Annotated in this window: 62 protein-coding genes and 2 pseudogenes; 31 read left to right on the forward strand and 33 right to left on the reverse strand. The window is 70.1% G+C overall.

Features of this window, described 5'->3' with window-relative positions:
- Positions 1-26 precede the first annotated feature (26 nt).
- Together fxlM and P1P75_RS07515 are read left to right on the forward strand one after the other, a co-directional pair.
- Positions 27-1,358: a methyltransferase, FxLD system gene (fxlM, locus tag P1P75_RS07510; protein ID WP_319252874.1), complete on the forward strand. Its 1,332-nt coding sequence runs from the start codon at positions 27-29 to the stop codon at positions 1,356-1,358.
- Between the two features lie 219 nt (positions 1,359-1,577).
- Complete coding sequence (locus tag P1P75_RS07515) at positions 1,578-2,414, forward strand: GNAT family N-acetyltransferase (protein ID WP_319252772.1); 837 nt, start codon at positions 1,578-1,580, stop codon at positions 2,412-2,414.
- Between the two features lie 141 nt (positions 2,415-2,555).
- Here P1P75_RS07515 and P1P75_RS07520 read toward each other — a convergent pair whose 3' ends face one another.
- Both P1P75_RS07520 and P1P75_RS07525 read right to left on the reverse strand, forming a co-directional pair.
- Complete coding sequence (locus P1P75_RS07520; RefSeq protein WP_319252774.1) at positions 2,556-2,963, reverse strand: thioesterase family protein; 408 nt, start codon at positions 2,961-2,963, stop codon at positions 2,556-2,558.
- An 80-nt stretch (positions 2,964-3,043) separates the two neighbouring features.
- Positions 3,044-4,435 (reverse strand): helix-turn-helix transcriptional regulator, encoded by a 1,392-nt coding sequence (locus P1P75_RS07525; RefSeq protein ID WP_319252776.1) that lies wholly within the window; start codon positions 4,433-4,435, stop codon positions 3,044-3,046.
- A gap of 1,325 nt (positions 4,436-5,760) precedes the next feature.
- Here P1P75_RS07525 and P1P75_RS07530 point away from each other — a divergent pair.
- The 10 genes from P1P75_RS07530 to P1P75_RS07575 all read left to right on the forward strand — a co-directional run bounded on the left by P1P75_RS07530 (position 5,761) and on the right by P1P75_RS07575 (position 13,959).
- Complete coding sequence (locus P1P75_RS07530; protein ID WP_319252778.1) at positions 5,761-6,672, forward strand: helix-turn-helix domain-containing protein; 912 nt, start codon at positions 5,761-5,763, stop codon at positions 6,670-6,672.
- A gap of 4 nt (positions 6,673-6,676) precedes the next feature.
- Positions 6,677-7,360 (forward strand): hypothetical protein, encoded by a 684-nt coding sequence (locus P1P75_RS07535; RefSeq protein WP_319252780.1) that lies wholly within the window; start codon positions 6,677-6,679, stop codon positions 7,358-7,360.
- Between the two features lie 159 nt (positions 7,361-7,519).
- Entirely contained in the window at positions 7,520-8,164 is a 645-nt protein-coding gene (locus tag P1P75_RS07540) for a WhiB family transcriptional regulator (RefSeq protein WP_319252876.1), read from the forward strand.
- Positions 8,161-9,771: a hypothetical protein gene (locus P1P75_RS07545; protein ID WP_319252782.1), complete on the forward strand. Its 1,611-nt coding sequence runs from the start codon at positions 8,161-8,163 to the stop codon at positions 9,769-9,771. The genes P1P75_RS07540 and P1P75_RS07545 overlap by 4 nt, the downstream gene beginning before the upstream one ends.
- Entirely contained in the window at positions 9,768-9,959 is a 192-nt protein-coding gene (locus P1P75_RS07550) for a hypothetical protein (protein WP_319252784.1), read from the forward strand. The genes P1P75_RS07545 and P1P75_RS07550 overlap by 4 nt, the downstream gene beginning before the upstream one ends.
- A 119-nt stretch (positions 9,960-10,078) precedes the next feature.
- The gene (locus tag P1P75_RS07555; RefSeq protein ID WP_319252786.1) at positions 10,079-10,282 is read left to right on the forward strand and encodes a hypothetical protein; all 204 of its coding nucleotides are present in this window, start codon (positions 10,079-10,081) and stop codon (positions 10,280-10,282) included.
- Between the two features lie 302 nt (positions 10,283-10,584).
- Complete coding sequence (gene mobC / locus P1P75_RS07560; protein ID WP_319252788.1) at positions 10,585-10,941, forward strand: plasmid mobilization relaxosome protein MobC; 357 nt, start codon at positions 10,585-10,587, stop codon at positions 10,939-10,941.
- Positions 10,938-12,653, forward strand: coding sequence for a relaxase/mobilization nuclease domain-containing protein (locus P1P75_RS07565; RefSeq protein WP_319252790.1), 1,716 nt, complete (start codon positions 10,938-10,940; stop codon positions 12,651-12,653). Before mobC ends, P1P75_RS07565 begins: the two co-directional genes overlap by 4 nt.
- A 195-nt stretch (positions 12,654-12,848) precedes the next feature.
- On the forward strand, positions 12,849-13,187 hold the full coding sequence (locus P1P75_RS07570; RefSeq protein ID WP_319252878.1) for a hypothetical protein: 339 nt from the start codon (positions 12,849-12,851) through the stop codon (positions 13,185-13,187).
- A 76-nt stretch (positions 13,188-13,263) separates the two neighbouring features.
- Positions 13,264-13,959, forward strand: coding sequence for a hypothetical protein (locus P1P75_RS07575; protein WP_319252792.1), 696 nt, complete (start codon positions 13,264-13,266; stop codon positions 13,957-13,959).
- A gap of 61 nt (positions 13,960-14,020) precedes the next feature.
- Here P1P75_RS07575 and P1P75_RS07580 read toward each other — a convergent pair whose 3' ends face one another.
- From P1P75_RS07580 to P1P75_RS07600, 5 genes are all read right to left on the reverse strand, one after another.
- Positions 14,021-14,629, reverse strand: a complete 609-nt coding sequence (locus tag P1P75_RS07580) for a hypothetical protein (protein ID WP_319252794.1) — start codon at positions 14,627-14,629, stop codon at positions 14,021-14,023.
- A gap of 273 nt (positions 14,630-14,902) precedes the next feature.
- Entirely contained in the window at positions 14,903-15,559 is a 657-nt protein-coding gene (locus tag P1P75_RS07585; RefSeq protein ID WP_319252796.1) for a DUF317 domain-containing protein, read from the reverse strand.
- A 174-nt stretch (positions 15,560-15,733) separates the two neighbouring features.
- Entirely contained in the window at positions 15,734-16,024 is a 291-nt protein-coding gene (locus tag P1P75_RS07590; RefSeq protein ID WP_319252798.1) for a hypothetical protein, read from the reverse strand.
- Between the two features lie 635 nt (positions 16,025-16,659).
- Positions 16,660-17,634 (reverse strand): thioredoxin-disulfide reductase, encoded by a 975-nt coding sequence (gene trxB, locus P1P75_RS07595; protein WP_319252800.1) that lies wholly within the window; start codon positions 17,632-17,634, stop codon positions 16,660-16,662.
- The gene (locus tag P1P75_RS07600) at positions 17,631-18,053 is read right to left on the reverse strand and encodes an arsenate reductase ArsC (RefSeq protein WP_319252880.1); all 423 of its coding nucleotides are present in this window, start codon (positions 18,051-18,053) and stop codon (positions 17,631-17,633) included. The genes trxB and P1P75_RS07600 overlap by 4 nt, the downstream gene beginning before the upstream one ends.
- 95 nt (positions 18,054-18,148) lie before the next feature.
- Here P1P75_RS07600 and P1P75_RS07605 point away from each other — a divergent pair, with 95 nt between their 5' ends.
- The 3 genes and pseudogenes from P1P75_RS07605 (at position 18,149) to P1P75_RS07615 (ending at position 20,626) form a co-directional block, all read left to right on the forward strand.
- Entirely contained in the window at positions 18,149-18,457 is a 309-nt protein-coding gene (locus P1P75_RS07605; RefSeq protein WP_319252802.1) for a metalloregulator ArsR/SmtB family transcription factor, read from the forward strand.
- Positions 18,454-19,572, forward strand: coding sequence for an ACR3 family arsenite efflux transporter (arsB, locus tag P1P75_RS07610; RefSeq protein ID WP_319252804.1), 1,119 nt, complete (start codon positions 18,454-18,456; stop codon positions 19,570-19,572). Before P1P75_RS07605 ends, arsB begins: the two co-directional genes overlap by 4 nt.
- A pseudogene (locus P1P75_RS07615) lies at positions 19,569-20,626 on the forward strand (ArsO family NAD(P)H-dependent flavin-containing monooxygenase). The gene arsB and the pseudogene P1P75_RS07615 overlap by 4 nt, the downstream one beginning before the upstream one ends.
- A 72-nt stretch (positions 20,627-20,698) precedes the next feature.
- Here P1P75_RS07615 and P1P75_RS07620 read toward each other — a convergent pair.
- A complete protein-coding gene (locus P1P75_RS07620) occupies positions 20,699-20,845 on the reverse strand; it encodes a hypothetical protein (protein ID WP_319252806.1) in 147 nt (48 codons plus the stop codon).
- A gap of 97 nt (positions 20,846-20,942) precedes the next feature.
- Here P1P75_RS07620 and P1P75_RS07625 point away from each other — a divergent pair, with 97 nt between their 5' ends.
- The gene (locus tag P1P75_RS07625) at positions 20,943-21,347 is read left to right on the forward strand and encodes a heavy metal-responsive transcriptional regulator (protein WP_319252808.1); all 405 of its coding nucleotides are present in this window, start codon (positions 20,943-20,945) and stop codon (positions 21,345-21,347) included.
- Between the two features lie 143 nt (positions 21,348-21,490).
- Here the strand turns inward: P1P75_RS07625 and P1P75_RS07630 are convergent, their stop codons facing one another.
- The 4 genes from P1P75_RS07630 to P1P75_RS07645 form a co-directional block, all read right to left on the reverse strand.
- Positions 21,491-22,306 (reverse strand): sulfite exporter TauE/SafE family protein, encoded by an 816-nt coding sequence (locus P1P75_RS07630; protein WP_319252810.1) that lies wholly within the window; start codon positions 22,304-22,306, stop codon positions 21,491-21,493.
- A 148-nt stretch (positions 22,307-22,454) separates the two neighbouring features.
- Positions 22,455-22,961: a GNAT family N-acetyltransferase gene (locus P1P75_RS07635; RefSeq protein ID WP_319252812.1), complete on the reverse strand. Its 507-nt coding sequence runs from the start codon at positions 22,959-22,961 to the stop codon at positions 22,455-22,457.
- Positions 22,962-22,989: 28 nt separating this feature from the next.
- Positions 22,990-23,361, reverse strand: coding sequence for a metalloregulator ArsR/SmtB family transcription factor (locus P1P75_RS07640; RefSeq protein ID WP_319252814.1), 372 nt, complete (start codon positions 23,359-23,361; stop codon positions 22,990-22,992).
- A 42-nt stretch (positions 23,362-23,403) separates the two neighbouring features.
- Positions 23,404-24,465: an FAD-dependent oxidoreductase gene (locus tag P1P75_RS07645; RefSeq protein ID WP_319252816.1), complete on the reverse strand. Its 1,062-nt coding sequence runs from the start codon at positions 24,463-24,465 to the stop codon at positions 23,404-23,406.
- Positions 24,466-24,575: 110 nt separating this feature from the next.
- On the opposite strand from P1P75_RS07645, the gene P1P75_RS07650 reads away from it, so the two are divergent.
- The 3 genes from P1P75_RS07650 to P1P75_RS07660 all read left to right on the forward strand — a co-directional run bounded on the left by P1P75_RS07650 (position 24,576) and on the right by P1P75_RS07660 (position 27,889).
- On the forward strand, positions 24,576-25,979 hold the full coding sequence (locus P1P75_RS07650) for an NAD(P)-binding domain-containing protein (protein WP_319252818.1): 1,404 nt from the start codon (positions 24,576-24,578) through the stop codon (positions 25,977-25,979).
- The gene (locus tag P1P75_RS07655; RefSeq protein WP_319252820.1) at positions 25,976-27,256 is read left to right on the forward strand and encodes an MFS transporter; all 1,281 of its coding nucleotides are present in this window, start codon (positions 25,976-25,978) and stop codon (positions 27,254-27,256) included. Before P1P75_RS07650 ends, P1P75_RS07655 begins: the two co-directional genes overlap by 4 nt.
- A 264-nt stretch (positions 27,257-27,520) precedes the next feature.
- Complete coding sequence (locus tag P1P75_RS07660) at positions 27,521-27,889, forward strand: DUF6233 domain-containing protein (protein WP_319252822.1); 369 nt, start codon at positions 27,521-27,523, stop codon at positions 27,887-27,889.
- 259 nt (positions 27,890-28,148) lie between these two features.
- On the opposite strand, the gene P1P75_RS07665 is transcribed toward P1P75_RS07660, so the two are convergent.
- The 21 genes and pseudogenes from P1P75_RS07665 to P1P75_RS07765 form a co-directional block, all read right to left on the reverse strand.
- Positions 28,149-29,165, reverse strand: coding sequence for an ATP-dependent DNA ligase (locus tag P1P75_RS07665; protein ID WP_319252824.1), 1,017 nt, complete (start codon positions 29,163-29,165; stop codon positions 28,149-28,151).
- Between the two features lie 753 nt (positions 29,166-29,918).
- Positions 29,919-30,932 (reverse strand): SpaA isopeptide-forming pilin-related protein, encoded by a 1,014-nt coding sequence (locus P1P75_RS07670; protein WP_319252826.1) that lies wholly within the window; start codon positions 30,930-30,932, stop codon positions 29,919-29,921.
- Positions 30,933-31,093: 161 nt separating this feature from the next.
- On the reverse strand, positions 31,094-31,717 hold the full coding sequence (locus P1P75_RS07675) for a DUF317 domain-containing protein (protein WP_319252882.1): 624 nt from the start codon (positions 31,715-31,717) through the stop codon (positions 31,094-31,096).
- A 72-nt stretch (positions 31,718-31,789) separates the two neighbouring features.
- Positions 31,790-32,281, reverse strand: a complete 492-nt coding sequence (locus P1P75_RS07680) for a hypothetical protein (protein WP_319252828.1) — start codon at positions 32,279-32,281, stop codon at positions 31,790-31,792.
- An 18-nt stretch (positions 32,282-32,299) separates the two neighbouring features.
- A complete protein-coding gene (locus P1P75_RS07685) occupies positions 32,300-33,160 on the reverse strand; it encodes a DUF317 domain-containing protein (RefSeq protein WP_319252830.1) in 861 nt (286 codons plus the stop codon).
- Positions 33,161-33,190: 30 nt separating this feature from the next.
- A complete protein-coding gene (locus P1P75_RS07690) occupies positions 33,191-33,811 on the reverse strand; it encodes an HAD family phosphatase (RefSeq protein WP_319252831.1) in 621 nt (206 codons plus the stop codon).
- Positions 33,808-34,974: pseudogene (locus P1P75_RS07695) on the reverse strand (MFS transporter); the annotation flags it as partial. The gene P1P75_RS07690 and the pseudogene P1P75_RS07695, both read right to left, overlap by 4 nt.
- Positions 34,962-36,188 (reverse strand): ATP-grasp domain-containing protein, encoded by a 1,227-nt coding sequence (locus tag P1P75_RS07700; RefSeq protein WP_319252886.1) that lies wholly within the window; start codon positions 36,186-36,188, stop codon positions 34,962-34,964. The gene P1P75_RS07700 and the pseudogene P1P75_RS07695, both read right to left, overlap by 13 nt.
- Before the next feature lie 91 nt (positions 36,189-36,279).
- Positions 36,280-36,600, reverse strand: a complete 321-nt coding sequence (locus P1P75_RS07705) for a hypothetical protein (RefSeq protein ID WP_319252833.1) — start codon at positions 36,598-36,600, stop codon at positions 36,280-36,282.
- 29 nt (positions 36,601-36,629) lie between these two features.
- Positions 36,630-37,757, reverse strand: a complete 1,128-nt coding sequence (locus P1P75_RS07710) for an MFS transporter (protein WP_369076328.1) — start codon at positions 37,755-37,757, stop codon at positions 36,630-36,632.
- Positions 37,758-37,843: 86 nt separating this feature from the next.
- A complete protein-coding gene (locus tag P1P75_RS07715) occupies positions 37,844-38,347 on the reverse strand; it encodes a hypothetical protein (RefSeq protein WP_319252836.1) in 504 nt (167 codons plus the stop codon).
- Positions 38,344-39,195, reverse strand: a complete 852-nt coding sequence (locus P1P75_RS07720) for a winged helix-turn-helix transcriptional regulator (protein ID WP_319252838.1) — start codon at positions 39,193-39,195, stop codon at positions 38,344-38,346. Before P1P75_RS07720 ends, P1P75_RS07715 begins: the two co-directional genes overlap by 4 nt.
- A 27-nt stretch (positions 39,196-39,222) precedes the next feature.
- Positions 39,223-39,636, reverse strand: coding sequence for a hypothetical protein (locus P1P75_RS07725; protein WP_319252840.1), 414 nt, complete (start codon positions 39,634-39,636; stop codon positions 39,223-39,225).
- A gap of 10 nt (positions 39,637-39,646) precedes the next feature.
- Positions 39,647-40,090, reverse strand: coding sequence for a hypothetical protein (locus P1P75_RS07730; RefSeq protein ID WP_319252842.1), 444 nt, complete (start codon positions 40,088-40,090; stop codon positions 39,647-39,649).
- Positions 40,087-40,479, reverse strand: coding sequence for a hypothetical protein (locus P1P75_RS07735; protein ID WP_319252888.1), 393 nt, complete (start codon positions 40,477-40,479; stop codon positions 40,087-40,089). Before P1P75_RS07735 ends, P1P75_RS07730 begins: the two co-directional genes overlap by 4 nt.
- A 181-nt stretch (positions 40,480-40,660) precedes the next feature.
- Positions 40,661-40,996 carry an SH3 domain-containing protein gene (locus P1P75_RS07740; RefSeq protein WP_319252844.1) on the reverse strand — a complete coding sequence of 112 codons (336 nt, stop codon included), beginning with the start codon at positions 40,994-40,996 and terminating at the stop codon, positions 40,661-40,663.
- Between the two features lie 151 nt (positions 40,997-41,147).
- Positions 41,148-41,837: a hypothetical protein gene (locus tag P1P75_RS07745; RefSeq protein ID WP_319252846.1), complete on the reverse strand. Its 690-nt coding sequence runs from the start codon at positions 41,835-41,837 to the stop codon at positions 41,148-41,150.
- A gap of 76 nt (positions 41,838-41,913) precedes the next feature.
- Entirely contained in the window at positions 41,914-42,606 is a 693-nt protein-coding gene (locus P1P75_RS07750; RefSeq protein ID WP_319252848.1) for a hypothetical protein, read from the reverse strand.
- A 16-nt stretch (positions 42,607-42,622) separates the two neighbouring features.
- Entirely contained in the window at positions 42,623-43,105 is a 483-nt protein-coding gene (locus P1P75_RS07755; protein WP_319252850.1) for a hypothetical protein, read from the reverse strand.
- A complete protein-coding gene (locus P1P75_RS07760) occupies positions 43,102-43,650 on the reverse strand; it encodes a DUF4913 domain-containing protein (RefSeq protein WP_319252890.1) in 549 nt (182 codons plus the stop codon). Before P1P75_RS07760 ends, P1P75_RS07755 begins: the two co-directional genes overlap by 4 nt.
- 205 nt (positions 43,651-43,855) lie before the next feature.
- A complete protein-coding gene (locus tag P1P75_RS07765; RefSeq protein WP_319252851.1) occupies positions 43,856-44,611 on the reverse strand; it encodes a site-specific DNA-methyltransferase in 756 nt (251 codons plus the stop codon).
- A gap of 495 nt (positions 44,612-45,106) precedes the next feature.
- On the opposite strand from P1P75_RS07765, the gene P1P75_RS07770 reads away from it, so the two are divergent.
- The 12 genes from P1P75_RS07770 to P1P75_RS07825 all read left to right on the forward strand — a co-directional run bounded on the left by P1P75_RS07770 (position 45,107) and on the right by P1P75_RS07825 (position 56,454).
- Complete coding sequence (locus P1P75_RS07770) at positions 45,107-46,228, forward strand: C40 family peptidase (protein ID WP_319252853.1); 1,122 nt, start codon at positions 45,107-45,109, stop codon at positions 46,226-46,228.
- 86 nt (positions 46,229-46,314) lie between these two features.
- Entirely contained in the window at positions 46,315-46,632 is a 318-nt protein-coding gene (locus tag P1P75_RS07775) for a DUF6112 family protein (RefSeq protein WP_319252892.1), read from the forward strand.
- Positions 46,632-47,300 carry a hypothetical protein gene (locus P1P75_RS07780; RefSeq protein ID WP_319252855.1) on the forward strand — a complete coding sequence of 223 codons (669 nt, stop codon included), beginning with the start codon at positions 46,632-46,634 and terminating at the stop codon, positions 47,298-47,300. The genes P1P75_RS07775 and P1P75_RS07780 overlap by 1 nt, the downstream gene beginning before the upstream one ends.
- A 15-nt stretch (positions 47,301-47,315) precedes the next feature.
- On the forward strand, positions 47,316-48,713 hold the full coding sequence (locus tag P1P75_RS07785; protein WP_319252857.1) for an ATP-binding protein: 1,398 nt from the start codon (positions 47,316-47,318) through the stop codon (positions 48,711-48,713).
- Positions 48,714-48,797: 84 nt separating this feature from the next.
- On the forward strand, positions 48,798-50,270 hold the full coding sequence (locus P1P75_RS07790) for an SCO6880 family protein (RefSeq protein WP_319252859.1): 1,473 nt from the start codon (positions 48,798-48,800) through the stop codon (positions 50,268-50,270).
- A gap of 39 nt (positions 50,271-50,309) precedes the next feature.
- The gene (locus P1P75_RS07795) at positions 50,310-50,765 is read left to right on the forward strand and encodes a DUF6238 family protein (protein ID WP_319252861.1); all 456 of its coding nucleotides are present in this window, start codon (positions 50,310-50,312) and stop codon (positions 50,763-50,765) included.
- Positions 50,766-50,793: 28 nt separating this feature from the next.
- Entirely contained in the window at positions 50,794-52,311 is a 1,518-nt protein-coding gene (locus P1P75_RS07800) for an ATP-binding protein (RefSeq protein WP_319252863.1), read from the forward strand.
- Positions 52,312-53,095: 784 nt separating this feature from the next.
- Positions 53,096-53,659: a hypothetical protein gene (locus tag P1P75_RS07805; RefSeq protein WP_285511815.1), complete on the forward strand. Its 564-nt coding sequence runs from the start codon at positions 53,096-53,098 to the stop codon at positions 53,657-53,659.
- A 29-nt stretch (positions 53,660-53,688) separates the two neighbouring features.
- Complete coding sequence (locus P1P75_RS07810; RefSeq protein ID WP_319252866.1) at positions 53,689-54,207, forward strand: hypothetical protein; 519 nt, start codon at positions 53,689-53,691, stop codon at positions 54,205-54,207.
- A gap of 90 nt (positions 54,208-54,297) precedes the next feature.
- Positions 54,298-55,287 (forward strand): hypothetical protein, encoded by a 990-nt coding sequence (locus P1P75_RS07815; RefSeq protein WP_319252868.1) that lies wholly within the window; start codon positions 54,298-54,300, stop codon positions 55,285-55,287.
- A gap of 284 nt (positions 55,288-55,571) precedes the next feature.
- The gene (locus P1P75_RS07820; RefSeq protein ID WP_319252870.1) at positions 55,572-55,835 is read left to right on the forward strand and encodes a hypothetical protein; all 264 of its coding nucleotides are present in this window, start codon (positions 55,572-55,574) and stop codon (positions 55,833-55,835) included.
- Entirely contained in the window at positions 55,816-56,454 is a 639-nt protein-coding gene (locus P1P75_RS07825) for a hypothetical protein (protein WP_319252872.1), read from the forward strand. Before P1P75_RS07820 ends, P1P75_RS07825 begins: the two co-directional genes overlap by 20 nt.
- Positions 56,455-56,461 lie beyond the last annotated feature (7 nt).

A 56,461-nucleotide genomic window follows, 5' to 3' on the forward strand; every position in this document is an offset into this window, starting at 1 on the left:
GGCTCCCCCACCATCGCAGATCCCGCATGACCCGCTCGAAAGGCCCCAGGGTGACGACTCCCCCCACTACCGGGCAGGAACACGATCCCAGTGCACTGCGGCACCGGCTGGTCGATCAGCTCCTCGCGGCCGGCCACGCCCGCACCGCCGTTGTCGAAACCGCCCTGCGCAGGGTTCCCCGCCATGCTTTCGCACCGGAAGTGCCCGTGCAGACCGCGTACGCCGATGACATCATCGCCACACGCCACACGCCCGACGGCCGCATCAGCAGCTCCGTCAGCGCACCGTGGCTCCAGGCCGTCATGCTGGAATCGGCCCGCCTCCGGTCTGGCCACCATGTCCTGGAGGTCGGCTCAGGCGGTTACAACGCCGCCTTGATCGCCGAACTGGTCGGCGGGACCGGCCAGGTCACCACCGTTGACATCGACCCTGACGTCACCGACCGCGCCACCCGCTTCCTCCGCGCCACCGGATACGACCGTGTCCGTGTCCTGACCGCGGACGCCGAGCATCTACCCCCCGAGGCCATCCCCGAGGGCGGCTTCGATGCGGTGATCGTCACGGTCGACACCTGGGATCTTCCTTGGATCACCATGGTTGCGGAGGGCGGACGCCTCGTCGCCCCGCTGCGCCTCCACCAGTACGTGTGGTCCATCGGTTTCACCAAACGCGATGGTGTGCTCGTCAGTGAGGAGCCGCTCACCGTGTGCGGCTTCGTCCCCATGCAGGGCGCCGGCGCATGGGAACCGAATCTACGCACCATCCCAGGCTGCGGCATCCACCTTGCCTTTGAGGACGGAACGCCAACGCCCGTCGACCAGCTGACCCCGGCCTTCGACATGGCGCCCTCCACGGTCCGCACGCACGTCACCGTCGGGGGTGAGGAACCCTTCGACTCCCTCAGCCTGTATCTGGCAGGCGCTCTCCCCGGCTTCTGCCGACTGTCCGTCGACCCGAACCACCACACCGGCCTCATCAGCCCCCCACCCCCGCACTGGCCCGGCGCGGCCATGGTGCGTGGGTCGTCACTCGCCCGTCTGGCACACGAGCGCATCGGTGACGGCGAATACGGCGAAGGTCTATACGAGCTCGTCATTCACGGCTACGGACCGGCCGGTCACCTGGCGGCCACAGAAATGGCCGAGCACGTCCAGCACTGGCAGCGCAACCACCGCGCCGCGCCCTGCCCGCGCATCAGCGTCCAACCCAAGGACGCCACTGGACCGACATGCGCCTATACCGACGGCCTGCACGTGTTCCCTAAGAAACACACGCGGATCAAGATCGACTGGCCCGTCGTTCCCGGTAAAGCGGCGCCTGCAGCCCTTGCCAATGCCCAGGACCAAGATCCCTGCTGATCGCCGAGGAGACCAGTCTGTGTGCCGACCCAGCCGACATCCGTCATCTGGGCTTGCTCCTGGACCAGGTTGGCGACGTCGTCCGCATCACGCCCGCTTCTCGCCCATCACCGACCCGTACACGACCGCCTCCGCGTGATCCCAGCCCTGACTGGGGCGGGTCCCACCCGGTGAACCCCTTACCACCTCACCCATCGCTGAATCAACAGGACCAATCCCGTGACCACTCCACGCCGTGCCACGCCCGCCGATGCGGAAGGCATCACTCGCCTGCGATCCGAGCTGATCCTCTCCCAACCGCTCGCCCCGGACTGGCTAGCCCTTTGCCGAGACCACCTGGCCGAACGCCTCCTGACTCATGGCGATGCCCGGGCCTACGTCGTCGACGCACCCGAGGGAGGACTCGCCACCTGCGCGCTGGCTCTCGTCAGCCCCGTACTGCCCGCACCCCGGTACCCGCAGGGACTGGCCGCTCGCATCCAAGCCGTGGCCACCCAGCCCGGGTACCGACGCCGTGGCTACGCCAAGGCCGCCCTCACCGCGCTCCTCAACGACCTGGAGCAGGAAGACATCACCCTTTTCGAACTGCACGCCAGTGACGAATCCAGGTCTCTCTACGAGGGGCTCGGATTCGTCAGCGATCCAGCACTCATGCGCAGAACCGCACTACCTCCGCAATCCCGCGGTCAACACGGGAGAGGCGCTCTGACCGACGACTGGAACACGATCCAGCGTCTGGCCGACACGTTCAGCCGTCTCGATGCCGAGAACGGACTCGCGCCAGAGGAGCAATGGACGCTGCAAGTGCTCAAGCTCGCCGAAGAGGTGGGCGAGGCTGCCCAGGCCGTCATCGGAGCCCGGGGCACCAATCCGCGAAAAGGGCACAGCCACACGTGGACAGACGTCCAGGACGAGGTGGCCGACGCTGTCATCACTGGCATGGTCGCCCTCGCACGACTGCGTCCCGACGCACGTGAATACTTCACTGCCCTCCTAGCCCGAAAGGCCGTGAAGTTCCTTCCATCACAGGATTCCGGCGACGAGCTGCCTCGCTGACGCAGCCCTGCCACCGTGCTGCCCGCTTCTCAACGTGCTCAACCGCCTCTCCCAGCAGTGACACATGCGGCCAGAGACCCATGGGCCCCGGCTGGGCGTCGTCAGCCGGGGCCGGCGTGCATGCAGAGACAGCGCAGCGGTTCAGGACTCGGTGTAGCGAGCGAGGAAGTTCAGCTCGGCTTGAGAGATCCGCCGCGGCCTGCCGGTCTCCAGGTTGTACGCGGCCATCAGGGTCGTGGCTTCGGCATACAGATGGTCCGCGTCACGGACTTCGTAGGCAAGTTCCAGCCTCGCCCCCCGGCAGGCGACGACCCTGACGTGCACGTCAACGGGCTCCTCGCGGTAGGACAAGGGAGCGCGGTAGTCCACGATGGAGCGGCTGACCACGAATGCGTGCTGGCGGCGGCCGGCTTCGTCGGTGGGCAGCATCTCCTGGAACATCCGGGTCCTCGCCTCCTCCATGTACCGGGGGAAGAGAGCGTTATTGACGTGCCCGTACGCGTCCGCGTCGGCCCAGCGCAGCGGGAGGGCATAGGTGTACTTCTTCACGAGTGAGGTCTTCCTGTGTGTGGGGGGGCCACTGATGCAGTCGGCGGGCGGCTCTGAGCGAGGCCGTCCATCGCGGTCCCTCAGCCTGCCATGCAGCTCTTCGGCGACTCGGCATTGCGTTCCTGAACCTGCTTCAGGACATCGCGGAGCACGCGCTGCTCCGTGTCGCGCTCGTCGAGGAGCTGCCCGATGCGAACGCTTGCCGCCGAAGGATCGGCCGGCAGGGCAGCGCGCACCAGCTGACGCATCTCAATGAGGCACGCGCCCTCTACCGCGTGCCTGGGCACGCGAGCGATAACGGTGGCCGGCGAGACATGGGTGACGGACCAACAACCGGTCGTCTCTTCTGTGGCCCAGACCACGGTGCGCTTGTCCGGCGCAAGCGTCAGGTGGACGTCGGAACCCACGGTTCCGCTGATGGCCGGCAGGGGGACGCCGTTGTCCCCCGCTAGAGCTGCTGCTTCATCTGCAGTGGCGACAACCATGCGGGCCGCGAGGGTTGCCGCTTCCCTTCGCCAGCGGGTGGCGGCGTCCTCGGCCGCGCGGTTCTGCGCGTGCCGCTGTGCTGTCGCCACGTCGCTTTCGTTCGCGGTCATGGTTGCCCAAGCGTCGCGGACGCCGCCGAGCGCGTCGCGCTCGTCGTCGCCATGGCCTTCGATCCAGGTGATCACGACGAAGCGGCAGTCGGGCATCGACGCCGGATAGAGGACGTGGCTGACGACCTCGATCGTCTCCCAGTCCAGCGTCGGCACGTTCATCCGGAAGACATGGCCATCGCGGGTCTCGCCCATGTCGTGCTCGGTCTCCCAGACGAGCCGCACGTCGGGGTCCTTCTTGACATCCTCGATCAGCCGGCGCAGTTCGGCATCATTCGGCCTGGTGGCCTGAGCGAACTTGAGGATCTTCACATACGCCGAGGCGTGCTTGTCCCAGTCCTGGTACTGGGCGCGGGCCTCCGGCGTCGTAAGAGCCCACCGAATGAGATTCGCGCCCGGCTCCATCACCCATGGCCACCACTCCGCCATGGCCGTGTTGAAGGCCAGAATGTTCCAGTGCTGGTCACACAGGTATGCGGGGCTGGGCATCTGGCGGTCGATGAGCAGACGCAAAGCCTGTTGCAGCTCCGGCTGGCCGGACCCGCTCGGCGGGACGAGCATCGAGCCGACGTTGTAGAGCAGCAGGGCGTGACGCTCGTCGCGGTCCAGCCGAAGTAGCTCGGAAAGGGCCTCGCACTGCGTGCGGGACAGCCGGGGTGGCGTCGCGCCACGTTCGATCTTGCGATATGTGCGCTCACTCATGCCCAGGACCCTGGCCGTCCGGTGCTGCGTTACCCCTGCCGTTTTGCGCCACCTTCGCAGGAGGGCACCGAAGCCCATGTAGTGGCCGGCCAATTGCTGTCCGCTGCCACCGCGCTCCGAAATCTCCTCTACCAGAGCGTCATTGCCGCTGGGCTTCAGTTCCTGCGTGACCACGAAAATCCTGCCTTTGACTCTCAGGAGACGCGACGTTCCGGGCGCACATAAGAGCCCAAGCGGCAGCGAATGCGCTGGGCTCACCCTTCGCCTCCCGGAAGAACCATACGCAATCTCTAAGTGATCTTGACCGGGGTGGGTCGCCACCAAAGACGGCTCTATGGTTCAACATCGAACAAACGAGGCGCGACATGGCGGCACGTTCACGCCCTAAACGGACACGACTCAAGATCCACTCCCGGGGGCGGCCGGTAAATCGGCAAAACATTGCCGCTTTTCACCGAGTGAAGCGGGTGGGCGGTCTAGACCACACTTCTTAACAGGTATCCAGTTGGCGCCGTTGCAGGTACTTCCCTTACCTCGAGCGTGAGTTACGGCACCGTAGGTACGCACCAGCTACCACACCACCCAAGCGCCGTACCCCCGCAAACTGGACAAATGCTTGCCGTTGACGCGCTCGGAGGGGCTTGACTTAAATCGCTCTGGCCAGCAGTTCCGGCCAACAATGTGGCATGAGACACAAGGGGGTTAGCAGTGAGGAACATGCCCGAGCCGCTCGGATCCATCGGTCTGCGCCCACCACTCAGTCGGTTGCCCGTCGGCATCGACGCCGGCCCGGAACATCGAGCGAGGAACCTGCACCCGGATAGCGGCACTCGTGGCGCGACGCTTATTGCTTCGCCATTCAGTGCTCCGAGGGCGACCGCAGACGCCAAAATTGACGCAGTATTTCGATGCGGATTCTAGCGCCTGGAATTGCACCTTCGCGCCTATAGGCATTGCGGGTACTCCGGCAGCCTCCCCCGCAGCTGCTCAGCAGTACGTGGGATCGCCACCAGCAGACCGGCGTGCGACCTCGTCACTTTCTGCAACTAGTACAGAGTTTTAGAGCCAACTCTGGATCTTGACACGGGTCCGTGCGTATGTTCGTCGTCCCCCAGGCAGCCCGCCCGGGGCCCAGCAAGCGTGAGGAGGAGGGCAGGAACCCAACGACTCGCGCAGGTCCGTATACAGCGACGGCGCCCAGGAGCGGCTACTCCTGAACGCCGAACGCGTAGCGGCACGTACCGCCCCAATCTGGCCCGGCTAGGCCCGAGAGGGGCGGAGATTGCCCACCATCACCACGCTGATCCCTTTCCGACGGGCGCTTCAGCGTGGCAACACTGCAAAGGGGATTCTTCCATGCCTCCCGCCATACGCAAAAGGCCCCGTCATCCGGCCTGCGTGGCATCCACCCTCGCCCTGGCGTCGCATCGCTTGGGCACACTGCACGCCAGCCCGGCGTCGGCGAACAGCCGGCCGGGCGTCGCGGTCAGAGGTGTCCGATGAGCGTCGACGCACGCGAGTGGGTGTGGGAACACAGCTCCAGCCGGGGCACCGCGCGGCTGGTCCTGCTGTCGATCGCCGACCGGGTCGCCGACGACAAGTGCGTCGCCTGGGCCTCGCTGACGAGTCTGGTGGAGAGAACGAACGCCAGCCGGACGGCGGTGCGGGACGCGCTGGTCGCGCTCGACAAGAGCGGCGAGCTGCAGGTGCTGGGGCACCTGGAGGGCCCGCAACGGACCACGGTGTACCGGCTGCCCCGGGCTGCCGCGTGGCTGGCCAAGGTTGCCGGCGCTCGACGCGAGGACCCGGAGGCATACGTCGACCCGCTGACCGACTCCGATCCGGTGCCCGAGCTGGACGAGGAGGCCGAGAAGGGCCTGCGGCGGTACGGGATCTGGCCCAAGAAGGGTGCGGAATCCGGCACCTCCCGCCGGAATCCGGCCGGTAAGGAATCCGGCCCCTCACGTCGGATTCCGACCCCCCGACGTGCCGGAATCCGACCCCAGCACGGTACGGAATCCGACACACAGAACCGTAGAGAACCTAAGTTGAACCGGAAAGGCAGCAGCAGTAGTGCTGCCGTCACCTCGGCTGCCGACTGGCAGGTCGACCCAGCCAGCCACACCTGGGCCCGCCAGCAAGGCCACCTCGACCGCCTCGGCGAGGACGGCCTGCGAGCAGCCGACGCGAAGTGGCGCGCCCACCGCGCCGGGCACACCCCCCGACCGCCCGCTGCCTGGGCTGCCGACTGGCGCTCCTGGATCGCCCGGGAACACGCTCCGGCCCGCCCGAAGCTCTACGCCATACCCGGCAGCGGACACGCCCCGACGGGCGGCATGACCCGCGCCGAGGCCCACACCGCCGCCCTCCTCGCCGCCCTCAACGAGCCGACGCCGACCGGAACGGAGTAAGCCCATGGACCGCCGCGAAACTGCCGCCCTGCTCGCCTACATCGGCCGACTCGACCCCCGCACCATCCGCACCGACCAGGGCGAGGCCCGCGACCAGCTCGCCCAGTGGCACGAGCTGCTGGACGAGGTACCGCTGGCCACGCCGCACGGCTGGGACGCCTGCGTCGTCGCCCGCCGCCACATCCGCGTCTCGCCATACCAGATCCTGCCCGCAGACATCGCCCGCCCGTGGGAGAGCTACAAGCGCGACCGCCTGCACCGGCACACCGACCCCACCCCGTCGGCCGACCCCGACGACCAGGCGGCATGGACCGCTGAGCTGGTCGGCACCCGCCGTGCGGTCGCCACCGGCTCCGCCCAGCCGGTGATGTACCGGCAGCTCGCCGCAAGCCGTGTCAGCCCGAGGCTGGAAGCCCGGCTGAAGGAAGTGGGCTCCTGCATCCCGCCGGAGGCCAGGGCTGCCCTCGCGCCCTTCCGTCGCGCCCGCGCCTCCCGCGAGGCAGCCCTCGCCCAGGGCCAGCCCGACGCACTCTCGGTGCGCTGTGATTGGTGCGAGGCACCGGTCGGCGAGCCGTGCCGCCGCCGACGCGTCGACCCCGACGGCTTCGCACGCGGCAGCGCCCCGCGGGCCACTCCGCATCACTGCCGCCTGGACCTCGCCACCGCCCAGCACGCGGCGATGGCCTGACCGGCCCGCACGACGGTGCACCGTCTGGTGCACCCGCGCAACACCACCGTCCCGCCCCTGCTGCGGCGCCCCTGTCCTGCGCCACAGCAGGCGCCCGACGCCGCGTCCACCCACCACCGACCTGCTGTCGGCCGGCGCGGCAGCACACCGGAGACCACCTTGCGCCACATCACCACCCACACCACGCCGGCCACCAGCCTGCGCGGCATCGGCGACACCAGCTGGCAGCCCCACGGCGCCTGCCACGGCATGGACCCCGACGACGCCGACGCCACCTTCTTTCCCCTGCCCCGGGACTACGAGGCCATCGCCGACGCGAAGGAACTCTGCGCCATGTGCCCCGTGCGCCGCGACTGCCTCAACTACGCCTTGGAGAACGACCTCAAGGAGGGCGTCTGGGGCGGGCTGACCGCTGAAGAACGCGAACCCTGGCACAAGGGACTGCCCCATCGCCTCGACTACAGCCGCGTGGTCGCCTTCTTCAACGGCCGCGACGTCCACCTCACCGAGGCCGAGCGGCAGGTCGTCATCGACCACGCCTACGTCCGCGGATGGCGACCCGACCGGCTCGCCATCGCCCTGCAGATCGGCACCAAGCACGCCCGGGACCTGCTGCGGCAGGCCGCCAACAAGGTCTTCGACCGCGACCGCACCCTCGGCGTGCCTCGGCGCAAGGACGCAAAGAGGAAGGCCGCACCCGGCAAGATCAGCCGACCTGCGTCCGCCCAGCCCGCCACCCAGCAGCCCGTCCCCCGCCCGGTGGCGCCGGCCTCGGCGCACGCCCCTCTCGGAAAGGCCGCATGACCCACCCTTCCCTGTTCCTCGGTGCGAGCCCCGACATTTCCCACCTGCTCGCCTTCGGCGTCCCCGCCGCCGCGCTGGCCTTGGCCCTGGTCGGCTGGACGTTCCGGCGACGGGCGCAGCACCCGCAGAAACGACTCGGCAATGCCGAGGTCGTGGTCGCCGCCCTGGCCGCGCTCGGCTGCACCGCCTACAGCGCCGACACCAGCTGGCGCTTCGCCGCCGACTATCTCAACATCGCCGGCACGGCCGAACGCGCCAGCATGTTCGCCGCCGCGGAGCTGGGGCTCTTCGCCACCGCCCTGATGGCCCGGCAGAACCTGAACACCCAGGGCGCTCCTGGACTGCCGGGCACCTTGGTGTGGCTCATCACCGGAGTACAAGTGATCCCCGCTTACGCCGAGAGCGGTCCCGTAGGAGGCACTGTCCGCGCCTTCGTCGGACCGGTGATGGCGGCGATGCTCTGGCACCTGGCCATGGGCATCGAGCTGCGCCTGCGCACCCCTGGTGCCGCCTCCCACGGCCTGATCGCCACGCTCGGGCGAGAAGCACGCGAGCGACTGCTGTCCCGACTTGGCATCGCCGCCCGCGACCGCGACGCCGCTCAGATCACCCGTGACCGCGCCACCGCCCGCGCCGTGGCCCTCGCCACCCGGCTCGCCGAACTCACAGCCGAGCAGCGGCAGAGTCGACGGGGTCGGCGCCTGACCCAGCGGCTGTCGATAGCGATCGGCCGCGCCCGCGTCGGCACCGACCCGGCCCAGCGAGCCGAGCTGCTGGCCCAGCTTGCCGCCCGCCGACACGCGCTCGCGCTCGCCACCGTCCCGCTGCCCTCCCCATGGTCCCCACCTCGCTCCGGCGAGAGGGCGACCACGGTCCCCGCCGCCAGCACCGAGAGCAGCTCGGCCAACGACGGTCCCGGCGCCGTCGTCACTCGGAACGGGGACCGGGGACCGCAACCTCACCGGGGACCAGACACCGAGAACGCCGAGCAGCACGACGGGACCGAGGACCCGCAAGCGGGGACCGAGGCGGGGACCGAGGACCGAGCCTCGAGACACGAGACCCACGAGCCGGGGACCAAGCCAGTGAACCCGGAGCCCGGTGAGGAGCACGAGAGCCGCTCGGGGACCGGCCTCCCGGTCGATGAAGTGCCTGCACAACGCCCTGAATTGCCCTGGGGACCGGGGACCGAGGACACCGGGGACCGGAGACCGAACGACACGGGGACCGACGCCACCGGGGACCGAGGACCGAACGACACGGGGACCGACACCGCCGGGGACCGGGGACACCAAGTTCCCCTGCGCCGGACGCCAGCACCTAAGGCAAAAGGGAAGGGCAAGCGCAGTGGCCGGTCCCGCGGCCCGCAGGCTCAGCGTCCGGCGCGTGAGCCGGAGCAGGACATCGCCCAGCTGGTCGAGCTGGTCCGCCCCCACGTGCCCGCGCTGCTGGAACGGGACGGCAACGCGGCCGTGACTCGGGTCCAGCTCAGGGAGATCATCCGCCGCGAGAAGCTCCCCGGCGGCCGAAACGACCGACTCAGCCTGGTCCTGGCGGCCCTGCGCAGCCCAGACAGCAACACAACGCCAAGGAGCACCACACCATGAGGACCTGCCCGCAGTTCGCCGCCCTCCGTGAGGAGTACGAGCGGGAGATCGGCTACCTGAGCGCCCACTCCAGGCGGCATGCCGGCAAGCCGTCGGCGAAGGCCAGCTCGACGTACGCCGCTTCAACGAAGGCGCGGATGGCCCGGGCGCTCAGCGGCCACGTCGGACGCTGCCCCGAGTGCGGCTGACCCTGCAAACCAGCAGGTCACTCCCCCTGTACCCCTTTGGTGGCCCGGCACGCGCCGGGCCACCGCCCCGTACCGAGAGGCATCACGTGGCTTCCCACCCCATCCCTCCGTCGCGGCACATGGCCACCGAGGCGGCTGCGTGGGCCACCGTGCTGGTCCGCCGGCACCTCGTCCACGCCATGGTGCCCGTCCCGACCGGCCAGTGGCTCGTCCAACAGGTGCCGAACGGGCCGGTCCAGCTCCTGCACGGACCTGCCTCCGTCCTCGATCTGGCCGCCACCATCCAGCGGCAGCTCCGCACGGCGAGGCCCGACAGCCGATGACGAACCCGAACGAGAACAGCACCACCCCGGATCCCGCTCAGAACATCAAGTCGGTCTCGGGGCGAGCAAGTTATCGCAAGAGCATGGCTCCCGACGGGAGCAATGCTCTTGCCTCCCTCGCCCCTGGAGTGGCGGGAGCGGACCGGCGCCAGGAGGTGCGGGTCCACCAGGATGCGACCGAGGGCGGACCGCATCCAGGAGGGGCACAACCGCACACGTGCCACACCGCGCACTGCGAGCACGCCGCGCCGCCGAAGCCACACGTGCGCCAGCGCGAGCGCCTGCGTGACGAGCACAAGCGCATGCGTCAGCCCAGCTGCCGTATGAACGACGACGAGTACCAGCTCCTCGTCCGCGCCGCGTCCGCCTGCCGCATGAGCGTCGCCAGCTTCCTCGCCCACGCCGCCCTCAAAGCCGCCCGTGACCTCGACCGCACCGCTGCCGAGATCGCCACCGAACGAGAAGTGCTGACCGAGCTGTTCGCCGTACGCCGGCACCTCGGCCAGATCGGCAACAACCTCAACCAGGTGGCCAAGGCCACCAACGCCGGCGCCGACGTCCCGCACACCCGAGCCGTCCTCGACGCCGTCCACCGCGCCGCCAAGCGAGTGGAGACCTTCACCCAGCACTACCTGGACACCGAGAACCACGTCGCATGATCCCCAGAGTCCACAAGCGCGGGACACGCACCATCGGGCTGCTGTACTACCTGTACGGGCCGGGCACGCACGAGGAACACGTCGACCCGCACCTCGTGGCCGCCTGGGACAGCCTGGCGCCAGATCCCGGCCGCGACCCGCAGGCGACGCACACGGAGTTGCAGAAGCTCCTCGACCAGCCGGTCGAAGCCCTCGCCCCCAGCCGTCGCCTGGCCAAGCATGTGTGGCATCTGTCGGTGCGTGCCGCGCCAGAGGACCCCGTACTCTCCGACGAGCAGTGGGGCGAGATCGCCCGGCGCATGGTCGCGGCCACCGGCATCGCCCCCGACGGCGACGCCGCCGCCTGCCGCTGGGCGGCCATCCGCCACGCCGACGACCACATCCACATCATCGCCACCCTCGTCCGGGAGGACGGCCGTAGGCCCCGCCTGAACAACGACGCGGGACGCGCTCAGGCCGAAGCCCGTCTGATCGAAGCCGAGTACGGCCTCAAGCGGCTCAACACCGGGGACGGCACCGCCGCCCAGCGGCCGACCAGCGCCGAGCGCCACAAGGCCGAACGGCAGCAGCGGGAACGCACCCCGCGCGAGGAACTGCGTGAAACCGTTCGCCGTGCCGTGGCCGGAGCCACCGGCGAGAGGGAGTTCTTCGACCGGCTCGCCGCTGCCGGCCTGCTCATCCGGCGGCGGATCGCGCCCTCCGGTGACCTGCTGGGGTACACCGTCGCGCTGCCCGACGACCGCAACAAGGACGGCGAACCCATCTTCTACTCGGGATCCAAACTTGCCCCGGACCTGTCGCTGCCCCGCATCCGCGAACGCTGGTCCGCCGACGACCAGGCCAGCGGTTCAGTCGCTGCGCCGTCACGCACGGCGCCCAGCGCCCCGTCCACCGCGCGCCGCGGCACTGCCTCCGCGGCATGGCAGGCACTGATCGTCATCGAGGAAGGCGACGACGCGGTCGCCGCCGCTCACATCGCCTCGGCCGGCGAGGTCCTGGACGCGCTCGCCAAGACCTCCGCCGCCCACACCCGAACCCAACTGCGCGGGGCCGCCGTCGCCTTCGAGCGCGCCTCCCGTTCGCACGTGCGGGCTGAGCGCGGCCACGACCGGGCGCTGCGGCAGGCCGCCCGCGACCTGGTCCTCAGCGGGCCCGCGCTCGGCCGCGGGGAGGACGGGGCGACCACCGCGATGGCGATCGACATGTTGTTCTTCCTCGTCACCGCGGCCATGCACTGGCACGCGAAGAAGGGCCACGCTCAGCAGGCCGCCGCCGCCCGTCAAGCCGCCGAACACCTTCGTGCCGCCTACCAGGCCGCCGCCGCCCAGCCGCTGGGCGCCCTCTACCAGCGCGGCCGGCGCCTGGGCCACCCTCTCCTGCAGCGGCAGACGGCCATGCTGCGTGAGGCTGTGCCGGAGCTGGCGGAGCAGGTCCTGGCCGAGCCCGGCTGGTACGCGCTCGCAGCCACCCTCGCCGACGCCGAAGCCGCCGGCCACAACGCCACCGTGCTCCTCGCCGATGCCGCCGTACGCAGAGAACTCGACACCGCAGAATCCGTCAGCGACGTGCTGGTGTGGCGCCTGCGCCGTAGTGCCGACCTGCCCGCCGACACCAGCAATGCCGTGACCGCCGACCGCGGGACGGAGCGCCTGACCAGCCGCACCGGACGCGCGGCGCAGGGCCGGACCACCGCCCGGCGAGGCCGGTCGTGACTGTGGACTTTGCGAGTTGAACAGGTCACATGCCTTCGAGGACGATCATGACGCGAGCAGGACGAGACGCAGGAGGACGCCAGCGTGTTTGATCGGATACGCCGCCGCAAGCCGGATGCGTTCGACATCGAGATGCAGCGCCGGCACGAGGAGATGTGGAAGATGTGGCAGCGCATGCCCCTGCCCACGCCTACGATGCCGCCGCCTGGCGTGCAGCTGTCCGAGCCAGTGGCCGAGGTGGACGACTTCCTGCCGCCGGATCTGCGGGTCCCGAGCCACGACGAGGTCGCCGGCCGGATGATGCCCTGGCTGCGGCCTCTCGTCCTGGACGGCGAGGTCGTCACCTGCGCGGAGTGCGGCGCGTACCGGGACTGGATCATCATCTCGACCCAAGATGAGATTTGGCTGCGCTGCCGCGCCGGTCACCAGCAGCAGGAGAGGCGCCTGGACACGGCCTGGTACAACCGGAACTCCGCGCCGGTCGATGCCACGCACGCCACGTTTGAGGACTGCCTGCGCCACCTCGGCCACTGACCCTATACCCCTACGACCCCACAGGGCCCACTGGCCCGCACTGCCCAACTTTCTCCCAGAACCAAGGGGTCAAGTCGTGCGCGTTCGCGTCGCCACCACCGCCGTCGGCATCACCGCCGTTGCCCTGCTCGCCCTGCCCGCCTGCTCGCCCCACAACGCGGCACTTCCTGCATCGTCGTCCTCCGCCGCCTCCGGCAGCCCGGCCGTCAGTGAGGTGAACAGCACCCCACTGTCGTCGGCCGCACTCACCGCCCGCCTGCTCGACGAGAGCGACCTGGGCAGCGGCTACACCCGCAAGGCCGAGCGCCCTGCACGGCATGAAGACGTCACCGTTCTCGGCTGCCCTGCCCTCTCCGACCTCGGCGGCGAGGCGGCCACCGGAGGATCGCTCGACTTCCCCCGCCAGGCGAAGACCTCCTTCACCTACGCCGGCCACAGCGACTCCGAGGTCTCGGAGGAGCTGTACAGCGACACGCCCGCCAAGCTGTCCGACGGCATGGTCGAGGTCTTCGACGCCATGGCCGGGTGCCCCGAGTACCAAATCCTCGTCGGCGGCTCCGCCGTTGACATCGCCACCCAGAAGACGGCATCGCCCCACCTCGGCGAGGAGCAGTGGAGCCAGCTGCTGACCTTCTCCGCCGGCGGACACGACAGGGTGGTGAAGCAGACCGCGATCCGCGACGGGAACGTCCTCGTGGTCGTTTCCGGTTCGCCCGCTCTCGTCGACCGGCACCTCGACAAGGCCCTCACCAAGGCAACCGCAGGCCGCTGAAACTCCCACTGCTCGGTGCCCCGCCCCGCGCGTTCCTGGCGGGGCACCGTCGCATGGCCCTTCATTCACATCGCAGCGAGCCGCGCTGGACCTCGTACGCCCACCCGCGTGGGACAGGCCGTCCTTCGTCGAGCAGTAGGGCCTCGTACGTGGCGCATATCAACCGGAATGCGGCGTCCTCCGCGGCCAGGATGTCGATGCGGTAGGGGCCGGCGACGTATACGGGGCGTCGTTCGTCACTGGTCCCGGCCCACTCCAGACGGTGCCTGAATTCTTCAGACAGTTGATCGTCCGGCTGCCGCTGTCTGAAGTTGCGCACCTGGGGCTGTTGCAGGTTGCCGACACCCATGGCGTACTCGTCGAAGTGCTCGATTACATCGCGGGCGTGCTTTCCGCCCGGCACGCCACGGTCGAATGCCTCAAGCGCGTCGCTGACCAACTGCCTGGCCGCTTCTGTCTTCACGTGTGTGCGTGTCATCTCGACGCCCCGCAAAACCTGGCGAAGTGCCATCACCGTATACGGAGCGTCTATGACGGCCCGGTCGGAATCGCGTTCATGGGTAAGCCTGTGAACGTCCAGAGCCACCTTCCGGTGGGCCATAACGGCAGACGAGTGTCCGATGTTGGCTCCGTGCTCGGTTGGCCGCCACGCGTTCTCGGCTTCACTCATTCTCTCAACTCCCGTGCCTTCGTGGGCGAACAGGGCAGCCTACGGCGATAACCCATACCCGTGCGGTGCATTATTCGTCTCTCTGGCGTTCTTGATGAGCGCAAGTCAAGTGACGGGTGTGCGGAAAGGCCCGGACACCCCTCGAAGGTGTCCGGGCCTTTCGATAGCACACGGAGGGCGGCTGGGCACATGCCCCATTGAGGGCTCCGACCAGTCGATGCCGCACAAGGGCCCCGACCTCATTTCTCCTTGTGACGATCAGGACGCGTGGCGTCAGATGGCCGGGGCGCGCAGGAGCCGGTCTTCGGTGCTCGCGGGGAGCACCCGGCGCAGGACCGGTGCGGTGGAGCTGATCGAGCGTGCGAAGGCGGCGACCAGGTCGTTCGGGACGCTGGAGCTGAAGGACGCCGCCCACAGGCATCGTGCGCCGAGCACCGGCTCGGCCCATGCCTGCCAACCGTCCAGGCCCGTCCCGGTGTTGTCGGTCAGGGTGCGCGGGTCGGCGTCCTGAATGAGGGCCGGCACCGTGCCGTAGCTGATGTGGGACGTGAAGGTTGCGTCCAACGCTCCCGCACGGGGCTGGTCGATGTTGAGGAGCCAGCCGTGAGTAGTGACGGCGTCGAGGACCAGCTCGGTCCCGCCGAACTCCTCGGCCGGGAACTCCCGTGCGTCGAGTGCGACGAGGAAGTCGACGACGGCCTCTCCGGGGACGTCGGGGGTGAAGTACGCGGACCACTGCGCGAGCGGACTGGCCGAGTTCGTGCGAGCCGACACGTGCCAGGCAACTGGCAGGTCCCCCAGCAGGAACGGCTCGTCCGCCAGGACCCACTGGGCCCATCGGAGGGTGTCGGGGCTGATGTGCAGGACGGTGCTGCGTACGACCTGCCGGTCTTCCGGTGCCTCGTCCGGCTCTTGCCGGCCGCGGACCATCGTCAGGCTCGTCCAGCCAAGGCCGGTGAGGGTGTCGGCGACGGTGTCGTAGAGGCGTCCGTCGTCACCTGCCAGGTGGCGGGGGCCGACCCAGTACGCGGCCTGGGTTCGATCGGGTGCGGCGGGGTCGAGGGGGAAGTCGGGATTCAGGGGACCTCCAAGGATGATGAGGATCTACTGGCCGCCGCGAGCGGTGCGGCGGGGGCGACGCGGTGGCTGGACAGGAGACTGCCAGTCCAGCGTCACGGCTACCTCGGGCGGCAGGACACCGAGCTGGCTGTGCTCATCGCTGCTCTCGGCGAGATGGACGACCGTCTGCCCGGTCGCGTCCACGGACTGGACGACCTGGTCGAGGCGATGCTCCATCGGAAAGAACGGGTTGATCGCCTGCCGGACCGGAGCGTCGCGGTCGCAGGCGGACAGCAGATCGATGAGATCGCCAACAGTCATTTCCGTAGACGGCACGGACAGCCTCCTTGCATGGGGATATGGATACGGCGACCAGCCGATAAGCGGGCCCTGGAGTTCAGGTCGCTGCCCGCGTCGGGGGGCTCCCCCTTCCGGGACCGCGGGGACGAACGGGGCGGTCGGCGTCTCCATATCGAAGGAACCGGGAGTTTTCAGGGAAGGTCGTCTACGTTGACATGCCGCTGGAAGTGTTGGCCAGTCTTTCGAGGATCTTTCCTGTCTGCCCCGGGCGAACTGCTGTCGATATGCCTCACAAGGCGCCGGTCTGCCATCTTCGGGCCGGAAGGCCAGTTCATCCTGCGGACGGTGAACACCCGCACCGAATCGGGAAACGTCTCCGACGGTGACGTCCAAACGCAGAGCCGGTACCACACGTATCCCGAAGCTGCGCTATTCCCACAGTCCGCAGGGCCGTTGGGTCTGGCGCTGGCCGAGAGTTCGGTCCTCGCATCGGCAGCGCGACGCTGCCTGGTCTCGGTGACGGTCAGGGCGGGCCGGCAGCGGCTGGACTGGGGCTGGCCACGCAGGCCGCGATGTGTCACGGCCCGCGTACGAACGCACAGTTGGGAGGGGACCGGCGCGGTCCGATCCACAAGGATGCGTGGGAGCGGGCCAGGCCGTCATTGCGCCGATCAAGCAGGTACGGCGGCGGTCTCGTGCTCGGACTGCGCACTGTTGCGGGCGGCAAGGTAGCGCTCGGCGTCCAGTGCCGCGGCCGCGCCGGTTCCGGCAGCGGTGATGGCCTGGCGGTAGGTGTGGTCGACGACGTCGCCGGCGGCGAACACCCCGGGCAGGCTGGTACGCGTCGTCGGGGAGGCCACGCTGATGTAGCCCTCGCCGTCGAGGTCGAGCTGTCCCTTGAAGAGTTCTGTGCGCGGGTCGTGGCCGATTGCGATGAACAGCCCCGTCACGTCCAGGTCGCGGGTGGCGCCGGTGAAGACGTCGCGCAGGACGACGCCGCCGAGCATGCCGTTCGTCTCCTTGATCTCGGCGATCTCGCTGTCGAAGGCGAAGGAGATCTTGTCGTCGGCGAAGGCCCGCTCCTGCATGACCTTCGAGGCGCGCAGGGTGGAGCGTCGGTGGACGACGGTGACCGACTTGGCGAAGCGGGTGAGGAAGGTGGCTTCCTCCATGGCGGTGTCGCCGCCGCCGACCACGACGATGTCCCGGTCACGGAAGAAGAACCCGTCGCAGGTCGCGCACCAGGACACGCCCCGCCCGGAGAGGTCATCCTCCTTCGGCAGGCCGAGCTTGCGGTAGCCCGAGCCGGTCGCGATGATCACCGTCTTCGCGCGGTGCACGGTGCCCGCGGAGTCGGTGAGGAGCTTGATGTCGCCGGTGAGGTCCACCTCGACGATGTCGTCGTCGATCATCTCGGCGCCGAACTTCTCGGCCTGGGCCCGCATGTTCTCCATGAGGACAGGGCCGTCCACGCCGTCTGGGAAGCCAGGGAAGTTCTCCACCTCCGTCGTCGTCGTGAGCGATCCGCCGACGAAGATGCTGCTGCCGAACAGCAGGGGCCTCATCTGGGCGCGGGCAGTGTAGAGGGCGGCGGTGTATCCGGCGGGGCCGGAACCGATGATGACGACCTCGCGTATCTCGCTCACGCCGTCGCCTCCGGCTTCGCCGGGGCGATCTCCGCGATCAGACCCTCGACCAGGGTCTTGATCTCGTCGCGGATCGGGCGCACAGCCTCGACGCCCTGGCCGGCCGGGTCGTCGAGCTTCCAGTCGAGGTAGCGCTTGCCGGGGAAGACGGGGCAGGTGTCGCCGCAACCCATGGTGATGCACACGTCCGACTCGCGGACCGCGTCGATGGTAAGGATCTTCGGCGTCTCCTTGGAGATGTCGATGCCGACTTCCGCCATGGCCTCGACGGCGGCCGGGTTGACCTGGTCGCCGGGGTTGGAGCCGGCGGAGCGGACCTCGACGCGGTCGCCGGCCAGGTGGGTCAGCCAGGCGGCGGCCATCTGGGAGCGGCCGGCGTTGTGGACACAGACGAACAGGACGGACGGCTTGTCGGCCATGGTGATCGTTCTCTCTCGTCGCATGGCGGAACCCAGCCGCCAATGACTTCAGCCCCCGCTGGTATCAGCGGATGATGATGTGAGAGTATCAGCGCATGCTGACTTCAGTCGATCCTGATCTGATCCGGGTGCTGGGCGATCCGCTCCGCCTGAAGATCGTGACCCTGCTGGCGCGCGAGACGCTCTGCACGACGCACCTGGTCGAGGAGACCGGAGCCAAGCAGACCAACCTTTCCAACCACATGAAGGTGCTGCGCGAGGCCGGGATCGTGGAGACCGAGCCATGTGGCCGCTTCACCTACTACAAGCTCAAGCCCGAGGTCCTGGCCGGGCTCTCCGAGCAGTTTGCCGCGCTGGCCGAGTCTGCCCGCACCGCCGCCGAGAACAAGAGGGCCTGCCCGTGACCTCCACCGAGCCCACCACCGCCCGCGCCCAGAGCACCGACGCGGCCGGGGACGACTCGATCGTCAAGAAGCTCTCCACCCTCGACCGCTACCTCGCGGTGTGGATCCTGCTCGCCATGGCCGTCGGCCTGGGCCTGGGCCGGGTCGTCCCGGGCATGAACGATGCGCTCGCGAAGATCGAGATCGGTGGGATCTCCCTGCCGATCGCGCTCGGTCTGCTGGTCATGATGTACCCGGTCCTGGCCAAGGTCCGCTACGACCGGCTCGACCGCGTGACCGGCGACAAGAAGCTGATGGTCTCCTCGCTGGTCATCAACTGGGTCGTCGGCCCGGCGGTGATGTTCGCGCTGGCGTGGCTCTTCCTGCCGGACCTGCCCGAGTACCGCACCGGCCTGATCATCGTCGGCTTGGCCCGCTGTATCGCCATGGTCATCATCTGGAACGACCTCGCGTGCGGTGACCGTGAGGCCGCGGCCGTCCTGGTCGCGCTGAACTCGGTGTTCCAGGTGATCGCGTTCGGCCTGCTGGGCTGGTTCTACCTCGACCTGCTGCCGCGCTGGATGAACCTCGGCAACGGCCAGGGCCTGGACGTGTCCGTCTGGCACATCGCGCTGAACGTCGTCATCTTCCTCGGCATCCCGCTGCTGGCTGGCTTCCTCACCCGCCGCATCGGCGAGCAGAAGCTGGGCCGCGCCGACTACGAGGCGAAGTTCCTGCCGAAGATCGGCCCGTGGGCCCTGTATGGGCTGCTGTTCACGATCGTCATCCTCTTCGCCCTCCAGGGGAAGACGATCACCTCGCAGCCGCTGGACGTCGCCCGGATCGCGCTGCCGCTGCTGGTGTACTTCGCGGTCATGTTCTTCGGCACCTTCCTGCTCGGCAAGGGCCTCGGTCTGGCCTACGACCGCACCGCGACGCTGGCGTTCACGGCTGCGGGCAACAACTTCGAGCTGGCCATCGCGGTCGCCATCGCCACCTTTGGCGTCACCTCCGGCCAGGCCCTGTCCGGCGTCGTCGGCCCGCTCATCGAAGTCCCGGTGCTCATCGGCCTGGTCTACGTCGCGCTCGCCTGGCGCAGGAAGTTCGCCGCCGATGCGGTGACGACCGCGCCGTGACCCAGCACACGGATGTGGTGGTGGTCGGCGGCGGCCAGGCAGGACTCGCCGCCGGCTACCACCTACGCCGCCAGGGCCTTGACTTCGTGATCCTGACGCGGAGGCGGCGCCGGGCGGGTCCTGGCAGCACATGTGGGACTCCCTGCACTTGTTCTCCCCAGCCGAGCACTCCTCGCTGCCCGGCCGCCTCATGCCCGCCCAGCTCGGCGAGACGTACCCGGGTGCCGGGCACGTGGTGGACTACCTCACCGACTACGAGAAGCGCTACGACCTGCCTGTCCAGCACGGCACCCGCGTGACCGCCGTACGTCGCGACGCAGGCCGACTCCTGGTCGAAGCGGAAACCGGCACCTGGCGGGCCGGGGCGGTCATCAGCGCCACTGGTAGCTGGTCGCGGCCCTTCGTCCCCGCCATCCGGGGCCGATCCGTCTTCACCGGTCGGCAGCTGCACACGGTGAACTACCGCCCCCCGGCCGACTTCGCCGGGCAGCACGTGATCGTGGTGGGCGGCGGGAACTCCGGCGCCCAGATCGCCGCCGACTTCGCCCTGGACGGCAACGTCGATGTCACGTGGGTGACCCGGCGTCCGCCGCGCTTCCTGCCGGACGACATCGACGGCCGCGCCCTGTTCGACGTCGCCACCTCCCGCCGACGCGCCCTCGATGCCGGCCGCAGCGACACCGGCGGGGTGGCCTCGCTCGGCGACATCGTCGCCGTTCCGCCCGTCCGCGCGGCCCGCGACGCCGGGCTCCTGACCGTGAGGCCGATGTTCGACCGGCTCACCGCTACCGGTCTCCGGTGGGCCGACGGCAGCCGCGCCGAGGCAGACGCCGTCATCTGGGCCACCGGCTTCCGTCCGGTCCTGGCCCACCTCGCCCCGCTGAACTTGCGCGGTGCGCGCGGGCACATCCCCACCGCGGGAACCCGGGCTCTGGGCGAGCCGCGGCTGCACCTGCTCGGGTACGGCGACTGGACCGGTCCGGCCTCCGCGACCCTCATCGGCGTCGGCCGCCCGGCTCGGGATGCGGCCCGCGAGATCGCCGGGCTTGTGTGAGCGTGGTGGTAGCAGGCGGTACAGCCGTCCCTGGCCCGCCCGGCCGGTGCCGGGCGGGCCAGGGACTTTCGGCTACGCGACCTTGACCATGGTCTGGCCGCAGCAGCACGTCGGGTTCTGCTGGCCGCCGCAGGTGGCCGGGGCGCCCTTGGTCACCGTCAGCTCGCACCCGCAGTTCTCATCGGGGCAGCGATAGACCTCGCCCTCACGGAACGGCATTGCGCTCACCTCCTAGTTTCGCGTTTCTCTTCCGTCGCGAGCGACGCTAGAACCTGGCCCCGGGGGCAAGGTCAACACTGGAGGGGAGGAGGCGCACATGGCGATGCAGGGGATGACGATCGGGCAGGCAGCCAAGGCCGCCGGGCTCACACGCAAGGCCGTCCGGGTCTACGAAGCCAAGGGCCTGCTACCCGAGGCGGAGCGCAGCCAGGCCGGCTACCGGCTCTACAGCGAAGACGACGTCGAGCTGCTGACGTTCATCCGCCGGGCCCGCGCACTGGGCCTGCGCCTGGACGTCGGCGAGGTCCTGCACATCCGCCGCGGCGGAACCCCGCCGTGCGACGCTGTCCGCAACCTGCTCGACGCGCGCATCGCCGAGATCGACGCGACCATCACCGACCTCCTCGTCCTGCGCCAAACCCTTGCGGAGACCCGTCGGGGCGCCGACGACCGGCCGTGCGGCGAGCCGGCCACCGTATGCTCGATCATCGAGGACGCCTGAGTCCACCGCCGCCCCCTGGTGGCGTGCCGCCCTCGGCGAACCTCTGCTGAACCTGCTTGTTCTACGGCGACTGGACCCTGCTGGCCTCAGCCACGCTCGGTGTCGGCGGCCCCGCCGGAGACGCAGCAGCGCAGATCGCTCTGTCAGCGGTGACGGGCGAGCTTGATGGCGGAGACGAGCAGGATCACGGCCAGCAGGGGGATGAGCACCAGGTCCGGGAACACGCCCAGGAGTAGTCCGCCCAGCATCGCGCCGACCGTAGAACCCGCGACCATGACCAGGGTGAAGCGGAGGTTGGCGCCGAGGACGGCGAAGCTGCCGTCGCGGCTGTAGCGGGCGAACGCGACCAGCATGGTCGGCAGGGAGACCAGCAGGGAGAGGCTTCCGGCCGTCTTGATGTCCTGGCCGAACAGCAGCACGATCGTCGGGATCAGCAGCTCGCCCCCGGCGACACCCATGATCGCGGCGACCACACCGATGCCGAACCCGGCGACGACGCCTACTGGCACCTGTGCCCACAGCGGCAGGGAGAGAGTGCCCAGGGAAGTGATGTGGGTGGCCACTAGGGCGGCTGCCATGAGCACCATCAGCGCCGCCAGCACCTTGTAGAGGGTGGAGCTGCGCATGCGCACCGCCCAACTCGCTCCGGCCCAGGCACCGATCAGACTGCCCGCCAGCAGGTTGACCGCGACCGGCCAGCGTGCGGCCACCTCGGCGGCAGGGACCCCGGCCAGGCGAGCGGGCAGCGCAACGAGGACCACGACCAGGCTCATCGCCTTGTTCAGAATGACGGCCGAGAGCGCCGCGAACCCGAAAAGGCCGATCAGCAGGGGCAGACGGAACTCCGCCCCGCCCAGCCCGATCATCCCGCCCAGCACCCCGATGGCTCCTCCGGCACCGAACACCGCAGGTACTGAATGCGTCGCGCGCAGCGGAACAAGGCTCTGGTCAGTGGTCATGCCGGGCATCTTCTCTGTCAGCCGTCCCCGCCCGCTACGGCACAACGTCCCCTTCGGGCGAAGGCACCGCGTGCCCGGTCAGGATTCGTCCAGACCTCCGAGCACCGGCATCCGCGCTGCCACCGAATGCACACCCAGCGGCCTGCGTTCAGCCGATCGCTGGGCTGCGGCGCTCGACGAGGACGACGTCGCGCCAGACGCCGTGGTGGCGCCCGATCCGCTCCCGTGTGCCGATGACACGGAAGCCGGCACGCTGGTGGACGGCGAGGCTGGCGGTGTTCTCGGGCAAGATCCCGGACTGGATCGTCCAGATCCCCGCGCGTTCGGTGGAGTCGATCAGCGCCTTGAGCAGGGCGGAGGCGATGCCGCGGCCACGGGCGGCAGGGTCGACGTAGACGGAGTGCTCCACCACGCCCTCGTACGCGCAGCGGTCGGAGACCTTGCTCGCGGCAACCCAGCCCAGCACCACCCCGTTCGCGTCGAGTGCGGCGAAGCGGTGCCCGGGCAGCTTCGCGGCGTCGAACGCCTCCCAGCTCGGGGCGGCGGTCTCGAACGTGGCGTTGCCCTCATCGATGCCCGCTTGGTAGATCGCCAGCACCTGCTCGGCGTGCTTCGCCGCCAGCGGCACCACCACCGCGCTCAACGCCCCACTCACCACGGTTCCCCCTGTGACTGTTCGATCGTCAGGCCGCGGCCGGCAGCGTCAGCAGTTTGCCCATCGCGGCGAGCACCGACGGCTCGACCCGGTAGTAGACCCAGGTGCCGCGCCGCTCGGAGGTGAGCAGCCCGGCCTCCTTCAGCTTCTTCAGGTGGTGGGAGACGGTGGGCTGTGAGACGCCGACGTCGGAGATGTCGCACACGCACGCTTCCCCGCCTTCGTGCGAAGCCACGGCGGAGAACAGCCGCAGACGGACAGGGTCGCCCAGCGCCTTGAACATCCGCGCGGCCGTCTCGGCCTCCTCGGCGGTCATCGGGCGCTCGGTCAGCGGGGGGCAGCACGGCGCCACGCCCTGACCGTCGGGTTCGAGCAGCGGCAGCACCTTGGCGTTCGACATGCGCCTATGTTGACACATGTCGAACCAGTGGGGGTAGGTCCGTCACCGGCGCGAGAGATGGGCGGCCAGGCGTCGGGCGATGCGCTCCGCGTCCCGACCGACGCCGCGCAGCGAGTTCGACGACAGGCTGCGCTGCCATTCCAGCCCGACGAACGCCAGCCCCAGCACGCCGGTGGCGAGGCCCTCGCGGTGCCGTGGGTTCCCTACGGCGTCGAGAGCGCCGTCGAGGCCGGTGAGGTAGGGCAGGTCTGGGCGGTAGCCGGTGGCGAACACGATCGCGTCGACCTCCTCCCGCTGCCCGTCGGGCCATACGAGCTTGGTTCCGTCGGCAGTGGTGAACATCGGGCGGCGAGTGGGCCGCCCAACGGCCAGGGCGGCCCGGTAACGGCCATCATCAAGGACCGGCTGCGCCGGCGGGCGCGCCAGGAACCGGCCGAGGGGCGCGGTGTCCAGGCCGGTACGGGCCGTCCAGAAGTGCAGGTCGCGGCCGAGGACGCGCTGAGCGGCGAACTTCACCGGTCCGCGGGTGGCGAGCGTGACGCGGGCGGTCTTGGCGAGCTCGACGGCGATCTGCACCGCGGAGTTCCCGGCCCCGACCACGACCACCCGACTGCTGGAGAAGGGGGCGGGACTGCGGTAGTCCGCGGCGTGCAGCACCTGCCCGGTGAACTCCTGAAGGCCCGGCAGCGCGGGCCGGTGCGGGTGTCCGAACGTCCCGGAGGCCGCCACGACGGCCCGCGCGGACAGCCGGCCGCCGCCCTCCAGCTCCACTGCGAAGCCGTCGCTGGTGCGGCGGACAGCGGTGACGCGGCAACCCGTGCGGATCTCGGCGTCCAGGCGGTCGGCGTAGGCGGTGAGGTAGGCGACGACTTCGTCGCGGTGCGGGTAGCGGTCGCGGTCGGCGCCGGGGAATGGCATCCCGGGCAGGGAGCTGTACCGGGCGGGCGAGAACAGCGTGAGGCTGTCGTAGTAGTGCGGCCACGACCCGGCCGCACGGTCGGACGCCTCGAACACCACCGGCCGCAGCCCGCGCCTCAGGAGTGCGTGGGCGGTGGCGAGTCCGGACTGGCCGCCGCCGATGACGGCGACGTCGATGTGCTCCATGAGTAATCCCCCCTGGTTTCGACGGATGTCTATGTTGACGCTCATCAATACAGATGTCATGCTGGGCCGCGCAAGCCATCGACAGATGTCGAACCACGCAAGGAGTCGCCGTGAACGCGCCCGCCACCACTGAGCTGCCCGTCGTCGTGATCGGGGCCGGCCCCGCCGGACTGGCCGCCGCCGCCCACCTTCTCGACCAGGGCATCGAGCCCCTGGTCCTGGAAGTCCGCCAGAAGGCCGGCGCAGCGGTGCGCGAGTGGTCGCATGTGCGCCTGTTCTCCACCTGGGGCGAGGTCGTCGACCCCGCCGCCGAGAAGTTGCTGGCGCCCACCGGCTGGACCCGCCCCGACCCGGCCACCTACCCCTCCGGCGGCGACTGGGCCGACCTCTACCTGCAGCCGCTCGCCGACGTACTCGACGATCGCGTCCGCACCGGCGCACGCGTCACCGGCGTCTCCCGCACCGGCCGGGACCGCATCGTCGACGCCGACCGCGAACAGCAGCCGTTCGTCGTGCACGTCGCCCACGCCGACGGCCGTGAGGAGCGCCTCTTCGCCCGCGCCGTCATCGACGCCTCCGGCACCTGGACCACGCCCAGCCCGGCCGGCGGCAGCGGACTGCCCGCGCTCGGTGAGAAGGCCGCCGCGGACCGGATCACCTACCGCGTCCCGGACCTCAAGGACCCCGCCGTCCGCGCCCGGTACGCGGGCAAGCGCACCGCCGTCATCGGCTCCGGCGCCTCAGCCTTCACCGCACTCGCCTACCTCGCCGACCTCGCCAAGTCCGACGACGGCTCGGGAACCAAGGGCGTGTGGATCCTGCGCCGCGGCATCTCCGGCTCCACCTTCGGCGGCGGCGAAGCCGACCAGCTCCCCGCACGCGGGGCCCTGGGCCTGGCGGCCAAGGCCGCCGTCGACGGGGGACACGCGGACGCGGTCACCGGCTTCCGCACCGAGGCGATCGAACGCGACACCGACGGCCGCCTGATCCTGGTCGGCGAGGACGGCCGCCGCCTGGACCCGGTCGACGAAGTGATCGTGCTGACCGGCTTCCGCCCCGACCTGTCCTTCCTGGACGAGCTGCGCCTGGGCCTCGACGAGCGCCTCCAGGCACCCGTCGCCCTGGCTCCGCTGATCGACCCCAACCAGCACTCCTGCGGCACCGTTTACCCGCACGGCCACCGCGAGCTCTCCCACCCCGAGCAGGGTGTGTACCTGGTCGGGATGAAGTCCTACGGCCGCGCCCCGACGTTCCTCGCGATGACCGGCTACGAGCAGGTCCGCTCCGTCGCCGCGGCGATCGCCGGCGACCTCGACGCGGCCGACCGCGTGGAACTCACCCTGCCCGAGACCGGAGTATGCGGCGGCGCCGGCCTATTCGACGCCCCTGACGCCCAGGAAGGCGACGGCGGCGGCTGCTGCGCGCCCGCGCCGCAGCTCGTCCAGCTCGGCGCCCCCGTCACGGTCGGGGCGGCTGCCGAGCAGGCCCCGGCAAGCGGCTGCTGCGGCTCGTGACCAACCTCAGTACCCGAGGCGGCGGGGCCGCGACCGGAACAGGGGACCGGTCGCGGCCCCGCGCCGCCCTGCCCGCCCTCTGCGCCACGCAGATCGTGAGCTGGGGCATCGTCTACTACGCCTTCCCCGTCCTCAATCCGCAGATCACCGCCGCGACGGGGTGGCCGGCCGGGGCGACCACTGCGGCGTTCTCGCTCGGTCTCGTCGTCTCCGCCCTCGCCGGGATCCGCGTGGGGCGCATCCTCGACCGGCATGGCCCGCGCGCTGTCATGACCGCCGGTTCCGTGCTCGGCGTCGTCAGCCTGCTGACCGTGGCCGCATCCCCCAACCTGCTGCTGTTCTTCTCCGGTTGGATGTTGGCCGGGCTTACGATGGCATCCACCTTCTACCAGCCGGCTTTCGCCGCCCTCACCCGCTGGTGGGCCCCCGACCATGTGAGGGCCCTGACGATCGTCACCCTCGCGGGCGGCCTCGCGTCCACCGTCTTCGCACCCCTGACAGCTCTGCTGGCCGAGCACTTGTCCTGGCGCCACACCTACCTCGTGCTCGCCGCCATCCTCGCCACCGTCACGATCCCCGCCCACGCCCTGGCCCTACGCGCACCCTGGCCCGAGGCCCCAACCGCCCCTGCACACGCGGCCGCAGGCGCCGCCGAGGTCGGGCGCAGCCGACCGTTCCTCCTGCTCGCCGCCGCCTTCACCTTGTCCAGCTTCGCGATGTACGCCGTCGTCGTCGCCCTCGTCCCGCTCCTGTTGGAACGCGGGTACACCACCAGCCAGGCCGCCTGGGCCCTCGGCATCGGCGGCGCCGGACAGACCCTCGGCCGCACCCTGTACGCAGCCCTTGCACGCCGCACCACCGCAACGGCCCGCACAACGATCCTCATCGCCCTCGGGGGCAGCACCACCGCCGCCTTCGCCGCCACCCCCGGCCCGTACGTCCTGCTCATCGCCGTGTCGATCGTTGCCGGCATGGTCCGCGGCAACCTCACCCTTCTCCAGGCCACCGCCATCACCGACCGCTGGGGCGCCGCGCACTACGGCCGACTCTCCGGACTCCTCGCAGCACCAGCCACCACCGCCGCAGCCCTTGCGCCGTTCGCAGGCGCCGCCCTCGCCACACCCCTGGGCGGCTACGGACCGCTCTTCTTTCTCCTGGCCGGCCTTCCCTTCGTCGCCGCGCTGGTCGTGCCGTGGGGCAGTCCCGGGAAGCGCTCGGAATCACGTTGCCGATGGGACCCGCATACTCGGGCCCTGCCAAGACCACGTGGCACATAAAATCGAACACGTGCTTGAATCTGGCCATGAGTGCAATCCCCGACGACCTCGCTCGCGCACAAGAGGTGTGGTGGGCCACCTACGGGCGGCTCGCGGCACAACCGCACACCGCGGTCCGGAGACAACTGATCCACCTGTCTTCGGAGGTGCTGTTCCACCCGCACTGGCAGGGTCGATGGTCGGCGGCATGGGCAGCGCTGCACGGTGCACGCAATGTCCGAACTACCTCCTGACCCACCCCGGCTCCGGGAGATCCTGGCGTACTTGGACGGGCAGCTCGCCAAAACCGAGACCATCGCCATTTTCCTGCGCCTCCAGCGAGACAAGGTCAAGATGGCCCTGTCTCGCGCCGAAGCTCCGGCCCAGCCGGAACGACCGAGGGGCAACGTGAAGGATGGCGGCCGGCTCACAGGCTTCGCCCAGCCGTCGGCGAAGTCGGGCTACGTGGTCCAGCAGAAGCGGACGCCGCATGGACCCGAACCCACCTTCATCCACCTCGCCGACTGCTCGATGATCGAAGGCACGCCGCACCGGATCAGGCCAGATGAGGCGCGGGCTGCCCTCGCCGACCCGAACATCGAGCCGTGCCAGTTCTGCCGCCCTGACACCGAGCTGGGCATAGACCTGGCTTGAGCTTCCCGGTCGACGAGCGAGCTGCCCCTCCAAGGTGACCGGACGTACATTCGGACACATGGACGAGATGCCACAGCGCATCGCCCCTTCAACAGACCGGACCGCCACCGCTGTTCTGCTGGACTGTGTCCCAATCAGGTCGACTACTGTGCGCGCTGCCAGGGGTTGACGCGACGCTACGGGCCCAACGCCCAGCTCGCCTGCCGGGCCTGTCAAGCCGTCGAGGCTGCCGAGGATGGCTCAGGCTTATCCGCGGCCGTCACCCAGCGGTTGGCACAGCTCCATGCCCGAAAGCGGCAACGTCCCCAGGCGTCATGTCCTCGCGAAGTCGCACGTACCGCGCGGGATGCCTCCAGACCCCTCGATCCTGGGCGGTGTCCACGTATATCTCGGCGACCAGCTCAGGCTCGACCAGGACGACGTCCAGCGGGGTACGGGAACCCCATGTCGTGGTGAACCGGACGCCCTCCCACGGGTGCCCCCTCTTGGCCGCGATGAGATGATCGGCTAGATGCCGGAGTTGGCCGGGCTGCAGCTGTGTGCTGCGGGCGACGGCCCGCAGGATCCCGTCCCGATCGTATCGGCCCAGCACAAGGCTCCGCGGGCGGCGCAGCGTGCCGGTGATCGCGCCGATGATGCCCTCGGTGGTGTCCCGTCTGCGGATCTTGATGAGTGCGCGGGCCCCGGGTAGGTAGTGCTGCTGGCTTCCCCGGATGATTAGTCCCTCAAGGCCGGGCACCTCCGTCCAGGACATCAGCCATTCCTGGGCCATAGCCACATCACCGGTCTCCGGGCAAAGCGTCCACGGGTCGACCAGGTGGTGTTCAGCGAAGACCGTCTCCAATCGCGCCCGGCGTTCGCGGTACGGCGTCCGCAACAGCTCATGACCGTCGATCTGGAGGGCATCGAACACAACGAAGTGGGCCGGCATCTGCTCAGCAAGCCGGGCGGCGGTCCGCCGCTGGGACGCCGCGCGCCGTTGCAGGGCCTCGAACGACAGATGCTCACCGGCCCACACCAACAGTTCGCCGTCGAGGACCAGCCCGTCGGGCAGCCGGGCGGCGGCGTGCACTAGGTCGGGGAACCGGGCCTGGATCAGCGCCCCGCGCCGGGACTGGATGAGCACGGGTCCGGGGGCCGGGCAGGGGGTGAACACGAGGGCTCTGAAGCCATCCCATTTCGGCTGGAATACCGGCTCGCCGGGAAGCGCGCTGGGCGGTGGCAGCTGGTCACGGGCCTGCGCCAGCATCGGTTCAACCGGCGGTTGCAGCACCATGCACCCGGTCTACGGCACCACGGCCGGGACCGCGAGCCGTGCGTGAGATCTCGTCGCGTCGCTCATACGTGACAGCAGAGGTCGACAGGGCCGCCGCCTCTCTCAGCTTCCTGCTGCCTCGCGTCAAGAGCAGACTTCCCGCCAGCGCCGCACACTTTCAGTCAAGTTGCTGGCCAGTTTGCTGGAATTTATGAATTTCCCGCCGTCGTTTGCTGGAATACACCCATGGCTGTCGCTGAATTCGATAAGCGCAGCTCACGGGCTCCACCCAGCCACTAAGGAGCCTGCGGAGGCTGCGTTTTAATCTCTTCGGCATGCCCAAAAACAGAACAATAAACCCACTTGAGGGCCGTTTGCCCTGGTCAGAGGCCAGACCCATGCTCTGCGGCATGGCACACGTCGTCACCAGTGGCGCCCTGGAACTTTTCGGCTTCCTGGGCCTCTTGATCACTCTCGCAGCGTCTCTTCTGCGTCAGCTCCCAGACCTCCTGTCAGCTTGGCGCGACGTAAAACGCGCTCTCCGCTCAACATCGCGAGACGCGAATGCCGACGACAGCCGGACCTCCTAGCGCCGCCGGCACTCGTTCGGCGAGCCTGACCCGGCCCGGAGTTATCGACAGGGTCGGTAACGTGTCGGTCTCCGGTGTTCCGAGATGCCTGGGTGAAGGCCGCCGCCCACAGATGGGCTGAACAGCCGAGAGCCCCCGGTCCGCGAGGATCCGGGGGGCAATTGGGCGCTGTGCTCAGATTGGGTCAGTTGGCGCCAGGGGTGTCCTCACTGTCGGTCCTGGCTCGCCGCCGAGCGGCAATGACGGTGGTGGTGCCGCCGAGGAGAAGGAGTCCAGCGCCGCCCAGGAGGTACGGGCTGGCGTCGGCGCCGGTGTGGGCCAGGGAGCCGACCGGGGCCGTGGGCGATGCATCATCGGTCTCGTCCTGCACCGGGGCGGCCGAAGGGGCGGCGTCGGGTGTGCCAGAGGTGGCCGGGCTGGGCCCAGATCCGCCGGAGGTTCCGCTGGTCGGCTTGTCCCCTGGTGTGGAGGGGATGTGGGCGGGCTTCTTGGTCGGTGTGGGATTCGGCGAGGACGAGCGCTTCGAGTTGGTGACGGTTATGGTGACCGGGTCGCCTGGGCCTGCGGTGAAGGGCTTGGTGCGCGTGTCGAGGTCGTATCCGGCGGGAGCCTCGGTCTCCTTGATCCAGAACTCGGCCTTCCGGGTGCTCACCGGCAGGTCACCGGTGACCGTTCCCTTGGGCCCGGTGGTGAGGGTGAGCAGGGTCGTATCGCCGCTGCCGATGTTCACGGTGGCGCCGGGCAGGAGCTTGCCGGTCTTGTCGTCCTTGGCCTGGAGCAGGACGTGGCCGGACTTGAACGGGGCGACGATGGCCAGGCGAGTGGTGCCACCGGGTGTGACGATCACGTCCTGGTCGGCGACGACGTCGTAGAGGGGGCTGCCGGCGGCGGTCTCCTTCAGCCGGTAGACGCCCGGGGCGAGGCCCAGGAAGGTCAGCGTTCCCTGTGCGTCGGTTGTGCCGTGCCCGGCCTCCTGGCCGGTGGCGTCGAGAAGCAGATATGTGGCGCCTTGGACAACGTCTCCGGCCGGGTCCTTCGTGGTGAGCGTGACACTTCCGGCATCGGGTGCCGGAGTCTCGGTGAGGGTGGTGCTGGAGGGCGTCGGCTGGGAGGGCTGTGCGGTCGCTGCCGGTGCCCAGGTAAGGGTGCCGACCACCGCGGCGGCGATGGCAGTGGAGCGGACGGTACGGGGGTGCACGAAGAGGTCCTTGGTGGCGGGTACTGGCGTTAGCGGGTTCGGCTCATGGCCGCTCTTGGAGGCGACGTAGCGACCGGGGGAAACAGCTTGTTCTGCTTGGCCGTTGTGGTCGCTATGGAGACGTAGTGGCGCGTGAAGAAAGGGATGTCCTTCACGGTGCGCTATACCGGTTCGGTGGAAAGCAGGGAAGCGGTGAACGCGGCGACCAGCGCGACGGGGGTTGTTGGTGAGAACTGCACGCGCCAGTCGGGGTTGGCCGGCTGGCCGCCCCAGATCCGCCAGGACGGCGCGAGGTCGGAGCTGGGGGTCCTGTCGTACTGGTGCTGCATCCCGCTCAGGGCGTCTGGGGCGAGGAAGGTCTGGGTGCCGTCGGTCTTGATCGTGTGCCTCCAGCCGTGGGCGAGCAGCGGGACGTACGCCTCCTGCGCTGACGTCTGGGACTGGAACAGATGATCTTTGTCGCTGTGTCGGTCTTCGAGGTACAGGTCGAGTAGTTCGCTGTGCACGTCGCCGAGCAGCTCGACCGGCGTGGTGGCGTCAGAGGTGATCTGCCAGGTGGCCGGGCCGAAGGGGTCGCGGTGTGCGGCGGTGATCCACTGCATGTGGCCCCGCCTGTTGGGGTCGAGAACGTAGCCGGTACGGAGCCGAAGGCACGGACTGCACGCGACCGCCCCTTCCTCCTTTGAAGGCTGATGCAGGGACCAGTCGTCGTCGACGGGGAAGGGCCAGATGGCTCGGAAGTCGACCGAGCCGGGACCCGCCAGGTGGCGGGGCAGAACGCGCACCGTCTGATCACGGTCGAGGTCTTCGAAGGGGTCGGGCAACAGAAAGGGATCCTGTCTGTGGGATTTTCGTGGTCAGCGGGCCCTCGCGGCGCTGCGTTGAGCCGCCGGCGACGGGACCGGCCGCGCCGTCCGGCCCGCGGCACGGCTGAGGGCGGGTGCCGGCCACGTACCGGGGAACCACACAGCGCTGTACTGCTCGATCGCATCGCGCAGGCCGTTGGTGTGGGCACCTTCCCATGGCACCCAGTCGGGGCGGTCCTTGAACTCCTTGAATGTGCCGTAGCCCGAGTTGTGCGGCTGAACGCCGCGCGTGGAGTCGCGGTGATCGAAGGTCTTGTGATCGGCGAACCGCAGGACGGTGACGTCGAGTTGCCCGCGGTCCTGGTGGAGGGTGGCAAGGCGGAGGCCGACGTACTCGTTGGCCCACTGGGTGGGACTGAAGTCGATCCGCAGCCGCAGCGGGCCCCCGGACACGGGGGTGGCGTAGTAGGTGTCGCCGACAACGGCGCTGTCAGCGAAGGGCAAGTCGAGTTGGGCGAAGAACTCGCGGGCGTGCATGGCCATGTGGGTCTCCCGGTGACGTCAGCGGCGTGGCCCGGCCAGCACGGGGCGGCTGGTGGTGCTCCAGCGCGGGACGCTGGCAGCGGGCCGGGCGGTCGGGCGGCGGGCGATGGCACGCTGGACGTCGAGCGGGGTCGGAGCCAGCGGGCTCGGCGGGACGATGGAGGTGACCTGGGCCTTGCTCTTGACGTAGCTGTAGGTGACCTCGCGCCAGCGGGGCAGCGGCGCCGGGTCGGAGATGCACTCGGTGACGGCCTTGAGCAGGGCGACGGGGGTGTCGGTGCTGGCGGTGGCGTACCAGTAAGGCCGGTCGATAGAGGTGCCGGCCCACAGCTGCCAGCGTGCCTCCCGGGTAGTCAGCTCGGTTTCCGGGTCGAGGTCGCCGGTGGTGTATTCAAGCCCGGCCAGCTTGTCGGGTGACTGGACGGCGAAGACGCCCCAGCGGGGCCGGTCTATGAGCCAGCCCCGGTTGATCAGTGGTGCGACCGCGAGGAAGGGGTCATGGTCCTTGTTCCCGGAGAGGGGTCTGGCCAGGTAGCTGTCCGGCCCCTGCTGATACGCCTCCGCGAGCGTGGTGGTGAAGGCGGTGACGAACTCCGTCGGGCAGGAGTCGTTGAAGCACACGCCCCAGACGGGCGGGCCGAAGGGGTCTTTGTAGGCGTTGATGCGCCACAGGCCGTCGTCCTCGCCCTCGGGGAGGTAGCCGAGGCGGACCTTGTTGTCGGGCGCGGTCAGGTAGGCGTTGCCCAGATCGTCGTGGCGGAGTTCCCAGCCGAGGTTGCGCAGCGGGTCGAGGCCGGGATTGCCGATCGCGGTGGCGCGGGCAAGGTAGCGCGGGGAGACGTAGACGTCCCCGTCGATGGTGTCGTCGTGAGGTAGCACAGGATCCTGGGACGGTGAGGTGGGGGCGGTTCACGCCGTGGGGAGCAGTGCCGCTTCAAGGACGGCGGGCCGGCCGGTGTAGTGCAACGCGGTCAGCCCCAGGCTGCGAGCGGCCTGGCAGTTGTCGGCGCGGTCGTCTACGAACAACACGCGCTCCGGGTTGCGGGCGCCGGTGGCCGCGAGGGCATGGTGGTAGGCGGACGGGTCGGGCTTGCACGCCTCCAGCCGGGCCGAGTACAGGGCCTGGGTCATCAGCTGCTGCCAGTCGTGGGTGTCGAGCACGTCGCTGAGGTGGCGGGGTGCGTTGGACAGGAGCACCATCGGCAGTCCCGTCCGGTGGACGCGGCGAAGGACGGCCAGGACGTGCTCGTCCGTTCCGGTCCACATGTCGGTGTCCGCGGTGAGGAGTTCGCGCAGGAGCCGGGGGCCGGGGTGGGAGCCGAGGACGCGGGCCCAGTACGCCATGTCGCTGAGCTGGCCGGCGTCGTAGGGTTCGCGGGCACTCCAGAAGGCGCGCTGGAATCCGGTGAGGTCGTCGTCGGGCCAGGACGCGGTGCGAGCGAGGCGGAGCCACTGGCTGCGGGTGGGCTGCAGGCCGATGACGCCGTTGTAGTCGAGGATCACGGCGTCGAGGCCGGTGTGGCGGGTCAAGAGGTGGTGTTCTCCAGGGCACGGTGGGCGAGGAAGGCGATGGCGGCTGCCAGGAGGGCGGGCAGCAGCAGGGCCGCGGGCAAGGTGGTGGTGCTGGCGAGGGCACCGATGAGTGCGGGGCCGGCCAGCAGGCCGAGGTAGCCGGTGACGGAGACCGTGGCCACGGCCTTCGGTCCGCCGGTCCCGGCAGCGGTGATCAGGCAGGGGACCGTGCCGGACAGGCCGAGTCCGAAGACCGTCCAGCCGGCCAGTCCCGCGGGCACGCTGTCGGCCAGGACACCGATCGTCAGGCCGGTGGCGGCGAGCAGTGCGCCTGCACGGACCACGGTGGGGGCGCCGAAGACGGCGGTGAGCCGGTCGCCGCTCAGCCGTCCCAGGGCCATGGCCGCGCTGTAGAGGGCGAACGCGCTCGCTGCGACGGCCGTGGTGGCGCCCAGGGAATGAGCGTGCACGGCGGCCCAGTCGGCTGCCGCCCCCTCCCCCAGCAGACTTGCGGCCGCCAGTGCACCCAGCAGCCACAGCCTCGTGGGCGCCAGTGTCGCCTGGGCAGCGCCTGAGCCGGCGTTGTTGGACGTCAGAGGTTGATCAGTGCCGTGCAGGGCGAGGGTGCTTGGTCCGGCAGCGAGCACAGCAGCGGTCAGCGTCAGGCCGGTGACGAGGAAGAGGGTGTGGTGGCTGGTCGTGGCGGTGGCTGCGGCAAGGGTGGCGGCGCCGAGCGCGCCGAGGGAGTAGGCGGCGTGCAGGGAGGACATGATGGGCCGACCGTAGGCGTTCTGGCAGCGCACCGCCGCGGAGTTCGCGGCGACGTCCAGGACGCCGTGCGCGATGCCGAAGGCGAGCGCCGCCGCGAGCAGCGAGGCCAGGGTGCGGCACTGGCCCAGCACGGCGAGAGCCCCGGCGAGGCCGACAACTCCGCCCATCAGAAGCACGGGAAGCCGCTCTGGCCGGGCGAAACGGCCACCGGTTCGCAGGCCGGCGACCATGCCGAGGGCAGCGGCGAGCAGGACCCAGGACAGCTGGGCGGTGCTGAGGTGGGCGGCGTGCTGGACGGCGGGCATCCGGGCGCCCCAGATGGCCATCACCACGCCCAGGCCGAGGAAGTAGCCGGTCAGCAGCATCCGGCTGCGGCGGGCAGCGGTGGTGGGACGGCTCACGCGGCGCGACCTCCGGTGCCAGACGCATCGCCCGCGAGGGGTGCGATGTCGATGTGGAGGCGGCGGGCGGCCTGTTCGGCGCGTGCTCGTGCGAGGTCGGCGGTGGGGGCGGTGGTGATCAGGTAGCCGATGCGGGCGGTGAACATGGTGCCGCCGTCGGCCGGGAGGAGGAGTGGGTCTCCGGCCTGGTGCTGGAAGTGGACGCGTTCCAGCCAGCGCGGGCAGATGCCGTCGAAGTAGACGCGGCGCAGGGTGCCGGAGACGTCCGGGTAGATCAGCTGGATCGCGGCGGCCGAGGAGCGGTTGGGGGTGAGATCGGGTGCCCGGCCGCAGGCGATGTCGGCGGCGGCGCGCGGCAGGTCGATGCCGGTCGCCAGGTGCACGAGGTGGCCGATCATGTCGCCGGCGATCCGGCCGTTGACCTCAACCAGCCTCGGCTGGCCGTCGACCAGGCGCATCTCGACATGGCTGACACCGTCGGTGATCCCCAGAGCGCGGATCGCGGCGCATGCTGCGGGGGCGACCACGTCGAGCAGCGGATCGGCGGCGTCCACCACGTGGGCCAGTTCCTCGAAGTACGGCGGTTCGCTGACCGTCTTGCGGGTCACCGCGACCACGGTGGTCTTGCCCCGGTAGGTGACGCACTCCACCGACACCTCCGGCCCGTCGAGATACTCCTCGACCAGCACGCTCGTGCTCTCCTGCCCCAGACCGGCGGCCTTCTTGGCGAACGCGTACGCGGCCGTGAGCTGTCCGGGGGTGTCGGCGCGGATCACGCCGATGCTGGCCGCGTGCGCGGCTGGCTTCAGCACGACCGGGTAGCCGATCCGCTCGGCCGCCGCCTCGGCCTCGGCCTCGGTGCGTACCGTCACCGAGGCGGCCGACGGGACCCCGTGCTGGGCGAAGAGGCTGCGCGAGACGGCCTTGTTGCGGCACGCCTGCATGACCTCGGGGGCGATGGTGGGCAGGCCGAGCCAGCGCGCGAGGCGGGCGACGGGGACGAGGTACCACTCGGTCCAGGTGAACACGCCTGCCAGGTCGTAGCGGTCGGCCAGCGCCTGCCCGGCGGCCGACAGCTGTACCGGGTCGGCCGGGTCGGGCACCACCACGCAGTCACGGAGATAGGTCACCTCCCACGACGGCTCCTCACCGGTGATCAGGACGACGTCGTAGGCGGCGGCCACGGACTGGAGGCAGTAGCCGCGGTACGCCTCGGCTTCCATGTCGGCGGCGGCGACGACCAGGACGACAGGACGGTGGGACAAGTACGAACTCCTCAGAGATCAACGGGGAATGAAGGGGCCGAGGGAGGCTTTACGGGCTGCGTCGGCGGCGGACCTCGATCACGGACGCCCACTCCGGGTGAGCGGCGAGCAGCCTGCGCGCGTAGAGGGCGGTGTAGTTGTTGTTCAGGCCCTTGACCCCTGCTGGCTGGCGCCAGCGCAGGGCCTCGAACAGCGCCTTCATCCCGACTCGCTTGGCTCCGGCGGCAAGACGTTCCTCAACGAGCCGTTCCAAAGACCGGTAGATCCACGGGTACTGGGCGTCAAAGGCGCGGAACTGTTCGGTGATCGTGGGTCCGTCCCGGTACAGGAAGTCGAGGCCGGGCAGTCCGTCCTGCACGGTGGAGGGCATGCGTGCAGCGGTTCCTTTCGGGGTGGGGTTCAGGCGGGCGTGGCGCGCAAGGTGCGCAGCCGGGCGAAGGCGGTTAAGAGGCCGAGGGCCTGCATGAGGGCGGTGACGGTGACGGCGTGCCCGATCTGGGCGGGCGGGACGACCGCGACGAGCAGTCCGGCGGCGGGAAAGGGCACCAGGAGCAGCAGGATGGTCATGCTCAGGGTGCTGCCGAAGACCTCGGGCGGGATGAGGTGGGAGCGCAGGGTGCGCAGGACGACGGTGAGGCCGCCTTCGCCGGCCATCAGCGCGGCGATCAGCAGGACATATTCGTGGTAGGTGTCGGCCTTGGCGACCGCGAGGGTGGCTGCCGCGGCAAGGGCGGCTGCGGTGGCGCCGACCGGCCACAGCCCCCACCGGTCGATCGCCCGGCGCGCGAGTGCGATGGCGAGCAGGGACGCGACAGCGGCGGCGGACCAGATGAGTCCAGCGTCGGCGCTGGAGCGGCCCAGCTCGGTGACCACGATCACCGGCATCGCCGCCTGCAACAGGGCGATGGCCGTATTGGAGACGAGCAGGCCGCCCACCAGCCAGGCCAGGGCCGGAAGGGCACGCAGAGTGCCCCAGCCGGCCCGCACGCCACTCCTGCTCGCGGTGGAACCGCTCGGCGCGGTCGTCCGGCGCGGAAGCAGTGCGGCGGCGAGCAGTGAGAGGGCGGCGAGCGTGCTGAGCATGAGCGCCGGTCCGCCGTACTTCAGCAGCACGCCGGAAATGAGAGGGCCGGCCAGCATGGCGGTCTGGTCGATCCCCAGCAGGACAGACTGCACCCGGTGCGCCCGTGATCCGGCTGTCCGGCTCGCTTCGCCGCCAGCCGTTTCCGCAGCGATGTAACTGCACTCCGTGAGGAAGCCGCTGACCGGGGCGAGCGCCATCACGGTGACCGCCGCCGGCACCCCGACGTCAGGCGCCGCCAGCAGGAGCGCGGCCAGCAGGACGGCAAGAGCTCTGCCGACACACGCGGTACGGAAGATACGGGAGACGCCGTGGCGGTCGACGAGGGAGCCGGCCACCGTGAACGCCACCAGGCGCGGCATCCACTCCAGCGCGAACGCGACGCCCGTCAGGGTTGCCGACCTTGTCGTCGCGACCACGATGAGCGGGATGCCATAGGTGGTCATCGCGAACGCGGCACCGTCAGCCGAGCGGGGCAGGTAGACGCTGCGGAACAAGGAAGGGTGGTCGGCGTGCCGGGCTCTGCCAGCCCTCAAGCGGCCAGCACGGGCTCGGCGCCCTGGACAAGCTGCGGGTTCTCGTGCAGCCACTGGGTAAGAAGGTCGCCGCCCGGGCTGGCATGCTTCTCACCGGTCTCGATAACCGGAGCGCCTTCCCGCCCCTCCTGCGAAGTGAGAGCGGTAGGCACGGCGTAGAGCGAGAGGGCGTGCTGGACGCGGCTGGTGAAGTCGCAGACCGGAGCCGGAAGGCCGTGGTGGCGCGCCCAGCGGGCCATCGCGTCGTAGACGTCGGCCAGGCCGGATCCGGACGGTGTCAGGGTGAGCCCGGCACCAGGCCGGTTGTGGACCAGCCGGAGAGCGCGGGCTTGTTCGACGGAATGCCGCAGCTGAGGGACTGGCAGGTCGGGGAGGGTGCGGGTCAGGCTGCGCGGCGGGATGGGGCCGTTGTCGTCGATCTCGGTGACAAGGCGGATCAGGCCGGGCGCGGACAGCACCGTGCAGGCGTGCCGGATGGCGGCTGGGGTGAGAGTGGTCATCGGCGCGGTGCTCCAGTGGGCAATGCCGCCAGCGGGCGGGGCGGGGTGGCGTGGGAGAACAGGGCGTTGCGTTGCCAGGCCGGCGGCGGTGTCCGATCGGTCTTGGTTGATGCGGGCGGGGTCGCCGGAGTGGCAGTCCGCGCTTGGCTGCTGAGCCACATCCGCTGTTGCGGTGCGGCGCTGGTCTGCCCCCAGACCGGGTGCTGGCTGGCCTGGGTGAGGGGCTGGCCGGCGGACCATGCCGACAGGGCGCCCAGGACGGGCCCGAGACCGTCGCCGGCGGCGGACAGGCGGTAGGGCTGGCCGATCCCATCGGTTGTGATGAGACCGTCGTCCACAAGCTGCCGCAGCGGCGGGTAGATGTTGGTCCAGTCGCTGCCGGGAATGACCGTCTGGGCCAGAGCCCGGCCGCTGGCTTGTCCACGGACCTTGAGCGCCCACAGGATCGCGGCGGCGTGCCGCCGGGTCAGGAGCGTGAGGCTGTCCTCGATCTGTTCGATCGCGGTCAGCGGCTGGTCCGGTTGTTCGAGGTACTGCTCGGCCCAGGTGACGATCAGCGGCAGGACCGGCAGCAGCGCGGTGGCACGGTCGGTATGCCCATAGGTGACGTGCCGCGGGGTGTGCTCGTTTCGCTGGACGAGACCGGCCTCGCACAGCTGCCGCACCTTGGGGTGCAGCTGGCCGTCGCGTAGCCAGGACACCTTGGCCGCGAGTTCGCTGTAGCGCAGCGACTGCCCGTTCAGGGCGAGCAGGATCCGCACGTTCCAGCGTGGAGTGATCATGGCGAGTGCCTCGGTGACCCGGGCTATGTCCGTATCGGTGTCGGGAGGCAGACCGGTCAGGGCCAAGGGGGAACTCCTGTGTGAGTGACGGGGTCAGCGGCTCGGAACGGCGCTCGTGGCCGCAGCGGAGGGGGCCGCGGCCACTGCGGTGGGGGGCGAGGCCAGGGACGGCTCGGGCTCGACGCGCACGAGGCTCCGCAGCACAGCCGACGCCGTTGCGGCCTGGGCGTCTCGTACGGCGACCGCTTCGGCCAGCCGGCGGGCGCAGTCGAGTACGTGCGGCACCTCGTGGGTGGTGATGTGCCGCTCGGGGTGCATGAGCTGAGCGAGGCGCTCGCGGTGGAAGGCGATGCTGCGCTCGGCGAAGGCGAGCGTGTCGTGCAGGCCGAGGAGGGCGGAGAGCATGCCGGGCGGCTGGTCCTGAGCATGGGAGGTGAGGGCGGCGAGCGGGGCGCCGAAGAGGTCCTCGATCCGTCCGGCGATCTCGGCGGACGTCGGGGGGGTCAAGCGGAAGCCTTCACAGTCGGCGGCCCCGGGCCGCCCCGGCACCCTTGGGCGCCCGGGCGGCCGATGGCAAGACGGTGGCGAGGGTCGGCTGTACGGTGCGGACAGCCCGGGCGCGCTGCCCGGGTGGGGGCATGGTGCGCAGCAGGTCGTCCAGCGCGGCCCGGTAGCCGTCACGGGCGTCGAGCGCCGCCTCCAGCCACTGCGCGTCCATCCGCAGGTCCTCGGCGAAAAGCTCGTCCATGTCACGGTCCGCGGCCATCGCCTCGTGTACGCGGTCTCGGACCCGGGCGACCTGCGCCTCGGCCAGAGCCAGGAAGGAGCGAAGCTCCAGGGCCCGGGACAGCGCCGGGGAAGCGTCGGAACGAACCGCTGCGGTGTACAGGTCGTCGACCGGGACGCCGAAGACCTGGCGCAGCCGGTCGTCCGCGGAGCTGGGCTTGAGCCGGGCGCTCACCGCGCAAGGCTCCTTCCCGGCTGCGGGGTGGTCGCCGGCCCCGGCGGGGGGCTGGTGGGGACGGCCGGTCCCTGACGCCCGCGCAAGCGGGCCAGCCGCCGGGCGGCCAGGTCCTGCTTGCCCCTGGCGTCCGGGTCGAGAAGCCACCGCACGACCATGGCCCGCCCATCGCGGGCGGTGACGGCAGCGTTGACGCGATGGGCCAACTCCATCGTTGGGTCGTCGACCTCACTGGGCTGGCCGTCCAGCGCGGCTACGAGGGTGTCCTCCGCACGCTCCAGCGCTGCCTGCGATTCGAGGAGAAGGCCGTGCCACTTGACCACGTCGGTGGCCTGCGAGTTGGTGGTCGGCGCAGCGGCGACGGCGGTCTTCAACTGATCCATGCTCATCCCGAAACGGATTTCGATCTGTTCAGTGAGCACGCCCACGACATCGTCTATCGCATCGAGTGGAGCGTCAGACACGGGAGACTCCTCTTGGTAGACACCGGGATCCTCTAACTGGCAGATCCGGGAGGGAATCGAACGCTCAAAAGCGCCGCTGTACAGTCGAGTTACTGGCGTGCGCGGCTTAGTCGAGGCACATGCGGACGTCGCGGTAGACGTAGGTGGCGGACACCCAGCCCTTCACACCCGTCGTTCGGTCCGTGATGTAGCGCCAGTTGCCGCTGGTCTTGTGGACGGTGAACTTGTGCCCGCGGTACAGGATGCCCACGGCGGTCGACTTGGCCGACGCCGTGGAGCGGATAGTCACGGCCTTCGTGCCGATGACCCACGGGCCAGGGTCGTTGCAGGACTGGGAGGTCAGGGCGCTGCTCGGAGCGGCCGTGGCGGTGGCCGCCGACGCGATCGGCAGGGCGAGGGCGCCGAGGATCGCAGCGGATACGGCAATGCGGGTTGCGCGCATGCGGAAAGAACCTCCATACGAGGGAAAGGAATGCTGGGGAGTGCCGAACCCGGGGTGCTCCCGGCGGCCGTATAAGAGTCCGGAGAATTGCCGGTTTGGCCAACCGGCGATCATCGGCTATGTTTCGCCGCGTCGACGGGAAAACGGGGCTTTAGCGTGAGCGGCCAGAGGGCCGGGAGGACGCCGTTTTCGGCGCAGGAGCAGGGCGGGAAAGTGATGGCACCGGGCGGACCAGCGGCAGAGCCTTACTTAGGCCACCGAGGCGGTCATCGCACCATTGCAAGGCTTCTTCGACCGAATCGAAGCCGCCCTCGCGCAGTGTGTGCGTTCCCGCCTCGATGTCGACTTCCTCGACTACGACACGGAATGGGGAGCGGGCGCGCTCGTCCAGGGCCCGCAACACCGCGAGCGTGACCCAGTCGTCCGGGTCGTCCTGGGTGTGGGACCAGCCGAGCGCGTAGTGGTCCCCGTCCCTCATGAGCCGTTGCTCCAAGGCCCGCGTCGCCTCGTCGGCCGGCGCTGTGCCCCGTTCGGCATCGAGCGTGAGGAACTCGGGCGGACAGCCGCGGCGGATCAGCCAGGACTGCGCGATCGAAGGCAAAGGCAACGTGGCCCGCTCGAAACTGAACGTGCTTCTCTCCAGGTCTCGTTGCAGGTGGAGAGCTACGTACTGCGGCACACCCGGGTGGTCCCAGGTGGCCGAGCCGTCGTACAGGACGTAGAAGCTGCGGGCGCCATCGGCGCTGTGGTGCTCGGCGAGGGAGACGAGCATGTCCTCGTGAACGCTGACGAGACGGAAGAATGCCGCGCTGATCTGATCGTCGGCGTCAAGGTCGTCCACCCGGAAGTTCAGGGAATGGGACAGGTCCCTGTCGGCGGGTGGGGATGGTTCGTGGGCGGGCATGCGGTCTTTCACGTCAGCGTCGCGGTGCCGGAGCGGACGGCCACGCTCCCGGTCGCGCCGTCGGCAACGACGCCTGCGTCGTACGGCGGTTGGCGGTCAGCGCGGCACGGCCGGCGTCGGTCAGACTGACCAGCTGGCCGGCATGGACGGGATGGCTGGTATTGAGGGCGACGAGACCGGCGGACTGGAGCCGCTGAAGCTCGGCGTAGGGCACGCGGGTGCCTGAGGCGGTGGTCACCGACAGCCGGCCGGTCAGGAGATGCTCGTAGAGCTTGGCGCCGCCGGCGATGGCCAGCAGCGCCGCTTGATCAGCCGCGGTGATCTGCGCCTCGCCACTTGGTGCTGATCGCGAGGCGGCTTCGATCGGCTCCAACGCGTCGAGCACCCGCCGCATGGCGGCGTCGCGGGATGCGGCGGCCTCCTCCAACTGGTCCACGGTGCGGTCGATCCGCTCGAACAAAGCGGCATCGACGGGGAACTCCCCGGAGGACAGCCGGTGCAGGAGGGTGCGGTAGAACGTGACGCCGGTCTCGGCCTGGGCCAGTTCCCGATGCCGGTCGACCAGCTCGGTGTGCGGCTCGTCGAGGATGCCGCAGTCGCGGTGGGCCCACAGGGTGTCGACGTCGTGGCCGGTGGCTGCCTCGATGCGAGGGTCGAGCGGGGACACAGCCCGGCGGGCAGCCGTGGGCGCCGGATCAGGGGGCATAGGCAGTTCCTTGTGGTCAGCGAGTGTGAAGCGGGGAGGGGCTCTGCGCGGGGCGGGGCAGGCCCGGCATGGCGGACGGCAGCGGTGCCGACCTGGGTACGGGACCGCGGGTGGCCAGCTGCGGAGAACGGGCGCGTGCCGCGTGCGTGCGGGCGCTGAGCGGCCGACGGGTCATTCCCAGGCGGCGGCCGACCTCGTCGTAGACGTCGTTGCCCGCCCGCGGCCGTACGGCGACCACGTGGATCTCCCGCCGGTGCGCCGACGACTCGGGCGCCGGGCGGATGCCGTAGACGACCCGCCAGTCCTTGCGAGCGTCCACGAACAGCTTGCGGTAGCCCTCCAGGTCACCAGTCAGGCGGAGCCCGAAGCGCTCGGCGTTCACCACTTCCTGCAGATAGGCGAGGGTGAGATCGCGGATGTCGGATGGCGCCTGGAGCAGGTCGTTCAAGGCTCGGGGATCGAAGCTCAGGCCGAAAGCCGGCTGCTGCCCCTCGCTCATGACGTCAGCCCGTACTCACCAGTCCCGGACGCCTCCGCCTCGGCGGACTCCTTCTCCGCGCGGGCCGAGGGGGGCGGTCCGGGAAGGAGACGGTGCGCGGGACGGTCCGGGGAGGTCATGCAGGCGGACAGGGGGCCGCCAGGTGCGCGGATCGCGGCCATTGCGTGGGTGAGGAAGTCGCGGTGCCAGACAAACATGCCGGCCAGGCCCGCCTCGGGGTCCTTGTGCTGCTGGTAGGCCAGCCACAGGGCATGCAGCCAGGCGACGACGTCGCTGTGCTCCTGCCATTGCAGGCACCAGGGCGCCGCCGTGGTGACCTCCGCCCCGTAGATCGGCAGGAGGAAGTCGTCGACCCAGTCCGACAGGGCGTCGAGTTCGTCCTCGTACGCCTCGCCCTCCAGCTCCAGGATGGGCCGAGGCTCCGGCGCATCCGGTGCCGGGGATCCACCGAACCCCGGCATGCCGAACGCCGCAAACGGCGAAGCTGCGGGCGGAGCGGAGGCGAGGTGATCCAACTGCCGAGCCTGCTCTGCGGTTTGTTCCATCAGCCGACGAACACTGGCTTCGATCCCCTCCAGCTGCGTGTCCGGGATGCGCACCGGCTCCAATTCTCCGTCAGCCGGGGGGTCGATGGATTCGGACATGAGAGAAGCAACCTCCTGAGTGCCGCGGAAATGGGGACAGAATCAATCCGGCAGTGCACCGACCGAATACGGCGGTCGATGATTCGCATGTGGCGGGGCGGTGGAGTCAGGCGGTGAGGACCACGTCGTCCTGGCCGAGGGACTGACGGATCGTTTCCGTCAGCCGGTCGGCGGCGATGGACGCGTAGTGTTCGGTCTTCTCCACGCCGATGAAGTCCCGGCCTTCGAGCAGGGCGGCCACGCCGGTGGATCCGGAGCCGGCGCAGAAATCGAGGACTGTGCCGCCGGGCGCACAGATCTTGACCAGCTCGCGCATGACCTCGACGGGCTTTTGCGTGATGTGCTGCCGCTGGGAGCCTGACGGCTGTGAAGCGGAGTACATGCCCGGCAGGTACACAGGGTTGCGGGAGCCGTCGATGGCGCCCTTCGACGCCCACACGATGAACTCGCAGTTCTGGGTGAAGCGCCCCTTCTGGGGCCTGACCTGGGGTTTGTGCCAGGCCAGGACGCCGCGCCACAGCCAGCCGGCCGCCTGGATCGCGTCCGTCGTGATGGGCAGCTGGCGCCAGTCGGTGAACAGCAGCGCCGCACCGCCGGCCTTGGTGAGGCGGTGTGCCTCCGTCATGATCTGCGTCAGCCAGAACCCGTAAGAGCGCTGGTCCATGTTCTCGCCGGTGAAGTCGGCCAGGCTGTGCTTGGCGTCGGCGGATGTGTACTTCTGCTTGGCGGAGCGGCTGGTGCGCTCCTTCGCCGTGCGCCCACCGGAGTTGTACGGCGGGTCAGTGATGACGGCGTCGACGCAGTCGTCCGGGAGCTTGGACAGGACGCTCAGCGCGTCGCCCTGATGCAGGGAAAAAGGCAAAGAGGAACCCCGATTCGGGTGGGAGTGCGTGCGTGGAATGCCCGTCGCGTCGGCAAGCCCCATTGGCCGGAAAACGGGCATGAGCAGGCCCATGACCATGGTCTGGGGAGGGCGAGGGGGAGTTCAAAAACTGTAGACGTGATTCGGCCGATGACCAAGAAGTGCGCTGCTGAGGGGCCGGATTCCGGCACCTCACGCCGACTTTTTGGTCAACGGCCGATCTGGGCCTACTGTTTTTGGACCGCCCGGCGCACACCGCCGCTGGCCCACTCCCCCTTTGGCTCGTGGAGGTTCACGCTGCCCCCGCACACCTAGCTCATCTGTCGGCCACGCTCGGCGAGCGGCTACTCGCCTGTGGCCGGCCACTCCTGATTCCGCTTTCCGCGTTCTCTGCGCTCGCGCGGCGTGCCGGACACCGCACCGGAAGGACCCCTGCATGACGTCTCGTTATCCGCCCCTGCCCGAAACCGGTGATGTGCGCGTGGGCACCACAGGTTGAAGGGGCTCGCCGCCGGCATCGGCGTCGTCTTCCTCTCCCCTCTCCTTCTCGGCGGCGGCGCCGTGATGATGGCCACCTCCAGCGAAGCCGCCCAGAGCACCACCTCATCGCTCGACTGCCTCTCCGACGTGGACACCAGCAAGATCGCTGATCAGGTCACCAAGATCCTCGACGGTGCGGATCCGTCCAAGGTGCACATCAAGGACCTGGACCTGCCCGGCGAACAGATCCCGAACGCGCAGACCATCGTCGCCACCGGCATCAGCCTCGGCCTTCCCGAGCGCGGTCAGATCGTGGCGCTGGCCACCGCGATGCAGGAGAGCCGGCTGCGCAATCTCGGCGGCGGCGACCGTGACTCTCTCGGCCTGTTCCAGCAGCGGCCCAGCCAGGGTTGGGGCACCGCCGCGCAGATCCACGATCCCGTCTACGCGTCCGAGCAGTTCTACAAGGCGTTGCTGAAGGTCCACGGCTGGCAGCAGATGACCGTCACCCAGGCCGCCCAAGCAGTGCAGCGCTCCGGTTATCCGGACGCTTACGCACAGTGGGAACCGCTGGCGACCACGCTGCAGAAGGCGATTGCCGCCACCTTCCCCGACTCCGGGGAGAAGGACGTCGGCAAGACCGACGACAAGCCCGCCCCCGCGACCGGCTGCGACACCGCCGACGGCACGTCCTACGGGCTGCCCATCCCCGAGGGCGCCGTCCCGAAGGGCTACAAGATCCCCAAAGGCACCGACCCGCGAGCCCGCAAGGCGATCGTCTGGGCGATGCAGCAGCTCGGCACGATGTACCAGTGGGGCGGATCCTGCACCAACCCCCACGGCCCCGATGCCATGGCCCGCTGCGACTGCAGCTCCCTGATGCAGCAGGCGTACGCCCACGCCGGCATCACCCTCACCCGCACCACCTACACCCAGGTCGGCGAGGGCAAGGCCGTCTCACCGAAGGCCCTCAAGCCCGGTGACCTGCTCTTCAGCCGTGGCACCGCGGCCCGGCCCGAGCATGTCGGCATGTACATCGGCGAGGGCTTGGTCATCGAAGCCCCCCGGACCGGCAAGCCCGTACGGATCACGCCGCTCAAGGACTGGGCCGTCCTCGCCGCCCGCCGCGTCATCTGACGCCGGCCTCTCTCCCGCCGCTCGGCACCCCCCTCTTTCTGAACTCCCGCCAGGGCCTTCGGCCCTGCGCACGCAAGGAGCCCTCCATACCCGTGTCACCCCTCGCTGCCCGTGCCGTCCAGCTCGCCTACGATCCCGGCATCTCCCCCAAAGGCGGCGGCCTTCCGGGCCTGACTGTCCTGAAGAACGTCGTCAACAGCATCAACATGTTCGCCATCATCGCGGTCGTCGGCGCCCTTGCCATCAGCCTCGCCGTCTGGGCGTGGGGCCACCACACCGGTGGCCACCAGGCCGAGGCCAACGGCAAGAAGGGCGCCACCGTCGCCGCCGGCGCTGCCCTCGGGCTCGGCGCCGCCAACGGCATCGTGGCCTTCTTCTCCGGTCTGGGGTCGCAGGTCCACTGATGCTCAAACGCCTCCCCGGATACGGCCTCGGCTGGGCCCCGAATCGCCGCATCAGCGCCATTGCGGTCGGCCTGGCCTGCCTGCTCGCCCTGGCTGCCGCAGCGGCCATCTTCACCGGCCGCGGCAACCGCCCCCACGCTGCCCCGCCCGTCCCACCGCCCGAGCACGGCTCCGCCTCCCCGACGGCCCAGCCCTCCTCCGCCAGTGGCCCGGTGGCCGGGCCGCCGAGGATCTCCGATCCGGTGGAGTTCGCCAAGGCTGCCGCGAAGATGCTCTGGTCCTACGACACCCGCACCACCAGCCAGGCCCAGCAGCTGGCCGGCATGGAGGCGTGGATGACGAAGGAGAGCGAGTACGGCGACTGGGCGTCGGTCTCGGCGCAGATACCGGACCCGGTGCTGTGGTCGCGGATGGCGGACCAGAAGCAGCACGCCACCGCGACCATCAGCGAAGGCCACTACCCGGCCGCCTTCAAACAGGCCCTGTCCGAGGACCCGGCCGCGATCACCAAGGCGTACATCTACGCGGTCACCGTCACCGGCAAGCAGACGATCACCTGGACCAAGGGCGGCGGGGGTGCGGAGGACCGCTCGACCACCCTCGCTGTGCAGTGCCGCCCCTCCGCCGACTGCTCGCTCGTCGCCATCGCCCCGCGCGTCGCGCCCTGACCGAAAGGAGTCCTCATGGGGTTTTGTGATCTCCCCGTCGCGGACAAGGTCTGCGCGGTCGGCGAGGCCATCGACTTCGCCTCTGACCCGGGCAAGTACATCGGCGACTGGATGGCGAAAAGCGCCGGCGAACTCGCCGCGTCCGCAGCCGACCTGGCGTCCAAGGCCGTCGACGCCACCACCCGCGTCGACCTGAACGCCGGATGGTTCCGCGACAACTACGAGATGATCCTGCCCATCGGCCTGGTCATGCTCGTGGCCACCTTCTGCGCGCAGCTGGTTCGTGCCGCGATCCGCCGCGACGGCCAGGCCCTGACCCAGGCGTTCACCGGCACAGCCTCCGGCGTGATCTTCGCGTTCGCCGCGATCGCCCTGACCACCGTCGCGATCGAAGTCACCGACGCCCTCTCCGCCGGCCTCTTCCAGGCCGCGCACACGGACATAGCCTCTGCGGTCCGCCGCATGGTCAAGGTGGCATCACTGCCAGGACTTGCCGGGCTCGGCTGGCTCGTCGCCGTCTTCGCCGGCATCGGAGCCGCCATCGGCGCCTTCCTGTACTGGTGCGTGATGATGGTCCGCAAGGTCGGCATCCTGGTCATGGTCACCCTCGCCGTGTTCGCCGGATCCGGCGGCGGCTGGGAAGTTGCCCGCCGCTGGCGCAAGGGCTGGATCGAGGCGACCGCGACCCTCGTCGTCTCCAAGCTGCTGATGACGATCGTTTTCGTCATCGGCATCGCCGCCATGGGCAAGACCGACGCCAAGGATGGCCTTGCCGCCCTGGCCGATGTTCTCGCCGGCATCGTCGTCATGATCCTCGTGCTGCTGTGCCCCTACGCGACGTTCAAGTTCGTGCACTGGGCGGCCGAGGGATCCGACGGAGAAACGTTGCACCGTGCCGGCGGAGCGGGCGCTCAGCTGGCCAGGCAGCACGCCGAGCGCGCGGGCCGGAAGGCCGCGGCAATGGCGGCCACCTCTGGAACCGGCGGTGCCGCGGCCGGAGCCGCAGCAGCTCCGCAGGGCCCGGACACCGTGCCGGGCCAGGACGGCTTCCCCGGCGACATCGCCTCCCACTCGTCCGGCACGGGACAGGAATCTGCCCAAGGCGGCGCCTCCGACGGCCCGTCGGGCGGCAGTTCCGCCAAGTCCGGTCTGGAGCAGACCGTCCAGCCACCGCCCACCCACGTCACCAGAGGCCAGATGGGCGGCAGCCCCACCAGCACAGGCTCCCCCAGTGCGAGCGGATTCGGCCAAGGTGCCGCAGCCGCCAGCCAGAGCGGCGGGTGGCAGTCCGCGCCGTCGGCCACGACCCCGCCGCCACAGGGCGCCCCGCCCGCCGCGGGCACCCAGACCGCCGACACGACCTCCGCGGCGAACGGTCCGGCCTCACCGCCGCCGCCCGCGACCGGTCTCTGATCTCCTGCCCGATGCCCGATCCCTGGGGGCGGGAGGGCTCACGGCCCTTCCCGCCCCCGGGCCCTCGCTCCAGGAGCATCCTCCTTGTCCGACCTCGCCGTATCCCCGGCCACCGTCAAGTTCCCGCACCGCAGCCGCCGAGGCATCCTGCTCGGCCTCACCCTCCACCAGCTCGTCCTCGTCTCTGCCGCGCTGGCTCTGCTCCTGGTCACGGTCCTGACCACCGGGCTGCTGGGCGCCATCACCCTGACTCCGCTGTGGGCGGCGGTGGCCGTTGTGGTCACCGTTCGCCGGCAGGGACGCTCGCTGATCGACTGGGCGCCGATCGTCGCGCGCTTCGCCTGGCGCCGCCACAGCGGACAGACCCTGTGGCTGGCCCGGCCCGTCACCCGGCCCCGCCAGGACGGCATCCTTCATCTGCCCGGCACGGCGGCCTCTCTCAAGGTCGTCACCCCCGGCGACTCCGCCAATGGGGCCGCCGCCGTCCACGACCCGCACCAGCAGACCCTCACCGCTGTCGCCCGCGTCAGCAGCCGTGCCTTCGCCCTGCTCGACCCGGCCACGCAGAACCACAACGTCAACGGCTGGGGGCGCGCGCTGGCGGGCACCGCCCGCACCGGGCACGTCGCCACAGTGCAGGTCCTGGAACGCACGGTCCCCGACTCCGGTGACACCCTGGCCCGGCACTGGGCCCAGCACGGCAGGGCCGAAGCACCGGTCGCCGGACAGGTGTACGCAGACCTGGTCGCCTCCGCCGGACCGGCCGCCGCCCCGCACGAGACCTACTTGGCGATCTCCCTCGACCTCAAGGCCGCCAAGCGCCTCATCTCCCAGGCCGGCGGCGGACTGCCCGGTGCATTCACCGTCATGGAACAGACCACCGCCTCCATCGCCCAGGCGGCCCGGAACGCCGGGCTGATGATCACTGGGTGGCTGTCCGCGCGGGAGATCGCCGCCGTCGTGCGCACCGCCTACGACCCCAAGGCACTCGCCGCGCTCCAGCAGTGGTCACCGACCGGCCGCGCGGAAGCCGACCCTGCCGCCGCCGGCCCTGTCGTCCAGGTCGAGGAGTACGACCGCATCGCCACCGACTCCGCCCGCCACGCCACCTACTGGGTGGAGAACTGGCCGCGCACCGAGATGGGCGCAGGCTTCCTGCACGGCCTGATGTTCACCGCCGGCGTGCGCCGCACCCTCTCCCTCACCTACGTCCCACAGCGGCTCGAGTCCGCGCTGCGCGACGTCCAGCGCAAGAAGGCCGCGATCATCGCTGACGCCTCCGAACGCGCCCGTCGCGGGCAGGTCGACAGCGAGGAGGACTCCATCGAGTACGCCGACGTCAAAAACCGCGAGCGCCAGCTGATCGCCGGGCACGCCGACGTCGCCCTGACCGGCCTGATCACCGTCACCGCCGACACCGACGCCGCCCTCGACGCCGCCTGCGCACAGATCGAGACCGCCGCCGTCACCGCCGGCGTCGACCTGCGCAGGCTCTGGTACCAGCAGCCCGACGCCTTCGCCGTCGCGGCACTCCCCCTTGCCCGCACCACCCTCTAAGCGCCACCGCTCCCGCCTCCACGGCGGCAAGGACCCCCATTGCCCAAGCCCCGCACCAGCGAGACCGACTCCCACCCCTACCTGCGGGCCGCCACCGCAGGCATCCGCCATCACAGGCGTGTCGTCAGCGGCTCCTTGCCCGCGAGCCTGCCGGACCGGGGGCACCTCGACACCCTCCACGCCCACCTCACAGAACTGCACCGGCTCCTCGACCAGCTGGCCGAGGCGGCACGGCCCCCGCATCCCGCAGCTGGCCGACACCTTGCTGCTGCGCGCACCCGGCTGTGGCAGGCCACCACCGACATCCACGCGGCCTTCCACCTTCTGCCGGCCACGTCCGCGGACTCCACCGAGTGCCAGTCCGGGCAGCTTCCCGAAGGGCCTCCCTTCCTGACCATCTGTCAGCGCCATCTCGCCGCCGGGCACGTCGTCCGCCGCAAGACCACCCCCACCGACCTGCATCGCGCACCGCACACCACCTCGTGCGTGCGCTGAGCACCATCCGCCGAATCGAGGGCCCCCGATGAACCACCGGCCCGCCCGCCGCGCCCGCCGTGCCTCCGCCAGCCCGCTGTTCACCCCGCACGGCACCGACCGCGCCGCCCGACGCGCCGCCCGCAGGCAGCTCGCCGAAGCCGCCGCGAAGGCACGCGCCGAGACAGCCACCGATCCGGCCACCGGCCCGGCACCGGACGAGCACGCCGCGCCTGCGCCGGTCTATCCGCCCGGCGGGCGCCCCGGACGGGCGTCCGCCCGAGGAAACCGGCTGAAGCTGCCTGCCCACCGCATGACCACCGCCATCGCGGCGGGCGCCTATCCCTTCCTCGCCGAAGGGGGGCTCGGCGCCGAGGGCATCTACATCGGACGCGACGTCCACGCCGAAGCATCCTTCGTGTTCGACCCGTTCGCGCTGTACGGCAAGGTAGAGGGCTTCACCAACCCGAACGTGCTGCTGGCCGGCGTGATCGGCCAGGGTAAGAGCGCGCTCGCGAAGTCGTTCGCTCTGCGTTCCATCGCCTTCGGCTACCGCGTGTACGTCCCCTGCGATCCGAAGGGCGAGTGGACGCCGGTCGCCCAGGCTTTGGGCGGCACCTCCGTCGCCCTCGGCCCCGGGCTGCCCGGACGCCTCAATCCCCTGGACGCGGCGCCGCGCCCGGAGAGCATCACCGAGGCCGACTGGGAGGGCGAGATCCGCAAAAGGCGCCTGCTCCTGCTCGGTTCCTTGGCCCGGACCGTCCTGGGCCGGGACCTGCTGCCCATGGAGCACACCGCGCTCGACGTTGCCCTCGACGCCGCAGTCAACCGTGCGGCCGGCACGGGCCGCACGCCGCTGCTCGGCGACGTCGCCTCCGCCCTCAACAACCCGGCCCAGCTCGACGAGGCCGCCGGGACGATGTCCGGCCACCTCGGCGAGGCCGCCCGCGACCTCGCCCACGCCATGCGCCGCCTCGTCCACGGCGATCTCGCCGGCATGTTCGACGCGCCCTCCACCGTCCGCTTCGATCCGCGTGCGCCGATGCTGACCATCGACCTGTCCCGGCTCGGCGGATCCGGCGACGACACCGCCCTCGTCCTCGCCATGACCTGCGCCTCCGCCTGGATGGAGTCCGCCCTGACCGACCCGCACGGTGGCCGGCGCTGGATCGTCTACGACGAGGCATGGCGCCTGATGCGCCACGTCGGCCTGCTGCAGCGCATGCAGGCCCAGTGGAAGCTCTCCCGCGGACTCGGCATCGCCAACCTCATGGTCATCCACAGGCTCAGTGACTTGCTCACCGCCGGCGACGCCGGATCACAGGGCCGGGCTCTCGCCGAGGGCCTCCTCGCCGACTGCTCCACACGCATCATCTACCGGCAGGAAACCGACCAGCTCCACGCCGCCGCCTCCCTGCTCGGTCTGACCTCCGTCGAAGTCGACGCCATCGCCCACCTCAACCGCGGCCGGGGCCTGTGGAAGATCGCCGGCAGATCTTTCATCGTCCAACACCTGCTCCACGGCGACGAATTGGCGTTGTTCGACACCGACGCCCGCATGCACTAACCCTGGCCGGCCTCCCCCACCGCACCGGAGACTCCTTGTCGCCACGCCCCTCCACACAGTCCGACGGCCCCGCTCCACCCGGCGATCTCTATCGCATGGCCCGCCGCGACGCCGAGACCTATCCTGGCCAACCACCCGCTACCGGACCAGCCCGGCCCCCTGCCGGACCTGTCGCCGTACCTCCAGGCACTACCCGCGGCCAAGACACCTGCCGAGGTCAGTGCCGTCACCCACCAGCTGGTCGCCGCCACCGCACCCGTCCTCGACCACATCGCCGGCCACTTCATCGCCGTAGCCCTCTGGGCCGGCACCGAACACCGGCACACGCCCCAGTCGGTGCGCCTGCTGCGCGAAGCGGCCCTGAGCATCCGAACCGCCCTGGCCAAGGTGGCCCAAGCCGACCTGGAGAACCTGCGCGCCCACTACGCGCCACCGACAGCAAGCGCAGAACCGATACGCGCAACCGCACCCACCGCCACCACCTCACCTGTCCCCACCACCCCACGGCACACGCCCGGGTCCCGCCGCTGACGTTGCCGCCTGGCCGCCCCCTTCCGCCCCCAGGAGTAGCCACCTGTCCTCACAAACTCCCAGCACTTTCGCCACCGCACTCGCAACGCACCTCCCTGGGCAGTGGCATCGTCGGTACACCGGATTCCCGAGGCCCCAGGACCAGCCGCATGTCGCAGACCAGGTCTGGGACTGCGGGCCGACCCACTCAGCCCTGCTCGACTGGGACCCGCCGACCGCCTTCCTCAACGGGCCAGCCGGCGAACAGCTCTGCGTGATACCACGCCCCCACTACCCCCGCCAGTACCTGGTAGCGCCGCTACGGCCCGACGGGTTCAGGCCGCACCACTTCCACGGGGTGGACGAGCCGAACGGCATCGCCGTCCCCGACCATCCGGTCCGTGCCGCCGCCCAGGTCACCCGCCGTGTCCTGCCCCGCTACGCCGAAGCTCTGAACGCAGTCCGACGCAACGCCCTCCACCAGCCGGAGCCACCGCACCGGCCCGCCGCGCCTGAAGTCACCGAGTCGCTCACGCTGATCTGGTACCCCGACGGCGTAGTGGGCGCCCCGTCCGCCAGCGTGCCAGCCCTGGCCCGCACCGTGCTGTACGGCTGCTACTTCCAGTACAGCCCGCACGAGGCGGCGTTCGTCCTGCCCGCCTCCTACAGCACCGAAGCACGCGCCCTGCTGCTTCAGAGCGCGGTCCGGCAGCTCACCGCCCAAGGCATCGGCGTCAACTTCCGGCACGCCGCCCCCATCCCCGCCGTTCCGCCCCGCACGGCAGCGCCGGCCCTGGGCGCACCGCCCGGCGCGAGGCAGCCGGCCGCCCGGCGGTAGAACCGGACCTCCTTGTGCGTACACCGTCGTTGTCCGATCCCGACCAGCGGATGCTGCTGCACGACGTGGCCGACCGGATCAACACCGTCGCCGACCAGCTCCCGCTTCCCGACCAGGTCCAACCGGGCCCCGGACTCAGCGAGATCCTGGACGATGAAATACGGCACCTGGCCCGGCTGCTGGGCTACCTGGCCGGCGAGAGTGCCTTCCGCCACCGGGCCGCTGCTCGTTATCCGCACCAGGTCACGCCGTCCCAACGCCGCACCACCCTCGCCCTCGCACGTGCTGCTGAACCCGCCGGAGCCGCACTCGCCGCTCTGGGCGGCGCCGTCCACTGCCTCGGCGTTCTCGCCGATCTCAGCCATCGAAGTTCCGGCCGCGCCGGCAACCGGACCGTGGCCACCGCGCACCAGCAACTCGTGGCACATCTCGCCGAAAGCCGCGCGCATCTCGCCCGTGCCGCCAAGTCGCTGCGCACTGCCGCGGACGCCCGATCGATACGGCCAGCCCCGTCACCGCCGACGGCCGCCCCAGCCCGCACCCGCTGAATCACGATCCCCCGGAGTTTCCTCATTCCCCTGCACACTTCTGTCCGCCGCACCACACTCCTGCTCACCGCCGCGGCCGTCGCGCTGACCGTGTCCGCCTGCTCCACCTCCAGCGGCGCCCACGACGCCACTGCGGCCACCCCGCACCACACCACGCAGCCCACACCGGCCGCCGAGCCGGCGCTCGCGAAGCAGGAGGCTCTGGCCCAGATCGCCCACTACTCAAAGATCAACAACACGGCCAACGCCACCGGCGACACCAAGCTCCTCGACACCGTCGAGGACGGACCGCTGTACGCGATGTCGTCCGCCGACCTCAAGGAGGAGGAGGCCCTGCCGAAGTCGGACCGCGAGCCATACCGGCCGTGGTCGTACGACCTCGACGGAACGGATGTCTACATCCCGCGCATCACGCCAGGGCAACAGCGGTGGTTCGCCGCCGTGACCCGCTCCGGCAGCAAGAAGCAGTACGCCCGCGTGCTGGTCCTGGCCGAGAACACGAAGGCCAAGAGCTGGGAGATGGTCGCGGCCGTCGACCTCGACGACCCCGAGCAGCTGCCGGACATCATCCTCGACAAGGACGGCTACGCCACCGCGGTGGAAGCCAACTCCGCCTCGCTCGCCGCGCCGGTCGGCGTGCTGCGGACGGCCATCGCGGACAACTTCGCCACCGGAGGCGAGAAGACGGGGAAGAAGGTCTTCACCCCGACCGAGGCATCCCGGCGGCAGACCAAGGTCCACGACCAGACGACCCGCAAGTTCGGCACACGCGGCACCACCCGCTTCTCCTCTGCCGATACGGAGTTCCCTGATGCGTACGCGCTGAAGACGACTACCGGTGCACTCGTGATCTTCTCCCACACGCACACCCAGCACGACGCCGTGGCCGCCCCGGGGCTTCAGATCGTGCCGGACAAGCTCGACCGCGCCTGGCTCAACGCACCGGCCCCTGCCTTCACCTACACCTTCACCTGCTCCGACGTCGCCGCCGTCCCGGCCACGCCGAAGCCCTCCAGCCTGCTGGGCTACGGCTGCCGCCGCACTGACGCCAAGCCCACCGTCCCCGACTTCTCCGTCTAGGAGCCGGCCCTGCGAGATCCCGACTCGAGCTGTACGACAACGTCGGCCGAGACGGCGACCAGATCGCCGCCGCCCGCTACGGCATCGCCACGGACAACGACCCGCTGCGGTGGGCCCGGCGGGACGCCGAGCCGTTCCTGGCCCAGCACCCGCTGCCCGAGCACCCGCTGCCGGCGCCCGACCTCGCCCCCTATCTCCATGCACTTGCCGCCGCCGAGACTCCCGCGAAGGCTAGTGCGATCACCCAGCGCCTGCTGGATGCCGCCGCACCCGTGCTCGAAGCGGTGAGTGAGTACCTTGTGGCTGCCGCCCGGTGGCGGGGACAGAACCGCGGAGCGGAGCTGGGCTCACCACCCAAGATGCTGATGAGGGCGGCCAGCGACAGCCTGTCGGCACTGGCCCTCGGCCATCAAGCGGACCTGGCGATCCTGCGCGCCGAGTACGACCCGACACCGCCCCCGCCCAGCCCGTCCCCGGGCCGCACTGGGCCTGGCCTCCCGCCCGCGCCGCCCGGCGTACCGCCCACCGGTGCGGCCCGGGGCCGCTGATCGCAACCCCCGGAGGCTCCTTCTGTCGACCCGCTCCTTCATCGTCCGCCCCACCACCGGTGGCTATGACGGCATTTACGTCCAGCTCGACGGCCAGCCGAGCGCGAAGCTGCCCCTGCTCCTCGCCGCCTTCCAATACCGCTTCGCAGGCGACGTCGAAGCCATGGCCCAGCACCTCGTCGACGGCGTGGACGTCGGCTGGGACGAACTGGGCACCGACCTCCTCGCCGACGCGCCACCACAGGTAGTCACGGCGCTGACCGGCGGCGAGCAGTGGCCCAGCCGCACCCTCGACCACCTCATCACCCCGGACGGCTCCCCGCCGGTCCGTGAGGCGGTCACGGAACGGACCGCCGCCGACCAGGACGTGCAGTGGGGCTATGTCCTGCGCTCCGAGGGCATCGAAGTGATCAGCGTGCCCCACGCCGACGCCGGTCCCGTCATCGGCTGGGACACCGACCCCTGCACCCTCTTCAGCGACCATCCGGCTCACTGGCCCGCGCCCACGCTGCTCGCCACCTCCACGCGCATGGCCCCGCGGACCGCTCGGGCCGCGGGGCCATGCGCGTGGAGGTGGCGAGCAGCGTGGGCGCGGGCCAGTGAGCCGGATGGTCGCTGAAGAGGGT

Source organism: Streptomyces sp. ID05-39B (assembly GCF_033794725.1).
Classification (GTDB): domain Bacteria; phylum Actinomycetota; class Actinomycetes; order Streptomycetales; family Streptomycetaceae; genus Streptomyces; species Streptomyces bobili.

Bases quoted from the DNA above. Each gene is read 5' to 3' on its own strand.
- fxlM (WP_319252874.1), top strand. From the start codon at position 27: ATGACCCGCTCGAAAGGCCCCAGGGTGACGACTCCCCCCACTACCGGG.
- P1P75_RS07530 (WP_319252778.1), top strand. From the start codon at position 5,761: ATGAGCGTCGACGCACGCGAGTGGGTGTGGGAACACAGCTCCAGCCGG.
- P1P75_RS07535 (WP_319252780.1), top strand. From the start codon at position 6,677: ATGGACCGCCGCGAAACTGCCGCCCTGCTCGCCTACATCGGCCGACTC.
- P1P75_RS07545 (WP_319252782.1), top strand. From the start codon at position 8,161: ATGACCCACCCTTCCCTGTTCCTCGGTGCGAGCCCCGACATTTCCCAC.
- P1P75_RS07550 (WP_319252784.1), top strand. From the start codon at position 9,768: ATGAGGACCTGCCCGCAGTTCGCCGCCCTCCGTGAGGAGTACGAGCGG.
- P1P75_RS07555 (WP_319252786.1), top strand. From the start codon at position 10,079: ATGGCCACCGAGGCGGCTGCGTGGGCCACCGTGCTGGTCCGCCGGCAC.
- mobC (WP_319252788.1), top strand. From the start codon at position 10,585: ATGCGTCAGCCCAGCTGCCGTATGAACGACGACGAGTACCAGCTCCTC.
- P1P75_RS07565 (WP_319252790.1), top strand. From the start codon at position 10,938: ATGATCCCCAGAGTCCACAAGCGCGGGACACGCACCATCGGGCTGCTG.
- P1P75_RS07570 (WP_319252878.1), top strand. From the start codon at position 12,849: ATGCCGCCGCCTGGCGTGCAGCTGTCCGAGCCAGTGGCCGAGGTGGAC.
- P1P75_RS07580 (WP_319252794.1), bottom strand. From the start codon at position 14,629: ATGAGTGAAGCCGAGAACGCGTGGCGGCCAACCGAGCACGGAGCCAAC.
- P1P75_RS07585 (WP_319252796.1), bottom strand. From the start codon at position 15,559: ATGGTCCGCGGCCGGCAAGAGCCGGACGAGGCACCGGAAGACCGGCAG.
- P1P75_RS07600 (WP_319252880.1), bottom strand. From the start codon at position 18,053: ATGGCCGACAAGCCGTCCGTCCTGTTCGTCTGTGTCCACAACGCCGGC.
- P1P75_RS07605 (WP_319252802.1), top strand. From the start codon at position 18,149: ATGCTGACTTCAGTCGATCCTGATCTGATCCGGGTGCTGGGCGATCCG.
- P1P75_RS07620 (WP_319252806.1), bottom strand. From the start codon at position 20,845: ATGCCGTTCCGTGAGGGCGAGGTCTATCGCTGCCCCGATGAGAACTGC.
- P1P75_RS07625 (WP_319252808.1), top strand. From the start codon at position 20,943: ATGGCGATGCAGGGGATGACGATCGGGCAGGCAGCCAAGGCCGCCGGG.
- P1P75_RS07630 (WP_319252810.1), bottom strand. From the start codon at position 22,306: ATGACCACTGACCAGAGCCTTGTTCCGCTGCGCGCGACGCATTCAGTA.
- P1P75_RS07640 (WP_319252814.1), bottom strand. From the start codon at position 23,361: ATGTCGAACGCCAAGGTGCTGCCGCTGCTCGAACCCGACGGTCAGGGC.
- P1P75_RS07645 (WP_319252816.1), bottom strand. From the start codon at position 24,465: ATGGAGCACATCGACGTCGCCGTCATCGGCGGCGGCCAGTCCGGACTC.
- P1P75_RS07665 (WP_319252824.1), bottom strand. From the start codon at position 29,165: ATGGTGCTGCAACCGCCGGTTGAACCGATGCTGGCGCAGGCCCGTGAC.
- P1P75_RS07680 (WP_319252828.1), bottom strand. From the start codon at position 32,281: ATGGCCATGCACGCCCGCGAGTTCTTCGCCCAACTCGACTTGCCCTTC.
- P1P75_RS07700 (WP_319252886.1), bottom strand. From the start codon at position 36,188: ATGGAAGCCGAGGCGTACCGCGGCTACTGCCTCCAGTCCGTGGCCGCC.
- P1P75_RS07705 (WP_319252833.1), bottom strand. From the start codon at position 36,600: ATGCCCTCCACCGTGCAGGACGGACTGCCCGGCCTCGACTTCCTGTAC.
- P1P75_RS07710 (WP_369076328.1), bottom strand. From the start codon at position 37,757: ATGACCACCTATGGCATCCCGCTCATCGTGGTCGCGACGACAAGGTCG.
- P1P75_RS07715 (WP_319252836.1), bottom strand. From the start codon at position 38,347: ATGACCACTCTCACCCCAGCCGCCATCCGGCACGCCTGCACGGTGCTG.
- P1P75_RS07735 (WP_319252888.1), bottom strand. From the start codon at position 40,479: ATGAGCATGGATCAGTTGAAGACCGCCGTCGCCGCTGCGCCGACCACC.
- P1P75_RS07740 (WP_319252844.1), bottom strand. From the start codon at position 40,996: ATGCGCGCAACCCGCATTGCCGTATCCGCTGCGATCCTCGGCGCCCTC.
- P1P75_RS07750 (WP_319252848.1), bottom strand. From the start codon at position 42,606: ATGCCCCCTGATCCGGCGCCCACGGCTGCCCGCCGGGCTGTGTCCCCG.
- P1P75_RS07755 (WP_319252850.1), bottom strand. From the start codon at position 43,105: ATGAGCGAGGGGCAGCAGCCGGCTTTCGGCCTGAGCTTCGATCCCCGA.
- P1P75_RS07760 (WP_319252890.1), bottom strand. From the start codon at position 43,650: ATGGAACAAACCGCAGAGCAGGCTCGGCAGTTGGATCACCTCGCCTCC.
- P1P75_RS07780 (WP_319252855.1), top strand. From the start codon at position 46,632: ATGCTCAAACGCCTCCCCGGATACGGCCTCGGCTGGGCCCCGAATCGC.
- P1P75_RS07785 (WP_319252857.1), top strand. From the start codon at position 47,316: ATGGGGTTTTGTGATCTCCCCGTCGCGGACAAGGTCTGCGCGGTCGGC.
- P1P75_RS07800 (WP_319252863.1), top strand. From the start codon at position 50,794: ATGAACCACCGGCCCGCCCGCCGCGCCCGCCGTGCCTCCGCCAGCCCG.